This is a genomic window from Staphylococcus sp. FSL W8-0056, assembly GCF_037963075.1.
GTDB classification, from domain to species: domain Bacteria; phylum Bacillota; class Bacilli; order Staphylococcales; family Staphylococcaceae; genus Staphylococcus; species Staphylococcus aureus.
In genome coordinates, this window is the sequence record NZ_CP150142.1 from 173,014 (window position 1) to 230,684 (window position 57,671).

Here is a 57,671-nt window from a genome sequence, read left to right on the forward strand (position 1 = left end):
GTAGCAGATGCACAACAAATTGAATGTGAAGATGAAGCCTTGGCATTTATCGCTAAAGCGTCTGAAGGGGGTATGCGTGATGCATTAAGTATTATGGATCAGGCTATTGCATTTGGTGATGGTACGTTAACATTGCAAGATGCGTTGAATGTCACAGGTAGCGTACATGATGAAGCGTTGGATCACTTGTTTGATGATATTGTACAAGGTGACGTACAAGCATCTTTTAAAAAATACCATCAGTTTATAACAGAGGGTAAAGAAGTGAATCGCCTAATAAATGATATGATTTATTTTGTCAGAGATACGATTATGAATAAAACATCTGAGAAAGATACTGAGTATCGAGCACTGATGAACTTAGAATTAGATATGTTATATCAAATGATTGATCTTATTAATGATACATTAGTGTCGATTCGTTTTAGTGTGAATCAAAACGTTCATTTTGAAGTGTTGTTAGTAAAATTAGCTGAGCAGATTAAGGGTCAACCACAAGTGATTGCGAATGTAGCTGAACCAGCACAAATTGCTTCATCGCCAAACACAGATGTATTGTTGCAACGTATGGAACAGTTAGAGCAAGAATTAAAAACACTAAAAGCACAAGGAGTGAGTGTCGCTCCTGCTCAAAAATCTTCGAAAAAGCCTGCGAGAGGCATACAAAAATCTAAAAATGCATTTTCAATGCAACAAATTGCAAAAGTGCTAGATAAAGCGAATAAGGCAGATATCAAATTGTTGAAAGATCATTGGCAAGAAGTGATTGATCATGCCAAAAACAATGATAAAAAATCACTCGTTAGTTTATTGCAAAATTCGGAACCTGTGGCGGCAAGTGAAGATCACGTACTTGTGAAATTTGAGGAAGAGATCCATTGTGAAATCGTCAATAAAGACGACGAGAAACGTAGTAGTATAGAAAGTGTTGTATGTAATATCGTTAATAAAAACGTTAAAGTTGTTGGTGTACCATCAGATCAATGGCAAAGAGTTCGAACGGAGTATTTACAAAATCGTAAAAACGAAGGCGATGATATGCCAAAGCAACAAGCACAACAAACAGATATTGCTCAAAAAGCAAAAGATCTTTTCGGTGAAGAAACTGTACATGTGATAGATGAAGAGTGATACATGACAAGCGATATAATCGTATGTATAATGAAAGAAACATCATTTTATTGATAAATATTTATTGATTTTCAAGGAGGAAATGGAATATGCGCGGTGGCGGAAACATGCAACAAATGATGAAACAAATGCAAAAAATGCAAAAGAAAATGGCTCAAGAACAAGAAAAACTTAAAGAAGAGCGTATTGTAGGAACAGCTGGCGGTGGCATGGTTGCAGTTACTGTAACTGGTCATAAAGAAGTTGTCGACGTTGAAATCAAAGAAGAAGCTGTAGACCCAGACGATATTGAAATGCTACAAGACTTAGTGTTAGCAGCTACTAATGAAGCGATGAATAAAGCTGATGAGCTTACTCAAGAACGTTTAGGTAAACATACTCAAGGCTTAAACATCCCTGGAATGTGATCATAGATGCATTATCCAGAACCTATATCAAAGCTTATTGATAGCTTTATGAAATTGCCAGGCATTGGTCCAAAGACAGCCCAACGTCTGGCTTTTCATACCTTAGATATGAAAGAAGACGATGTTGTTCAGTTTGCCAAAGCATTAGTAGATGTTAAGAGAGAATTAACATATTGTAGCGTATGTGGTCACATTACTGAAAATGATCCATGTTATATTTGTGAAGATAAACAAAGAGATCGTTCAGTTATTTGTGTTGTGGAAGATGACAAAGATGTCATAGCTATGGAAAAAATGAGAGAATACAAAGGTTTATATCACGTTTTACATGGGTCTATTTCACCTATGGATGGCATTGGACCAGAAGATATTAATATTCCTTCATTGATTGAACGCTTGAAAAGCGATGAAGTTAGCGAATTAATCTTAGCTATGAACCCGAACTTAGAGGGGGAATCTACAGCCATGTATATTTCTAGATTAGTTAAGCCTATAGGTATCAAAGTGACGAGATTAGCACAAGGGTTATCGGTAGGTGGCGATTTAGAGTATGCTGACGAAGTAACATTATCTAAAGCAATCGCAGGTAGAACAGAAATGTAATGTCTTCTATTAAACATTTTTGAATTTAATACTATAGTAAGAAAAGTCACAGTGTAATCATTGTGGCTTTTTTTATGGTGTGGTGTGATGTACTACTTTATTTGCGGTGTGGCGGTGGTATGGTTTACCTAGTTTTACTGAGGGATGGGTAATCTTTAGGAAGCAAGCCGTTGGTTGTGATTTGTTACTTCTAATAGTAATGATGTGAATTGGATTATCGAATTAGATTTACGGTTATGGTGTGTTGGTGCTATTAATTTGATAAATGCGGTTGATGGTTAATGACTATGCAAATGAAATTCTTTTGTAATTGAAATGATAGATGCTGGCTTAGTAGTTGTACTTCTTTGGTCTAAAGCTTATTAAATCAGCCTGTATAGCGGTGTTTTGAGAGATTATTTAAAACTTGTAAATTTATTTTTAATTTCTGGTAAAAAAATAACGTTCTGTTTTGCGGTTTTTTTGATTGATATGGTTAGAGAAAAATCTGTTTCTTGTTCTAAAAAACGTACTATTTATAAGTGGGGATTTTTTAAGTTCGATTTTTAGGATAAGGGCGTTCAGTACAGATGACAAAGGTGTAATTTTTACTGTTGTTAAGCAGTTTGAAAGCCTGTATAGTATTTATTTGTTGAGGCAAACAAAACAACTCAACTTAAGAAATAACTTGAATTACTAACGAAAATTAATTTTAAAAAGTTGTTGACTTAAATGTTAATAAAATGTATAATTAATTCTTGTCGGTAAGAAAAAATGAACATTGAAAACTGAATGACAATATGTCAACGTTAATTCCAAAAAACGTAACTATAAGTTACAAACATTATTTAGTATTTATGAGCTAATCAAACATCATAATTTTTATGGAGAGTTTGATCCTGGCTCAGGATGAACGCTGGCGGCGTGCCTAATACATGCAAGTCGAGCGAACGGACGAGAAGCTTGCTTCTCTGATGTTAGCGGCGGACGGGTGAGTAACACGTGGATAACCTACCTATAAGACTGGGATAACTTCGGGAAACCGGAGCTAATACCGGATAATATTTTGAACCGCATGGTTCAAAAGTGAAAGACGGTCTTGCTGTCACTTATAGATGGATCCGCGCTGCATTAGCTAGTTGGTAAGGTAACGGCTTACCAAGGCAACGATGCATAGCCGACCTGAGAGGGTGATCGGCCACACTGGAACTGAGACACGGTCCAGACTCCTACGGGAGGCAGCAGTAGGGAATCTTCCGCAATGGGCGAAAGCCTGACGGAGCAACGCCGCGTGAGTGATGAAGGTCTTCGGATCGTAAAACTCTGTTATTAGGGAAGAACATATGTGTAAGTAACTGTGCACATCTTGACGGTACCTAATCAGAAAGCCACGGCTAACTACGTGCCAGCAGCCGCGGTAATACGTAGGTGGCAAGCGTTATCCGGAATTATTGGGCGTAAAGCGCGCGTAGGCGGTTTTTTAAGTCTGATGTGAAAGCCCACGGCTCAACCGTGGAGGGTCATTGGAAACTGGAAAACTTGAGTGCAGAAGAGGAAAGTGGAATTCCATGTGTAGCGGTGAAATGCGCAGAGATATGGAGGAACACCAGTGGCGAAGGCGACTTTCTGGTCTGTAACTGACGCTGATGTGCGAAAGCGTGGGGATCAAACAGGATTAGATACCCTGGTAGTCCACGCCGTAAACGATGAGTGCTAAGTGTTAGGGGGTTTCCGCCCCTTAGTGCTGCAGCTAACGCATTAAGCACTCCGCCTGGGGAGTACGACCGCAAGGTTGAAACTCAAAGGAATTGACGGGGACCCGCACAAGCGGTGGAGCATGTGGTTTAATTCGAAGCAACGCGAAGAACCTTACCAAATCTTGACATCCTTTGACAACTCTAGAGATAGAGCCTTCCCCTTCGGGGGACAAAGTGACAGGTGGTGCATGGTTGTCGTCAGCTCGTGTCGTGAGATGTTGGGTTAAGTCCCGCAACGAGCGCAACCCTTAAGCTTAGTTGCCATCATTAAGTTGGGCACTCTAAGTTGACTGCCGGTGACAAACCGGAGGAAGGTGGGGATGACGTCAAATCATCATGCCCCTTATGATTTGGGCTACACACGTGCTACAATGGACAATACAAAGGGCAGCGAAACCGCGAGGTCAAGCAAATCCCATAAAGTTGTTCTCAGTTCGGATTGTAGTCTGCAACTCGACTACATGAAGCTGGAATCGCTAGTAATCGTAGATCAGCATGCTACGGTGAATACGTTCCCGGGTCTTGTACACACCGCCCGTCACACCACGAGAGTTTGTAACACCCGAAGCCGGTGGAGTAACCTTTTAGGAGCTAGCCGTCGAAGGTGGGACAAATGATTGGGGTGAAGTCGTAACAAGGTAGCCGTATCGGAAGGTGCGGCTGGATCACCTCCTTTCTAAGGATATATTCGGAACATCTTCTTCAGAAGATGCGGAATAATGTGACATATTGTATTCAGTTTTGAATGTTTATTTAACATTCAAATATTTTTTGGTTAAAGTGATATTGCTTATGCGAGCGCTTGACTAAAAAGAAATTGTACATTGAAAACTAGATAAGTAAGTAAAATATAGATTTTACCAAGCAAAACCGAGTGAATAAAGAGTTTTAAATAAGCTTGAATTCATAAGAAATAATCGCTAGTGTTCGAAAGAACACTCACAAGATTAATAACGCGTTTCCTGTAGGATGGAAACATAGATTAAGTTATTAAGGGCGCACGGTGGATGCCTTGGCACTAGAAGCCGATGAAGGACGTTACTAACGACGATATGCTTTGGGGAGCTGTAAGTAAGCTTTGATCCAGAGATTTCCGAATGGGGAAACCCAGCATGAGTTATGTCATGTTATCGATATGTGAATACATAGCATATCAGAAGGCACACCCGGAGAACTGAAACATCTTAGTACCCGGAGGAAGAGAAAGAAAATTCGATTCCCTTAGTAGCGGCGAGCGAAACGGGAAGAGCCCAAACCAACAAGCTTGCTTGTTGGGGTTGTAGGACACTCTATACGGAGTTACAAAGGACGACATTAGACGAATCATCTGGAAAGATGAATCAAAGAAGGTAATAATCCTGTAGTCGAAAATGTTGTCTCTCTTGAGTGGATCCTGAGTACGACGGAGCACGTGAAATTCCGTCGGAATCTGGGAGGACCATCTCCTAAGGCTAAATACTCTCTAGTGACCGATAGTGAACCAGTACCGTGAGGGAAAGGTGAAAAGCACCCCGGAAGGGGAGTGAAATAGAACCTGAAACCGTGTGCTTACAAGTAGTCAGAGCCCGTTAATGGGTGATGGCGTGCCTTTTGTAGAATGAACCGGCGAGTTACGATTTGATGCAAGGTTAAGCAGTAAATGTGGAGCCGTAGCGAAAGCGAGTCTGAATAGGGCGTTTAGTATTTGGTCGTAGACCCGAAACCAGGTGATCTACCCTTGGTCAGGTTGAAGTTCAGGTAACACTGAATGGAGGACCGAACCGACTTACGTTGAAAAGTGAGCGGATGAACTGAGGGTAGCGGAGAAATTCCAATCGAACCTGGAGATAGCTGGTTCTCTCCGAAATAGCTTTAGGGCTAGCCTCAAGTGATGATTATTGGAGGTAGAGCACTGTTTGGACGAGGGGCCCCTCTCGGGTTACCGAATTCAGACAAACTCCGAATGCCAATTAATTTAACTTGGGAGTCAGAACATGGGTGATAAGGTCCGTGTTCGAAAGGGAAACAGCCCAGACCACCAGCTAAGGTCCCAAAATATATGTTAAGTGGAAAAGGATGTGGCGTTGCCCAGACAACTAGGATGTTGGCTTAGAAGCAGCTATCATTTAAAGAGTGCGTAATAGCTCACTAGTCGAGTGACACTGCGCCGAAAATGTACCGGGGCTAAACATATTACCGAAGCTGTGGATTGTCCTTTGGACAATGGTAGGAGAGCGTTCTAAGGGCGTTGAAGCATGATCGTAAGGACATGTGGAGCGCTTAGAAGTGAGAATGCCGGTGTGAGTAGCGAAAGACGGGTGAGAATCCCGTCCACCGATTGACTAAGGTTTCCAGAGGAAGGCTCGTCCGCTCTGGGTTAGTCGGGTCCTAAGCTGAGGCCGACAGGCGTAGGCGATGGATAACAGGTTGATATTCCTGTACCACCTATAATCGTTTTAATCGATGGGGGGACGCAGTAGGATAGGCGAAGCGTGCGATTGGATTGCACGTCTAAGCAGTAAGGCTGAGTATTAGGCAAATCCGGTACTCGTTAAGGCTGAGCTGTGATGGGGAGAAGACATTGAGTCTTCGAGTCGTTGATTTCACACTGCCGAGAAAAGCCTCTAGATAGAAAATAGGTGCCCGTACCGCAAACCGACACAGGTAGTCAAGATGAGAATTCTAAGGTGAGCGAGCGAACTCTCGTTAAGGAACTCGGCAAAATGACCCCGTAACTTCGGGAGAAGGGGTGCTCTTTAGGGTTAACGCCCAGAAGAGCCGCAGTGAATAGGCCCAAGCGACTGTTTATCAAAAACACAGGTCTCTGCTAAACCGTAAGGTGATGTATAGGGGCTGACGCCTGCCCGGTGCTGGAAGGTTAAGAGGAGTGGTTAGCTTCTGCGAAGCTACGAATCGAAGCCCCAGTAAACGGCGGCCGTAACTATAACGGTCCTAAGGTAGCGAAATTCCTTGTCGGGTAAGTTCCGACCCGCACGAAAGGCGTAACGATTTGGGCACTGTCTCAACGAGAGACTCGGTGAAATCATAGTACCTGTGAAGATGCAGGTTACCCGCGACAGGACGGAAAGACCCCGTGGAGCTTTACTGTAGCCTGATATTGAAATTCGGCACAGCTTGTACAGGATAGGTAGGAGCCTTTGAAACGTGAGCGCTAGCTTACGTGGAGGCGCTGGTGGGATACTACCCTAGCTGTGTTGGCTTTCTAACCCGCACCACTTATCGTGGTGGGAGACAGTGTCAGGCGGGCAGTTTGACTGGGGCGGTCGCCTCCTAAAAGGTAACGGAGGCGCTCAAAGGTTCCCTCAGAATGGTTGGAAATCATTCATAGAGTGTAAAGGCATAAGGGAGCTTGACTGCGAGACCTACAAGTCGAGCAGGGTCGAAAGACGGACTTAGTGATCCGGTGGTTCCGCATGGAAGGGCCATCGCTCAACGGATAAAAGCTACCCCGGGGATAACAGGCTTATCTCCCCCAAGAGTTCACATCGACGGGGAGGTTTGGCACCTCGATGTCGGCTCATCGCATCCTGGGGCTGTAGTCGGTCCCAAGGGTTGGGCTGTTCGCCCATTAAAGCGGTACGCGAGCTGGGTTCAGAACGTCGTGAGACAGTTCGGTCCCTATCCGTCGTGGGCGTAGGAAATTTGAGAGGAGCTGTCCTTAGTACGAGAGGACCGGGATGGACATACCTCTGGTGTACCAGTTGTCGTGCCAACGGCATAGCTGGGTAGCTATGTGTGGACGGGATAAGTGCTGAAAGCATCTAAGCATGAAGCCCCCCTCAAGATGAGATTTCCCAACTTCGGTTATAAGATCCCTCAAAGATGATGAGGTTAATAGGTTCGAGGTGGAAGCATGGTGACATGTGGAGCTGACGAATACTAATCGATCGAAGACTTAATCAAAATAAATGTTTTGCGAAGCAAAATCACTTTTACTTACTATCTAGTTTTGAATGTATAATTTACATTCATATGTCTGGTGACTATAGCAAGGAGGTCACACCTGTTCCCATGCCGAACACAGAAGTTAAGCTCCTTAGCGTCGATGGTAGTCGAACTTACGTTCCGCTAGAGTAGAACGTTGCCAGGCAAAAAATGGATGCGATGAGCCGCATTGAGACCGCAAGGTCTCTTTTTTTTATGTCTAAAACGTCAAAATAAAAAGTAAACACAAAGAAAAATGGCTTGGCGAAGTGAAAACGTTTGAATCTGACGAAACGAGAAAAGAGCGCAACGAGTTTAGTAGAGCTAAATGAGTAAGCGAGAGCCGAAGGAGAGGAAAGAAGCAAGCGATTGTCACAAGTCAAGAAAGGTTCTTAGCGTCGATGGTAGCCAACTTACGTTCCGCTAGAGTAGAACGTTGCCAGGCAAAAATGGATGCGATGAGCCGCATTGAGACCGTGAGGTCTCTTTTTTTATGTCTAAAACGTCAAAATAAAAAGTAAACACAAAGAAAAATGGCTTGGCGAAGTGAAAACGTTTGAATCTGACGAAACGAGAAAAGAGCGCAACGAGTTTAGTAGAGCTAAATGAGTAAGCGAGAGCCGAAGGAGAGGAAAGAAGCAAGCGATTGTCACAAGTCAAGAAAGGTTCTTAGCGAGGATGGTAGCCAACTTACGTTCCGCTAGAGTAAAACGTTGCTAGACAAGAAATGAATGCGATGAGCCGCATTGAGTGTGAAATTGATATTTTAATAATGTGCACTTTTGATTATTTAAATCTGTGACTAGAAGTATAAGTGAAGACATTCAGAAGTATTATAAAAAGTGAACAGCAGTAAGATAGTTTTTAATCATAAATCATCTTACTGCTGTTTTTAGATTTTATGTCTAATATCTTTTAAATCGAAGTACAAAAAGGAAATTAATTATTATACAATAGACAAGCTATTGCATAAGTAACACTAACTTTTGTCAAAGAAGTGTTACTATATAATTAATACTTTTGAAAGTAACTAATTCCAAAACAGTGTAAATAAAGGAAGCGTATATCATGAAGCAACCTATTTTAAATAAATTAGAAAGTTTAAATCAAGAAGAAGCGATTTCTTTGCATGTTCCGGGTCATAAAAATATGACTATCGGTCATTTATCTCAATTATCAATGACAATGGATAAAACTGAAATACCTGGATTAGATGATTTACATCATCCTGAAGAAGTCATTTTGGAAAGTATGAAGCAGGTGGAGAAACATTCAGATTATGATGCTTATTTCTTAGTGAATGGCACCACTTCAGGAATATTATCTGTCATCCAGTCTTTTTCACAGAAAAAAGGCGATATCTTAATGGCAAGAAATGTACATAAATCTGTGTTACATGCGCTCGATATTAGCCAACAAGAAGGGCATTTTATTGAAACGCATCAAAGTCCGTTAACGAATCATTATAATAAAGTTAATTTAAGCCGTTTGAATAATGACGGTCACAAACTTGCTGTGTTGACTTATCCTAACTATTACGGTGAAACATTTAATGTAGAAGAGGTTATCAAATCTTTGCACCAATTAAATATTCCTGTACTCATTGACGAAGCACACGGCGCGCACTTTGGATTGCAAGGATTTCCAGATTCTACATTAAATTATCAAGCTGACTATGTTGTTCAATCTTTTCATAAAACGTTACCAGCTTTAACGATGGGCTCGGTACTTTATATTCATAAAAATGCACCTTATAGAGAAACTATTATAGAATATCTAAGCTACTTCCAAACATCTAGTCCTTCGTATTTGATTATGGCTAGTTTAGAGTCAGCTGCCGAGTTCTATAAAACATATGATAGTACCGTGTTTTTTGATAAGAGAGCGCAATTAATCGAATGTTTGGAGAAGAAGGGTTTTGAAATGCTTCAAGTTGATGATCCGTTGAAGTTGCTGATAAAATATGAAGGTTTTACAGGTCATGATATTCAAAATTGGTTTATGAATGCACATATCTATTTAGAATTAGCGGACGACTATCAAGCATTAGCGATATTGCCGTTATGGCATCATGATGATACGTATTTATTTGATTTGCTTTTACGTAAAATTGAAGATATGATTTTACCGAAAAAATCAGTTTCTAAAGTTAAACAAACACAACTTTTAACAACTGAAGGTAACTATAAACCAAAACGCTTTGAATATGTTACTTGGTGTGATTTGAAAAAGACAAAAGGTAAAGTTCTGGCGCGACATATTGTCCCGTATCCGCCAGGGATTCCTATTATTTTCAAAGGAGAAACAATAACTGAAAATATGATAGAATTGGTAAATGAATATCTGGAAACTGGAATGATAGTTGAAGGAATTAAAAATAATAAAATTTTAGTTGAGGATGAATAAAATGTCAGCTTTTATAACTTTTGAGGGCCCAGAAGGCTCTGGAAAAACAACTGTAATTAATGAAGTTTACCATAGATTAGTAAAAGATTATGATGTCATTATGACTAGAGAACCAGGTGGTGTTCCTACTGGTGAAGAAATACGTAAAATTGTATTAGAAGGCAATGATATGGACATTAGAACTGAAGCAATGTTATTTGCTGCATCTAGAAGAGAACATCTTGTATTAAAGGTCATACCAGCTTTAAAAGAAGGTAAGGTTGTGTTGTGTGATCGCTATATCGATAGTTCATTAGCTTATCAAGGTTATGCTAGAGGGATTGGCGTTGAAGAAGTAAGAGCATTAAACGAATTTGCAATAAATGGATTATATCCAGACTTGACGATTTATTTAAATGTTAGTGCTGAAGTAGGTCGCGAACGTATTATTAAAAATTCAAGAGATCAAAATAGATTAGATCAAGAAGATTTAAAGTTTCACGAAAAAGTAATTGAAGGTTACCAAGAAATCATTCATAATGAATCACAACGGTTCAAAAGCGTTAATGCAGATCAACCTCTTGAAAATGTTGTTGAAGACACGTATCAAACTATCATCAAATATTTAGAAAAGATATGATATAATTGTTAGAAGAGGTGTTATAAAATGAAAATGATTATAGCGATCGTACAAGATCAAGATAGTCAGGAACTTGCAGATCAACTTGTTAAAAATAACTTTAGAGCAACAAAATTGGCAACAACAGGTGGGTTTTTAAGAGCGGGTAATACAACATTCTTATGTGGTGTCAATGATGACCGTGTAGATGAAATATTGTCTGTGATTAATCAAACGTGTGGTAATAGAGAACAGTTGGTTTCACCTATTACACCTATGGGAGGCAGTGCGGATTCGTACATTCCATATCCAGTTGAAGTTGAAGTTGGCGGTGCTACTGTATTTGTTATGCCAGTTGATGCATTCCATCAATTTTAATTCTATAATACAATCATCAATTAGAGATACTTAAAATAGTGTATTAATAAGTTATTAACAATTTTGGGTTGCTTGACTGCGACTAGTTCAGATGCCAATAGATTTGATTTTTGTGGTTCTAAAAATAATCACAAATCATGGTCGCTATTGTTGCAGTAATTAGTTGCTCTTTGGCAACCTTTTTATATAAAAGCAAAAGGGAGTTTGTAATGAATGGATGAACAGCAACAATTGACGAATGCATATCATTCAAATAAATTATCGCATGCCTATTTATTTGAAGGTGATGATGCACAAACGATGAAACAAGTTGCGATTAATTTTGCAAAGCTTATTTTATGTCAAACAGATAGTCAATGTGAAACAAAGGTTAGTACATATAATCATCCAGACTTTATGTATATATCAACAACTGAGAATGCAATTAAGAAAGAACAAGTTGAACAACTTGTGCGTCATATGAATCAACTTCCTATAGAAAGCACAAATAAAGTGTACATCATTGAAGACTTTGAAAAGTTAACTGTTCAAGGGGAAAACAGTATCTTGAAATTTCTTGAAGAACCACCGGACAATACGATTGCTATTTTATTGTCTACAAAACCTGAGCAAATTTTAGACACAATCCATTCAAGGTGTCAGCATGTGTATTTCAAGCCTATTGATAAAGAAAAGTTTATAAATAGATTAGTTGAACAAAACATGTCTAAGCCAGTAGCTGAAATGATTAGTACTTATACTACGCAAATAGATAATGCAATAGCTTTAAATGAAGAATTTGATTTATTAGCATTAAGGAAATCAGTTATACGTTGGTGTGAATTGTTGCTTACTAACAAGCCAATGGCACTTATAGGTATTATTGATTTATTGAAACAGGCTAAAAATAAAAAACTGCAATCTTTAACTATTGCAGCTGTGAATGGTTTCTTCGAAGATATCATACATACAAAGGTAAATGTAGAGGATAAACAAATATATAGTGATTTAAAAAATGATATTGATCAATATGCGCAAAAGTTGTCGTTTAATCAATTAATTTTGATGTTTGATCAACTGACGGAAGCACATAAGAAATTGAATCAAAATGTAAATCCAACGCTTGTATTTGAACAAATCGTAATTAAGGGTGTGAGTTAGATGCCAAATGTAATAGGTGTTCAGTTTCAAAAAGCGGGAAAATTAGAATATTATACACCTAATGATATACAAGTAGATATAGAAGACTGGGTAGTTGTCGAATCTAAAAGAGGCATAGAGATAGGTATTGTTAAAAATCCATTAATGGATATTGCTGAAGAGGATGTTGTGTTACCTCTTAAAAATATTATTCGCATTGCTGATGACAAAGATATTGATAAATTTAATTGTAATGAACGAGATGCTGAAAATGCATTAATACTATGTAAAGACATTGTAAGAGAACAAGGTTTGGACATGCGTTTAGTCAATTGCGAATATACATTAGATAAATCGAAAGTTATTTTTAATTTTACGGCGGATGATCGTATTGATTTTAGAAAATTAGTAAAAATATTAGCGCAACATTTAAAAACACGTATCGAGTTGAGACAAATTGGTGTAAGGGATGAAGCCAAATTGCTTGGCGGTATCGGACCTTGTGGTAGGTCGTTATGTTGTTCTACATTTTTAGGGGATTTTGAACCAGTATCGATTAAGATGGCTAAGGATCAAAATTTATCATTAAATCCAACTAAAATTTCTGGTGCATGTGGTCGTTTGATGTGTTGTTTAAAATATGAAAATGACTATTATGAGGAAGTACGTGCACAATTACCTGATATTGGTGAAGCAATTGAAACGCCTGATGGTAACGGGAAAGTAGTTGCTTTAAATATATTAGACATTTCTATGCAGGTGAAGCTTGAGGGACATGAACAGCCACTTGAATATAAATTAGAAGAAATAGAAACTATGCATTAAGGAGGCATTATTACATTTGGATCGCAATGAAATATTTGAAAAAATAATGCGTTTAGAAATGAATGTCAATCAACTTTCAAAGGAAACTTCAGAATTAAAGGCACATGCAGTTGAATTAGTAGAAGAAAATGTAGCGCTTCAACTTGAAAATGATAATTTGAAAAAGGTGTTGGGCAATGATGAACCAACTACTATTGATACTGCGAATTCAAAACCAGCAAAAGCTGTGAAAAAGCCATTACCAAGTAAAGATAATTTGGCTATATTGTATGGAGAAGGATTTCATATTTGTAAAGGCGAATTATTTGGAAAACATCGACATGGTGAAGATTGTCTGTTCTGTTTAGAAGTTTTAAGTGATTAATCAAGCACACTCAAATAGTGTTATAATTATAAATGAATATGGTTTGGATAAGTCTGAGACAATGCATGTTTCAGGCTTTAATTGTGTATAAAGTTTTGGTGATTGCATAAGAGATGGCGGTACTAAATGTTATTATTAAGTGTGCACGCAGTATCATTAGTTATAAAATGTAGCTGTTAAAAGTCAAAAATACATCGAATGTAGTTAGGCATATAATATAAAAAGAGATTTCAATTACTCAATAGAAAAAGGTTGTCTTCATAGGAGTTAAAAATGTTAAAAGAGAATGAACGATTTGATCAACTAATCAAAGAAGATTTTAGTATTATTCAAAATGATGATGTTTTTTCGTTTTCAACGGATGCTTTGTTGTTAGGGCATTTTACAAAACCTAGAACAAAAGATATTGTGTTGGACTTATGTTCAGGCAATGGGGTGATACCCTTGTTATTGTTTGCGAAACATCCACGACATATAGAAGGTGTTGAGATTCAAAAAACACTTGTCGATATGGCGCGACGCACATTTCAATTCAATGATGTTGATGAATATTTAACAATGCATCACATGGATTTGAAAAACGTTACTAAAGTATTTAAACCTTCACAATATACTTTAGTAACGTGTAATCCGCCTTATTTTAAAGAGAATCAGCAACACCAACATCAAAAAGAAGCACATAAGATAGCGAGACATGAGATTATGTGTACACTTGAAGATTGCATGATTGCAGCCCGTCATTTATTAAAAGAAGGTGGCAGGCTAAATATGGTACATCGTGCAGATAGACTAATGGATGTCTTGTTTGAAATGAGAAAAGTGAATATTGAACCTAAGAAAGTCGTTTTTATATATAGTAAGGTAGGGAAATCAGCACAAACGATAGTAGTAGAAGGTCGAAAAGGTGGAAATCAAGGTTTAGAAATCATGCCCCCATTTTATATTTATAATGAAGATGGTAATTATAGCGAAGAAATGAAGGACGTATATTATGGATAGTCATTTTGTATATATTGTAAAATGTAGTGATGGAAGTTTATATACAGGATACGCTAAAGACGTTAATGCACGTGTTGAAAAACATAACCGAGGTCAAGGAGCCAAATATACGAAAGTAAGACGTCCGGTGCATTTAGTTTATCAAGAAATGTATGAGACAAAGTCTGAAGCATTGAAGCGTGAATATGAAATTAAAACTTATACCAGACAAAAGAAATTGCGATTAATTAAGGAGCGATAGTATGGCTGTATTATATTTAGTGGGCACACCAATTGGTAATTTAGCAGATATTACTTATAGAGCAGTTGATGTATTGAAACGTGTTGATATGATTGCTTGTGAAGACACTAGAGTAACTAGTAAGCTGTGTAATCATTATGATATTCCAACTCCATTAAAGTCATATCACGAACATAACAAGGATAAGCAGACTGCTTTTATCATTGAACAGTTAGAATTAGGTCTTGACGTTGCGCTCGTATCTGATGCTGGATTGCCCTTAATTAGTGATCCTGGATACGAATTAGTAGTGGCAGCCAGAGAAGCTAATATTAAAGTAGAGACTGTGCCTGGACCTAATGCTGGGCTGACGGCTTTGATGGCTAGTGGATTACCTTCATATGTATATACATTTTTAGGATTTTTGCCACGAAAAGAGAAAGAAAAAAGTGCTGTATTAGAGCAACGTATGCATGAAAATAGCACATTAATTATATACGAATCACCGCATCGTGTGACAGATACATTAAAAACAATTGCAAAGATAGATGCAACACGACAAGTATCACTAGGGCGTGAATTAACTAAGAAGTTCGAACAAATTGTAACTGATGATGTAACACAATTACAAGCATTGATTCAGCAAGGCGATGTACCATTGAAAGGCGAATTCGTTATCTTAATTGAAGGTGCTAAAGCGAACAATGAGATATCGTGGTTTGATGATTTATCTATCAATGAGCATGTTGATCATTATATTCAAACTTCACAGATGAAACCAAAACAAGCTATTAAAAAAGTTGCTGAAGAACGACAACTTAAAACGAATGAAGTATATAATATTTATCATCAAATAAGTTAATCACTTTATCGATTATATGAAATTTTAAACGATTTTATAAACGCAAGCTGTAATTTTAAATGGTAAGTTATCATTTTGCATTGATACTGATAAAATGATGTTGACTATGATAAAAAAATGATGACATCGACGTTTTTTAATGTAAAATAAATACATTGAAAGTAATAAATACCTTAACATTGAATAAGATGAAAATGAGATGACGAGATAAATGTTCGCGTCCGTTGAAATGCATAGAAATCTTAGATATTATTTGAAGTGAGACATTACGAGGAGGAACAGTTATGGCTAAAGAAACATTTTATATAACAACCCCAATATACTATCCTAGTGGGAATTTACATATAGGACATGCATATTCTACAGTGGCTGGAGATGTTATTGCAAGATATAAGAGAATGCAAGGATATGATGTTCGTTATTTGACTGGAACGGATGAACACGGTCAAAAAATTCAAGAAAAAGCTCAAAAAGCTGGTAAGACAGAAATTGAATATTTGGATGAGATGATTGCTGGAATTAAACAATTGTGGGCTAAGCTTGAAATTTCAAATGATGATTTTATCAGAACAACTGAAGAACGTCATAAACATGTCGTTGAGCAAGTGTTTGAACGTTTATTAAAGCAAGGTGATATCTATTTAGGTGAATATGAAGGTTGGTATTCTGTTCCGGATGAAACATACTATACAGAGTCACAATTAGTAGACCCACAATACGAAAACGGTAAAATTATTGGTGGCAAAAGTCCAGATTCTGGACACGAAGTTGAACTAGTTAAAGAAGAAAGTTATTTCTTTAATATTAGTAAATATACAGACCGTTTATTAGAGTTCTATGACCAAAATCCAGATTTTATACAACCACCATCAAGAAAAAATGAAATGATTAACAACTTCATTAAACCAGGACTTGCTGATTTAGCTGTTTCTCGTACATCATTTAACTGGGGTGTCCATGTTCCGTCTAATCCAAAACATGTTGTTTATGTTTGGATTGATGCGTTAGTTAACTATATTTCAGCATTAGGCTATTTATCAGATGATGAGTCACTATTTAACAAATACTGGCCAGCAGATATTCATTTAATGGCTAAGGAAATTGTGCGATTCCACTCAATTATTTGGCCTATTTTATTGATGGCATTAGACTTACCGTTACCTAAAAAAGTCTTTGCACATGGTTGGATTTTGATGAAAGATGGAAAAATGAGTAAATCTAAAGGTAATGTTGTAGACCCTAATATTTTAATTGATCGCTATGGTTTAGATGCTACACGTTATTATCTAATGCGTGAATTACCATTTGGTTCAGATGGCGTATTTACACCTGAAGCATTTGTTGAGCGTACAAATTTCGATCTAGCAAATGACTTAGGTAACTTAGTAAACCGTACGATTTCTATGGTTAATAAGTACTTTGATGGCGAATTACCAGCGTATCAAGGTCCACTTCATGAATTAGATGAAGAAATGGAAGCTATGGCTTTAGAAACAGTGAAAAGCTACACTGAAAGCATGGAAAGTTTGCAATTTTCTGTGGCATTATCTACGGTATGGAAGTTTATAAGTAGAACGAATAAGTATATTGACGAAACAACGCCTTGGGTATTAGCTAAGGACGATAGCCAAAAAGATATGTTAGGCAATGTAATGGCTCACTTAGTTGAAAATATTCGTTATGCAGCTGTATTATTACGTCCATTCTTAACACATGCGCCGAAAGAGATTTTTGAACAATTGAACATAAACAATCCTCAATTTATGGAATTTAGTAGTTTAGAGCAATATGGTGTGCTTACTGAGTCAATTATGGTTACTGGGCAACCTAAACCTATTTTCCCAAGATTGGATAGCGAAGCGGAAATTGCATATATCAAAGAATCAATGCAACCGCCTGCTACTGAAGAGGAAAAAGAAGAGATTCCTAGCAAACCTCAAATTGATATTAAAGACTTTGATAAAGTTGAAATTAAGGCAGCAACGATTATTGATGCTGAACATGTTAAGAAGTCAGATAAGCTTTTAAAAATTCAAGTAGACTTAGATTCTGAACAAAGACAAATTGTATCAGGAATTGCCAAATTCTATACACCAGATGATATTATTGGTAAAAAAGTAGCAGTTGTTACTAACCTGAAACCAGCTAAATTAATGGGACAAAAATCTGAAGGTATGATATTATCTGCTGAAAAAGATGGTGTATTAACCTTAGTAAGTTTACCAAGTGCAATTCCAAATGGTGCAGTGATTAAATAACTGTATTTTTAAAAATTAGGAGAGATAATTATGTTAATCGATACACATGTCCATTTAAATGATGAGCAATACGATGATGATTTGAGTGAAGTGATTACACGTGCTAGAGAAGCAGGTGTTGATCGTATGTTTGTAGTTGGTTTTAACAAATCGACAATTGAACGCGCGATGAAATTAATCGATGAGTATGATTTTTTATATGGCATTATCGGTTGGCATCCAGTTGACGCAATTGATTTTACAGAAGAACACCTGGAATGGATTGAATCTTTAGCTCAGCATCCAAAAGTGATTGGTATTGGTGAAATGGGATTAGATTATCACTGGGATAAATCTCCTGCAGATGTTCAAAAGGAAGTTTTTAGAAAGCAAATTGCTTTAGCTAAGCGTTTGAAGTTACCAATTATCATTCATAACCGTGAAGCAACTCAAGACTGTATCGATATCTTATTGGAGGAGCATGCTGAAGAGGTAGGCGGGATTATGCATAGCTTTAGTGGTTCTCCAGAAATTGCAGATATTGTAACTAATAAGCTGAATTTTTATATTTCATTAGGTGGACCTGTGACATTTAAAAATGCTAAACAGCCTAAAGAAGTTGCTAAGCATGTGTCAATGGAGCGTTTGCTAGTTGAAACCGATGCACCGTATCTCTCGCCACATCCGTATAGAGGGAAGCGAAATGAACCGGCGAGAGTAACTTTAGTAGCTGAACAAATTGCTGAATTAAAAGGCTTATCTTATGAAGAAGTGTGCGAACAAACAACTAAAAATGCAGAGAAATTGTTTAATTTAAATTCATAAAGTTAAAAGTGAGAAAGATCACCGCCATAAATGTAAACGATGCTATATTCGTTTAATATGCTATGGTTCTTTCTCACTTTTTTAAATTAAAATATCGTACATGTGCAATACGTACGATAGAGATGGTTAGAGCTTTGAAATTAAGAATTGTAGGAAGGCGTTTTAAATGAAAATCAATGAGTTTATAGTTGTAGAAGGACGAGATGATACTGAGCGTGTTAAACGAGCTGTTGAATGTGATACGATTGAAACGAATGGTAGTGCCATCAACGAACAAACTTTAGAAGTAATTAGAAATGCTCAACAAAGTCGAGGCGTTATTGTATTAACAGATCCAGATTTCCCAGGAGATAAAATTAGAAGTACAATTACTGAACATGTCAAAGGTGTTAAACATGCGTATATTGATAGAGAAAAAGCTAAAAATAAAAAAGGGAAAATTGGTGTTGAACATGCCGACTTAATTGATATTAAAGAAGCGTTAATGCATGTTAGTTCACCCTTTGATGAAGCTTATGAATCAATTGATAAATCTGTGCTAATAGAGTTGGGGTTAATCGTTGGGAAAGATGCAAGGCGCCGTAGAGAAATTTTAAGTAGAAAATTGCGAATCGGCCATTCCAATGGTAAGCAGTTATTGAAAAAGTTAAATGCATTTGGTTATACCGAAGCGGATGTAAGGCAAGCTTTAGAAGATGAATGAGGAAGTGAAAATGTTGGATAATAAAGATATTGCAACACCATCAAGAACGCGAGCGTTGTTAGATAAATATGGCTTTAATTTTAAAAAAAGTTTAGGACAGAACTTTTTGATAGATGTGAATATCATTAATAATATCATTGATGCAAGTGATATTGATGCACAAACTGGGGTGATTGAAATTGGTCCAGGTATGGGGTCGTTGACAGAACAATTGGCCAGACATGCTAAAAGAGTATTGGCATTTGAAATTGATCAACGTTTAATACCTGTATTAAATGATACTCTATCACCTTATGATAATGTGACGGTGATTAATGAAGATATTTTAAAAGCGAATATTAAAGAAGCTGTTGAAAATCATTTACAAGATTGCGAAAAAATAATGGTTGTTGCAAACCTGCCGTACTATATTACGACGCCAATTTTATTAAATTTAATGCAACAAGATATACCAATTGATGGCTACGTGGTGATGATGCAAAAAGAAGTGGGCGAACGCTTAAATGCTGAAGTAGGTTCAAAAGCATATGGTTCATTATCAATTGTCGTACAATACTATACAGAGACTAGTAAAGTATTAACGGTACCTAAATCTGTATTTATGCCACCACCTAATGTTGATTCAATAGTTGTAAAACTGATGCAGAGAACTGAACCGTTAGTAACAGTAGATAACGAGGAAGCATTCTTTAAGTTAGCAAAAGCAGCATTTGCACAAAGAAGAAAGACAATTAACAATAACTATCAAAATTATTTTAAAGATGGTAAACAACACAAAGAAGTGATTTTACAATGGTTGGAACAAGCAGGTATTGATCCAAGACGTCGCGGTGAAACGCTATCTATTCAAGATTTTGCTAAATTGTATGAAGAAAAGAAAAAATTCCCTCAATTAGAAAATTAAATGATTGACAAAGCAAAGCACTATTGTTAAAATTTAAATTTTGTTTGACGAAAACGCTGCAAATATGGTATTATGTAACTTGTAGCGAGGTGGAGCAATATGCCAAAATCAATTTTGGACATCAAAAATTCTATTGATTGTCATGTAGGAAATCGTATTGTACTGAAAGCCAATGGAGGCCGTAAGAAAACAATAAAACGTTCTGGAATTTTAAAAGAAACATATCCGTCAGTTTTCATTGTTGAGTTAGATCAAGACAAACACAACTTTGAGAGAGTATCTTATACATACACTGATGTGTTAACTGAAAATGTTCAAGTTTCATTTGAAGAGGATAATCATCACGAATCAATTGCACACTAAATAAGACATATAGAGATGTTAGGCGTTTCTTAGTATAAGAAGTAAATATTATGATAATTATTTGAGTGTTGGGCATTATGTTCAATACTCTTTTTATTTACAAAATGTTTAACACTGATGTTTCGCTTATAGATTTTTCAGTAAATGGATAATTGTATTTATAAACACAAATACAAGTAAATACTAAGTAATTAGATGGAGAAAATTACTTTTTTATTAAAAAAACACTAAAAAACAAATTAAAATGTCAAATATTAATTCTCTTTATGTTAAAATCATCATATTAAGATAACGAAAAGAGGGCGGAAAATGATATATGAAACGGCACCAGCCAAAATTAATTTTACGCTCGATACACTTTTTAAAAGAAATGATGGCTATCATGAGATTGAAATGATAATGACAACAGTTGATTTAAATGATCGTTTAACTTTTCATAAAAGAAAAGATCGAAAGATAGTTGTTGAGATTGAACATAATTATGTGCCTTCTAATCATAAAAATCTCGCATATCGTGCAGCGCAACTATTTATTGAGCAATATCAACTAAAGCAAGGTGTAACAATTTCTATCGATAAAGAAATACCTGTTTCTGCTGGCTTAGCTGGAGGTTCGGCTGATGCAGCAGCAACGTTAAGAGGATTGAATCGACTTTTTGATATAGGGGCGAGTTTGGAAGAATTGGCTCTACTAGGCAGTAAAATTGGGACAGATATTCCGTTTTGTATTTATAATAAAACTGCACTATGTACTGGAAGAGGAGAGAAAATCGAGTTTTTAAATAAACCACCTTCAGCTTGGGTGATTCTTGCTAAACCAAACTTAGGCATATCATCACCAGATATATTTAAGTTGATCAATTTAGATAAGCGTTACGACGTACATACGAAAATGTGTTATGAGGCCTTAGAAAATCGAGATTATCAACAATTATGTCAAAGTTTGTCTAATCGATTAGAGCCAATTTCTGTTTCAAAACACCCACAAATCGATAAATTAAAAAATAATATGTTGAAAAGTGGTGCAGATGGTGCGTTAATGAGTGGAAGCGGACCGACTGTGTATGGGCTAGCACGAAAAGAAAGCCAAGCAAAAAATATTTATAATGCAGTTAACGGTTGTTGTAATGAAGTGTACTTAGTTAGACTATTAGGATAGAAGGGTTGAAAAGATGAGATATAAACGAAGCGAGAGAATTGTTTTTATGACGCAATATTTGATGAACCATCCGAATAAATTGATTCCATTAACTTTTTTTGTGAAAAAATTTAAACAGGCGAAATCTTCAATAAGTGAAGATGTCCAAATTATAAAAAATACATTCCAAAAAGAAAAGTTAGGTACAGTAATTACTACTGCTGGCGCAAGTGGTGGTGTTACGTATAAACCAATGATGAGTAAAGAAGAGGCGACTGAAGTTGTTAATGAGGTCATTACTCTATTAGAAGAGAAAGAACGTTTGTTACCTGGCGGGTATTTATTTTTATCAGATTTGGTAGGTAATCCATCGCTACTAAACAAAGTTGGTAAGTTAATTGCCAGTATTTACATGGAAGAAAAATTAGATGCTGTTGTTACCATTGCGACAAAAGGTATTTCATTGGCAAATGCGGTTGCTAATATTTTAAATTTACCAGTAGTAGTGATTAGAAAAGACAACAAGGTGACTGAAGGTTCTACAGTTTCAATTAATTACGTTTCAGGATCTTCAAGAAAAATAGAGACAATGGTACTTTCGAAGAGAACTTTAGCAGAAAATTCAAATGTTTTAGTTGTCGATGATTTTATGAGGGCTGGTGGCTCTATTAATGGTGTTATGAATTTAATGAATGAGTTTAAAGCCCATGTAAAAGGGGTATCAGTACTTGTAGAATCAAAAGAAGTTAAACAAAGATTGATTGAAGATTATACTTCCTTAGTGAAATTATCTGATGTAGATGAATATAATCAAGAGTTTAACGTAGAACCTGGCAACAGTTTATCTAAGTTTTCATAAAAGGAGTTTTAGTATTATGAAAATCATTAACACAACAAGATTACCGGAAGCACTTGGACCATATTCGCATGCAACAGTTGTGAATGGTATGGTTTATACTTCTGGTCAGATTCCATTGAATGTTGATGGGAAAATCGTAAGCGCTGATGTTCAAGCACAGACAAAACAAGTTTTAGAAAATTTAAAGGTTGTTTTGGAAGAAGCAGGATCTGATTTGAATTCTGTTGCGAAAGCGACCATTTTCATTAAAGATATGAATGATTTCCAAAAAATAAATGAAGTGTATGGTCAATATTTTAATGAACACAAGCCAGCGCGTAGTTGTGTAGAGGTTGCGCGTTTGCCAAAAGATGTGAAAGTAGAAATTGAATTAGTAAGTAAAATTAAGGAATTATAATTTTCGATTAATATGTTTAATCAAGCTTCTAAATAAAACAGAGAGATATATACTATAGGGGGGCTCACTACATGAAAGTGACAGATGTAAGACTTAGAAAAATACAAACAGATGGACGAATGAAAGCACTCGTTTCCATTACATTAGATGAAGCTTTCGTAATTCATGATTTACGTGTAATTGAAGGAAACTCTGGCTTGTTCGTTGCAATGCCAAGTAAACGTACACCAGATGGTGAATTCCGCGACATCGCGCATCCTATTAATTCAGATATGAGACAAGAAATTCAAGATGCAGTGATGAAAGTATATGATGAAACAGATGAAGTAGTACCAGATAAAAACGCTACATCAGAAGATTCAGAAGAAGCTTAATCAATTTTATATTTAGCGATGTAATACATTTGCAATAAGTTGATTTGATACTGTCGATAAAGCATAAAGCTTTGTCGGCAGTTTTTTTAGTTTGTATTAATGTTTTTTTAGTTTGTATTAATGTTTTTTTAGTTTGTATTAATGTTTTTTTATTTTTAATGAAAGGCTAATAAATATATACGTTAACAGATTATGATGATATGAAAATTATTGATTCATTGCTGATAAAAATTGCGTTTGAATGATGCTCGTATTTTTGAAGTAAGAAAAAAGTTGTTTTTAAAATTACAACGAATTAAAAACAATGCCTTTTATATGTTGAAAGAGTATTGCAGATTAAATTATAATAATGACGAAGTGTAAAATTTAATGGGGGTTAATGTTCATGCGAAGACACGCGATAATTTTGGCAGCAGGTAAAGGCACAAGAATGAAATCTAAAAAGTATAAAGTGCTACACGAGGTTGCTGGGAAACCTATGGTCGAACATGTATTGGAAAGTGTGAAAGGCTCTGGTGTCGATCAAGTTGTAACCATCGTAGGACATGGTGCTGAAAGTGTAAAAGGACATTTAGGCGAGCGTTCTTTATACAGTTTTCAAGAGAAACAACTCGGTACTGCGCATGCAGTGCAAATGGCGAAATCACACTTAGAAGACAAGGAAGGTACGACAATCGTTGTATGTGGTGACACACCGCTCATCACAAAGGAAACATTAGAAACATTGATTGCGCATCATGAGGATGCTAATGCTCAAGCAACTGTATTATCTGCATCGATTCAACAACCATATGGATACGGAAGAATCGTTCGAAATGCGTCAGGTCGTTTAGAACGCATAGTTGAAGAGAAAGATGCAACGCAAGCTGAAAAGGATATTAATGAAATTAGTTCAGGTATTTTTGCGTTTAATAATAAAACGTTGTTTGAAAAATTAACACAAGTGAAAAATGATAATGCGCAAGGTGAATATTACCTCCCTGATGTATTGTCGTTAATTTTAAATGATGGCGGCATCGTAGAAGTGTATCGTACCAATGATGTTGAAGAAATCATGGGTGTAAATGATCGTGTAATGCTTAGTCAGGCTGAGAAGGCGATGCAACGTCGTACGAATCATTATCACATGCTAAATGGTGTGACAATCATCGATCCTGACAGCACTTTTATTGGTCCAGACGTTACAATTGGTAGTGATACAGTCATTGAACCAGGCGTACGAATTAATGGTCGTACAGAAATTGGCGAAGATGTTGTTATTGGTCAGTACTCTGAAATTAACAATAGTACGATTGAAAATGGTGCATGTATTCAACAGTCTGTTGTTAATGATGCTAGCGTAGGAGCTAATACTAAGGTCGGACCGTTTGCGCAATTGAGACCAGGCGCGCAATTAGGTGCAGATGTTAAGGTTGGAAATTTTGTAGAAATTAAAAAAGCAGATCTTAAAGATGGTGCCAAGGTTTCACATTTAAGTTATATTGGCGATGCTGTAATTGGCGAACGTACTAATATTGGTTGCGGAACGATTACAGTTAACTATGATGGTGAAAATAAATTTAAAACTATCGTCGGCAAAGATTCATTTGTAGGTTGCAATGTTAATTTAGTAGCACCTGTAACAATTGGTGATGATGTATTGGTGGCAGCTGGTTCCACAATCACAGATGACGTACCAAATGACAGTTTAGCTGTGGCAAGAGCAAGACAAACAACAAAAGAAGGATATAGGAAATAATCATTTACGTATTTAAAATGGCTAGGATAAAAGGATAATCCTATGTAATATTAATGTAATCTTTATGATTTAATGATTCGCATAGTAATGGAGTTACATTTTATATATAATAGTAATTGCGTAAGTAAATAATTGGAGGACTATAAATGTTAAATAATGAATATAAGAATTCGTCATTAAAGATTTTTTCATTGAAAGGAAACGAAGCATTAGCGCAAGAAGTTGCTGACCAAGTAGGAATTGAACTAGGTAAATGTTCAGTTAAACGTTTTAGTGATGGAGAAATTCAAATTAATATCGAAGAGAGTATTCGTGGTTGTGACGTATTTATTATTCAACCAACATCATATCCTGTGAATCTACATTTAATGGAATTATTAATTATGATTGATGCTTGTAAACGTGCTTCTGCAGCAACAATCAATATTGTAGTGCCATATTATGGATATGCAAGACAAGATAGAAAAGCCCGTAGCCGTGAGCCAATCACTGCTAAATTAGTTGCAAACTTAATCGAAACAGCTGGCGCAACTCGTATGATTGCGTTAGACTTACATGCACCACAAATTCAAGGATTCTTTGATATTCCAATTGACCACTTAATGGGTGTGCCAATTCTTGCTAAACATTTCAAAGATGATCCGAATATTAACCCAGAAGAATGTGTCGTTGTTTCACCAGACCATGGCGGTGTTACACGTGCACGTAAATTAGCTGACATTTTAAAAACTCCAATTGCAATTATAGATAAACGTCGTCCTAGACCAAATGTTGCTGAAGTGATGAACATTGTTGGTGAGATTGAAGGACGTACGGCAATTATTATTGACGATATTATTGATACAGCAGGTACAATCACTTTAGCTGCACAAGCATTAAAAGATAAAGGTGCTAAAGAAGTATATGCTTGTTGTACACACCCTGTTTTATCAGGACCGGCTAAAGAACGTATCGAAAATTCTGCTATAAAAGAATTAATCGTAACAAACTCAATTCATTTAGATGAAGATCGCAAACCATCTAACACTAAAGAATTATCTGTTGCTGGTTTAATCGCACAAGCTATCATTCGTGTATACGAAAGAGAATCAGTTAGCGTATTATTTGACTAATATTTAAAAGGCGTTTGACGAACATATTCCAAACGTGTATAATAGTTTCGTTCGTGATTATACGAATAAATAAACACTTGCAAGCAACGATGATGTTGATGGGTAAGTGAGGTGCTCGTTTTGAGCAAAAATGAAAGGTGGAAATGAGAATGGCTTCATTAAAGTCAATCATCCGTCAAGGTAAACAAACACGTTCAGATCTTAAACAATTAAGAAAATCTGGTAAAGTACCAGCAGTAGTATACGGTTACGGTACTAAAAACGTGTCAGTTAAAGTTGATGAAGTAGAATTCATCAAAGTTATCCGTGAAGTAGGTCGTAACGGTGTTATCGAATTAGGCGTTGGTTCTAAAACTATCAAAGTTATGGTTGCAGACTACCAATTCGATCCACTTAAAAACCAAATTACTCACATTGACTTCTTAGCAATCAATATGAGTGAAGAACGTACTGTTGAAGTACCAGTTCAATTAGTTGGTGAAGCAGTAGGCGCTAAAGAAGGCGGCGTAGTTGAACAACCATTATTCAACTTAGAAGTAACTGCTACTCCAGACAATATTCCAGAAGCAATCGAAGTAGACATTACTGAATTAAACATTAACGACAGTTTAACTGTTGCTGATGTTAAAGTAACTGGCGACTTCAAAATCGAAAACGATTCAGCTGAATCAGTTGTAACAGTAGTTGCTCCAACTGAAGAACCAACTGAAGAAGAAATCGAAGCTATGGAAGGCGAACAACAAACTGAAGAACCAGAAGTTGTTGGCGAAAGCAAAGAAGACGAAGAAAAAACTGAAGAGTAATTTTAATCTGTTACATTAAAGTTTTTATACTTTGTTTAACAAGCACTGTGCTTATTTTAATATAAGCATGGTGCTTTTTGTGTTATTATAAAGCTTAATTAAACTTTATTACTTTGTACTAAAGTTTAATTAATTTTAGTGAGTAAAAGATATTAAACTCAACAATGATACATCATAAAAATTTTAATGTACTCGATTTTAAAATACATACTTACTAAGCTAAAGAATAATGATAATTGATGGCAATGGCGGAAAATAGATGTTGTCATTATAATAATAAATGAAACAATTATGTTGGAGGTAAACACGCATGAAATGTATTGTAGGTCTAGGTAATATAGGTAAACGTTTTGAACTTACAAGACATAATATCGGCTTTGAAGTCGTTGATTATATTTTAGAGAAAAATAATTTTTCATTAGATAAACAAAAGTTTAAAGGTGCATATACAATTGAACGAATGAACGGAGATAAAGTGTTATTTATCGAACCAATGACAATGATGAATTTGTCAGGAGAAGCAGTTGCACCGATTATGGATTATTACAATGTTAATCCAGAAGATTTAATTGTCTTATATGATGATTTAGATTTAGAACAAGGACAAGTTCGCTTAAGACAAAAAGGAAGTGCGGGCGGTCACAATGGTATGAAATCAATTATTAAAATGCTTGGTACAGACCAATTTAAACGTATTCGTATTGGTGTGGGAAGACCAACGAATGGTATGACGGTACCTGATTATGTTTTACAACGCTTTTCAAATGATGAAATGGTAACGATGGAAAAAGTTATCGAACACGCAGCACGCGCAATTGAAAAGTTTGTTGAAACATCACGATTTGACCATGTTATGAATGAATTTAATGGTGAAGTGAAATAATGACAATATTGACAACGCTTATAAAAGAAGATAATCATTTTCAAGACCTTAATCAGGTATTTGGACAAGCAAACACACTAGTAACTGGTCTTTCCCCGTCAGCTAAAGTGACGATGATTGCTGAAAAATATGCACAAAGTAATCAACAGTTATTATTAATTACCAATAATTTATACCAAGCAGATAAATTAGAAACAGATTTACTTCAATTTATAGATGCTGAAGAATTGTATAAGTATCCTGTGCAAGATATTATGACCGAAGAGTTTTCAACACAAAGCCCTCAACTGATGAGTGAACGTATTAGAACTTTAACTGCGTTAGCTCAAGGTAAGAAAGGGTTATTTATCGTTCCTTTAAATGGTTTGAAAAAGTGGTTAACTCCTGTTGAAATGTGGCAAAATCACCAAATGACATTGCGTGTTGGTGAGGATATCGATGTGGACCAATTTCTTAACAAATTAGTTAATATGGGGTACAAACGGGAATCCGTGGTATCGCATATTGGTGAATTCTCATTGCGAGGAGGTATTATCGATATCTTTCCGCTAATTGGGGAACCAATCAGAATTGAGCTATTTGATACCGAAATTGATTCTATTCGCGATTTTGATGTTGAAACGCAGCGTTCCAAAGATAATATTGAAGAAGTCGATATCACAACTGCAAGTGATTATATCATTACTGAAGAAGTGATTAGACATCTTAAAGAAGAGTTGAAAACTGCATATGAAAATACAAGACCCAAAATAGATAAATCAGTGCGCAATGATCTGAAAGAAACGTATGAAAGCTTTAAATTATTCGAAAGTACATACTTTGATCATCAAATACTACGTCGTTTAGTAGCGTTTATGTATGAAACACCTTCGACAATTATTGAGTATTTCCAAAAAGATGCAATCATTGCAGTTGATGAATTTAATCGTATTAAAGAAACTGAAGAAAGTTTAACAGTAGAGTCTGATTCGTTTATTAGCAATATTATTGAAAGTGGTAATGGATTTATAGGACAAAGTTTTATAAAATATGATGATTTTGAAACATTGATTGAAGGCTATCCTGTCACTTATTTTTCATTATTCGCTACAACAATGCCGATAAAACTAAATCATATTATTAAATTTTCATGTAAACCTGTCCAACAATTTTATGGGCAATATGACATTATGCGTTCTGAATTTCAACGATATGTCAATCAAAATTATCATATCGTGGTTTTGGTCGAAACTGAAACTAAAGTTGAACGTATGCAAGCGATGTTAAGTGAAATGCATATTCCATCAATAACAAAATTGCATCGCTCAATGTCATCGGGGCAAGCAGTGATTATTGAAGGCAGTTTATCTGAAGGATTTGAACTACCTGATATGGGATTAGTTGTCATTACTGAGCGTGAGCTTTTTAAATCAAAACAGAAAAAGCAACGAAAACGTACGAAAGCTATCTCAAATGCTGAAAAAATTAAGTCTTACCAAGATTTAAATGTGGGAGATTATATTGTTCATGTGCATCATGGTGTTGGTAGATATTTAGGTGTTGAGACGCTCGAAGTGGGGCAAACGCATCGTGATTATATTAAATTGCAATATAAAGGTACGGATCAACTATTTGTTCCAGTAGATCAAATGGATCAAGTTCAAAAATATGTAGCTTCGGAAGATAAGACGCCAAAATTAAATAAACTCGGTGGCAGTGAATGGAAAAAAACAAAAGCAAAAGTTCAACAAAGTGTTGAAGATATTGCTGAAGAGTTGATTGATTTATATAAAGAAAGAGAAATGGCAGAAGGTTATCAATATGGGGAAGACACAGCTGAGCAAACAACATTTGAATTAGATTTTCCATATGAACTTACGCCTGACCAAGCTAAATCTATCGATGAAATTAAAGATGACATGCAAAAATCGCGTCCAATGGATCGCTTGCTATGTGGTGATGTTGGTTATGGTAAAACTGAAGTTGCAGTGAGAGCAGCATTCAAAGCTGTAATGGAAGGAAAGCAAGTTGCATTTTTAGTTCCTACAACTATTTTAGCTCAGCAACATTATGAGACGTTAATTGAGCGTATGCAAGATTTTCCTGTTGAAATTCAATTAATGAGTCGTTTTAGAACGCCGAAAGAGATAAAACAAACTAAGGAAGGACTTAAAACTGGGTTTGTTGACATAGTTGTTGGTACACACAAATTACTTAGTAAAGATATACAGTATAAAGATTTAGGGCTGTTGATTGTAGATGAAGAACAACGATTTGGTGTACGCCATAAAGAGCGTATTAAAACATTAAAACATAATGTAGATGTACTAACATTGACTGCAACCCCAATACCTAGAACATTGCATATGAGTATGCTAGGTGTGCGCGATTTGTCAGTGATTGAAACGCCGCCAGAAAATCGTTTCCCAGTTCAAACATATGTATTAGAACAGAACATGAGTTTTATCAAAGAAGCTTTAGAAAGAGAACTATCCCGTGATGGCCAAGTGTTTTATCTTTATAATAAAGTGCAATCCATTTATGAAAAACGAGAACAACTCCAGATGTTAATGCCAGATGCTAACATTGCAGTTGCTCATGGACAAATGACAGAGCGCGATTTAGAAGAAACGATGTTAAGTTTTATCAATAATGAATATGATATTTTAGTAACGACGACGATTATTGAAACAGGTGTCGATGTCCCAAATGCAAATACTTTGATCATTGAAGATGCAGATCGCTTTGGATTGAGTCAGTTGTATCAATTAAGAGGTCGTGTTGGTCGTTCAAGTCGTATTGGTTATGCATACTTCTTACATCCAGCAAATAAGGTACTAACTGAGACTGCAGAAGATCGATTACAAGCGATTAAAGAATTTACGGAGTTAGGCTCAGGATTTAAGATTGCGATGCGTGATTTGAACATTCGTGGTGCTGGTAATTTGTTAGGTAAACAACAGCACGGCTTTATTGATACAGTTGGATTTGATTTGTACAGTCAAATGTTAGAAGAAGCTGTAAATGAAAAACGTGGTATTAAGGAACCAGAATCTGAGGTGCCAGAAGTCGAAGTTGATTTAAACTTGGATGCATATTTGCCAACAGAATATATTGCAAATGAACAAGCTAAAATTGAAATTTATAAAAAGCTACGAAAAACTGAAACATTTGATCAAATTATCGACATTAAAGATGAATTAATTGATCGTTTTAATGATTATCCTGTTGAAGTAGCACGTTTGCTTGATATAGTGGAAATAAAAGTACACGCATTACATTCAGGTATCACGTTGATTAAAGATAAAGGGAAAATAATTGATATTCATTTATCTGTAAAAGCCACTGAAAATATTGATGGCGAAGTGCTGTTCAAAGCAACACAACCTTTAGGTAGAACAATGAAGGTTGGTGTTCAAAATAATGCAATGACAATTACTTTAACGAAACAAAATCAATGGCTTGATAGTTTGAAGTTTTTAGTTAAGTGCATTGAAGAAAGCATGAGAATCAGTGATGAAGCATAAAGAAGCATTTAATGGCGTTGTCGTGTTAACTGCTGCATTAATTGTCATTAAAATTCTGAGTGCTGTATATCGAATTCCATATCAAAATATATTAGGTGATACAGGTTTGTATGCATATCAACAAGTGTATCCAATTGTAGCATTAGGAATGATATTATCGATGAATGCCATTCCTAGTGCAATTACACAAAATATAGGGAAGTATCATAGTGACGAAGCATATGCAAAAGCGGTCGCTTATATACAATTAGTTGGTATATTATTATTTATTGCTATTTTTGTGTTTGCGAACAATATTGCACATATGATGGGTGATAGCCATTTAACACCAATGATTCAAGCAGCAAGTTTAAGCTTTATATTTATAGGTATGCTTGGCGTGTTAAGAGGTTATTATCAATCTGCAAATAATATGACAGTTCCGGCTATTTCCCAGGTTATAGAACAAGTTATACGAGTAGGTATTATCATTGTTACTATTGTTATTTTTGTAGACAGAGGTTGGACGATATATGAAGCGGGAACAATTGCTATTTTAGCATCAACGATAGGTTTTTTAGGTTCTTCAATTTATTTAGTAGCGCACCGACCTTTTAAGTTTAAAATGGTAAATAACACTGCAAAGATTGTTTGGAAACAGTTCGCACTTTCGGTTTTGATTTTCGCTATCAGTCAATTAATCGTAATTTTATGGCAAGTGATTGATAGTGTTACTATTATTAAGTCACTTCAAGCGATACGCGTGCCATTCGATGTTGCCATAACTGAAAAAGGAGTCTATGACCGTGGTGCATCATTTATTCAGATGGGATTGATTGTAACTACAACATTTAGTTTTGCGCTCATTCCTCTGTTAAGTGACGCAATCAAAATGAATAATCAGGTACTTATGAATCGTTATGCAAATGCGTCATTAAAGATTACGATTTTAATAAGTACAGCAGCGGGAATAGGATTAATTAATTTATTGCCTTTAATGAACGGTGTGTTTTTTAAGACGAATGATTTAACCTTAACGTTAAGTGTTTATATGATTACGGTCATTTGTGTATCGTTAATTATGATGGATATGGCTTTATTACAAGCGCAACATGCTGTGAGACCTATTTTTGTTGGTATGACGGCAGGATTGGTTATTAAATTTATACTTAATATCATTTTGATTCGTTTAAGTGGCATTATTGGTGCGAGCATTAGTACTGTTGTATCATTAATTATATTCGGTACGATTATCCATATTGCTGTCACGAGAAAATACCACTTACATGCGATGAGACGATTTTTTATCAATGTTGTTTTAGGTATGGTATTTATGTCGATTGTTGTTCAATGCGTGTTAAACATAGTGACAACACACGGTAGATTCACTGGACTCATTGAATTATTATGTGCAGCAGTATTAGGTATCATTGCATTGTTTTTCTATATTTTTAGATTTAATGTTTTGACATATAAAGAGTTAACTTATTTACCATTTGGTTCAAAGTTGTATCAAATTAAGAAAGGAAGACGTTGATGGCACATACCATTACGATTGTTGGCTTAGGAAACTATGGCATTGATGATTTGCCGCTAGGGATATATAAATTTTTAAAGACACAAGATAAAGTTTATGCAAGAACGTTAGATCATCCAGTTATAGAATCATTGCAAGATGAATTAACATTTCAGAGTTTTGACCATGTTTATGAAGCACATGACCAATTTGAAGATGTCTATAACGATATTGTGGCGCAATTGGTTGAAGCTGCTAATGAAAAAGATATTGTCTATGCGGTTCCGGGTCATCCTAGAGTTGCTGAGACAACTACAGTGAAATTACTGGCTTTAGCAAAGGACAATACTGATATAGATGTGAAAGTTTTAGGTGGTAAAAGCTTTATTGATGATGTGTTTGAAGCAGTTAATGTAGATCCAAATGATGGCTTCACACTGTTAGATGCGACATCATTACAAGAAGTAATACTTAATGTTAGAACGCATACATTGATTACGCAAGTTTATAGTGCAATGGTTGCTGCTAATTTGAAAATCACTTTAATGGAACGATATCCTGATGATTACCCTGTTCAAATTGTCACTGGTGCACGAAGCGATGGTGCGGATAACGTTGTGACATGCCCATTATATGAATTGGATCATGATGAAAATGCATTCAATAATTTGACGAGTGTATTCGTACCAAAAATCATAACATCGACATATTTGTATCATGACTTTGATTTTGCAACGGAAGTGATTGATACTTTAGTTGATGAAGATAAAGGTTGTCCATGGGATAAAGTGCAAACGCATGAAACGCTTAAGCGTTATTTACTTGAAGAAACATTTGAATTGTTCGAAGCTATTGACAATGAAGATGATTGGCATATGATTGAAGAACTAGGAGATATTTTATTACAAGTGTTATTGCATACTAGTATTGGTAAAAAAGAAGGGTATATCGACATTAAAGAAGTGATTACAAGTCTTAATGCTAAAATGATTCGTAGACACCCACACATATTTGGTGATGCCAATGCTGAAACTATCGATGACTTAAAAGAAATTTGGTCTAAGGCGAAAGATGCTGAAGGTAAACAGCCAAGAGTTAAATTTGAAAAAGTATTTGCAGAGCATTTTTTAAATTTATATGAGAAGACGAAGGATAAGTCATTTGATGAGGCCTCGTTAAAGCAGTGGCTAGAAAAAGGGGAGAGTAATACATGAGATTAGATAAATATTTAAAAGTATCACGGTTAATAAAGCGACGTACGCTAGCAAAAGAAGTAAGTGATCAAGGTAGAATTACAATAAATGGTAATGTTGCTAAAGCTGGATCGGATGTTAAAGTTGAAGATGTGCTGACGATTCGCTTTGGTCAAAAATTAGTAACAGTTAAAGTAACTGCATTAAATGAACATGCATCTAAAGATAACGCGAAGGGCATGTATGAAATCATTGAAGAGCGTCGACTTGAAGAAGCGTAAATTGGAGGTGACAAGCAATGAAAAATAAAGTAGAACATATAGAAAATCAGTACACGTCGCAAGAGAACAAGAAAAAACAACGTCAAAAAATGAAAATGCGTGTTGTTCGTAGGCGTATTACAGTATTTGCGGGCGTATTACTTGCGATAATTGTTGTTTTATCAATCTTGCTTGTTGTCCAAAAACATCGCAATGATATTGATGCACAGGAGCGAAAAGCGAAAGAAGCACAGTTTCAAAAGCAACAAAATGAAGAAATTGCGTTAAAAGAAAAGTTGAATAATCTGAATGACAAAGATTACATTGAAAAAATTGCGCGTGATGATTATTACTTAAGCAACAAAGGTGAAGTGATTTTTAGGTTGCCAGAAGACAAAGATTCGTCTAGCTCAAAATCTTCGAAAAAATAAATCCAAATTGATTCAAAATTATCCGAGTATAGACATTGTGAAAAAATCCAAACAAGGATATAATAAGGGAAAATCGAATCAAATCGGGAGGATTTATTTAACATATGTCAATCGAAGTTGGAAATAAGCTTAAAGGTAAAGTCACTGGTATTAAAAAGTTTGGTGCATTCGTAGAATTACCTGAAGGAAAAAGTGGTTTAGTTCACATTAGTGAAGTCGCAGATAATTATGTTGAAAACGTAGAAGAGCACCTTTCTGTTGGTGATGAAGTAGACGTGAAAGTATTATCTATTGCTGATGATGGAAAAATTAGTCTTTCAATTAAGAAAGCTAAAGACCGTCCACGTAGACAACATACGAGTAAACCAAGTCATCAAAAACCAGTGCAAAAAGCCGAAGATTTTGAAAAGAAATTAAGCAATTTCTTAAAAGATAGTGAAGATAAATTAACTTCAATCAAACGTCAAACAGAATCTAGACGCGGTGGCAAAGGTTCTAGACGTTAATTAAAATAAATAAAGACTGTTTCGATAAGGAATATATTTAGAATGATGCGTATCGAATAATCGATTGCAGCGTTAGACAATCTAAGACTGTTTCTTAAATAAGGAGCAGTCTCTTTTATTTGTAATGATATAACTAAGACTTATACCATTTTTGAAAATTGTAAAAGTGAGGTGATGTTATGCAGTTAAATAGTAATGGTTGGCATGTTGATGACCATATTGTTGTCGCTGTTTCTACAGGTATTGATAGTATGTGTTTATTGTATCAACTACTAAATGATTATAAAGATAGTTATAGAAAACTAACATGCTTACATGTCAATCATGGCGTTAGGTCAGCTTCAATTGAGGAAGCCAGATTTTTAGAAGCATACTGCGAACGTCATCACATTGATTTACATATCAAAAAGTTAGATTTGTCGCATAGTCTCGACCGAAATAACAGCATTCAGAATGAAGCTCGAATTAAACGTTACGAATGGTTTGATGAAATGATGAATGTATTAGAAGCGGATGTATTGCTAACGGCGCATCATTTGGACGATCAATTAGAAACTATTATGTATCGTATTTTTAATGGGAAATCAACGCGTAATAAACTAGGATTTGATGAGTTATCGAAGCGAAAAGGTTATCAGATTTATCGACCACTTTTAGCTGTCTCTAAAAAAGAAATAAAACAATTCCAAGAGAGATATCATATTCCATATTTTGAAGATGAATCTAATAAAGATAACAAATATATTAGAAATGATATTCGTAATAGAATTATTCCAGCTATTGATGAAAATAATCAACTTAAAGTATCGCATTTATTAAAATTAAAACAATGGCATGATGAACAATATGATATTTTGCAATATTCAGCTAAACAATTTATTCAAGAATTTGTGAAGTTTGATGAACAGTCAAAATATTTAGAGGTTTCTAGACAAGCTTTTAATAACTTACCAAACTCATTAAAGATGGTTGTGTTGGACTGCCTATTATCAAAGTATTATGAGTTGTTTAATATTAGTGCTAAAACATACGAAGAGTGGTTTAAACAATTTAGTAGTAAGAAAGCACAATTCAGTATTAATCTCACGGATAAATGGATAATTCAAATCGCATATGGTAAATTAATAATAATGGCTAAAAATAATGGCGATACATATTTTAGAGTTCAAACAATTAAAAAGCCAGGTAATTATTTTTTTAACAAATATCGATTAGAGATACATTCTAATTTACCAAAATGTTTATTTCCGCTTACAGTGAGAACACGACAAAGTGGCGATACATTTAAACTGAATGGGCGCGATGGTTATAAGAAAGTGAATCGCCTGTTTATAGATTGTAAAGTGCCACAGTGGGTTCGGGATCAAATGCCAATCGTATTGGATAAACAACAGCGCATTATTGCGGTAGGAGATTTATATCAACAACAAACAATAAAAAAATGGATTATAATTAGTAAAAATGGAGATGAATAGCGTTATGCATAATGATTTGAAAGAAGTATTGTTAACTGAAGAAGATATTCAAAATATCTGTAAGGAATTGGGAGCACAATTAACAAAGGATTATCAAGGTAAACCATTAGTATGCGTGGGTATCTTAAAAGGCTCAGCAATGTTTATGTCAGATTTAATTAAACGAATTGATACCCATTTATCAATTGATTTCATGGATGTTTCTAGTTATCACGGAGGCACTGAGTCAACTGGTGAAGTTCAAATCATTAAAGATTTAGGTTCTTCTATTGAAAATAAAGACGTATTAATTATTGAAGATATCTTAGAGACTGGTACTACACTTAAGTCAATTACTGAATTATTACAATCTAGAAAAGTTAATTCATTAGAAATAGTTACTTTATTAGATAAACCAAACCGTCGTAAAGCGGACATTGAAGCTAAGTATGTAGGTAAAAAAATACCAGATGAATTTGTTGTTGGTTACGGTTTAGATTATCGTGAATTATACCGAAACTTACCATATATCGGTACGTTAAAACCTGAAGTGTATTCAAATTAATTTTTTAATCAATTTCAGTTATTATTACTATGCGTTTGAGAAATAATAGTGTAGACTCAAAAATATGAAAAATGTATTTCATATATATTTAATTTTAGACAAGACATATGTCTTGAAAAGTTGAAAAATATAGAGATTGATAAAACTAATACGGGTGTGAATGACATTGATGTTAAGCTCAATTACTAGCTTATAAAACATGTCATATGTTACAATTTTTGTTAGTTTTATTATGGGAAGTAGGAGGAAATGACGCATGCAGAAAGCTTTTCGCAATGTGCTAGTTATCGTAATAATAGGCGTTATTATTTTTGGTCTATTTTCATATTTAAACGGTAATGGAAATATGCCGAAACAGCTTACATATAATCAATTTACTGAGAAGTTGGAAAAAGGTGACCTTAAAACTTTAGAAATCCAACCACAACAAAATGTCTATATGGTAAGTGGTAAAACGAAAAATGATGAAGACTATTCATCAACTATTTTATATAACAACGAAAAAGAATTACAAAAAATTACTGATGCTGCTAAAAAGCAAAACGGTGTAAAATTAACGATTAAAGAAGAAGAAAAACAAAGTGTCTTTGTGAGTATACTTTCAACATTAATTCCAGTTGTAGTCATAGCGTTATTATTTATTTTCTTCCTAAGCCAAGCACAAGGTGGCGGTAGTGGCGGTCGTATGATGAACTTTGGTAAATCTAAAGCAAAAATGTACGATAATAATAAACGTCGTGTTCGTTTCTCTGATGTAGCAGGGGCAGATGAAGAAAAACAAGAATTAATTGAAATTGTTGATTTCTTGAAAGATAATAAAAAATTCAAAGAAATGGGATCTAGGATTCCTAAAGGTGTCTTACTTGTTGGACCTCCAGGTACTGGTAAAACATTACTTGCTAGAGCGGTTGCAGGTGAAGCTGGCGCACCATTCTTCTCTATTAGTGGTTCAGACTTTGTAGAGATGTTTGTTGGTGTTGGTGCGAGCCGTGTTCGTGACTTATTCGATAATGCTAAGAAAAACGCGCCTTGTATCATCTTTATCGATGAGATTGATGCTGTTGGTCGTCAACGTGGTGCAGGTGTTGGTGGCGGTCATGATGAACGTGAACAAACCCTAAACCAATTATTAGTTGAAATGGATGGTTTCGGTGAAAATGAAGGTATCATTATGATAGCTGCTACAAACCGTCCTGATATCCTTGACCCAGCCTTATTACGTCCAGGTCGTTTTGATAGACAAATTCAAGTTGGTCGTCCAGATGTGAAAGGCCGTGAAGCAATTCTTCATGTTCATGCTAAAAACAAACCACTTGATGAAACGGTTGATTTAAAAGCAATTTCACAACGTACACCTGGTTTCTCAGGTGCTGATTTAGAGAACTTATTAAATGAAGCATCTTTAATTGCTGTACGTGAAGGTAAAAAGAAAATTGACATGAGAGATATCGAAGAGGCAACGGATAGAGTTATAGCCGGACCTGCTAAGAAATCTCGAGTTATTTCTAAGAAAGAACGTAATATTGTTGCTCATCACGAAGCTGGTCATACAATTATCGGTATGGTACTTGATGAGGCAGAAGTAGTGCATAAAGTTACTATTGTTCCACGTGGACAAGCAGGTGGTTATGCAATGATGCTACCTAAACAAGATCGTTTCTTAATGACTGAACAAGAGTTATTAGATAAAATCTGTGGTTTACTTGGTGGACGTGTATCAGAAGATATTAACTTTAACGAAGTATCAACAGGTGCTTCAAATGACTTCGAACGTGCAACACAAATCGCACGCTCAATGGTTACGCAATATGGTATGAGTAAAAAATTAGGACCATTACAGTTCGGTCATAGCAATGGTCAAGTATTCTTAGGTAAAGATATGCAAGGTGAGCCTAATTATTCAAGCCAAATCGCATATGAAATTGATAAAGAAGTTCAACGAATCGTTAAAGAACAATACGAACGTTGTAAACAAATTTTATTAGAGCACAAAGAACAATTAATTTTAATTGCTGAAACATTATTAACAGAAGAAACATTAGTTGCTGAACAAATTCAATCATTATTCTACGAAGGTAAATTACCTGAAATTGATTATGATGCAGCTAAAGTTGTTAAAGATGAAGATTCTGAATTTAATGATGGTAAATTCGGTAAATCTTATGAAGAGATTCGTAAAGAGCAATTAGAAGATGGACAACGTGACGAAAGTGAAGATCGTAAAGAAGAAAAAGATATTGCTGAGGATAAAAAAGAAGCTGATAAATCTGATGAAAAAGATGAACCAGCACATCGACAAGCCCCAAATATCGAAAAACCTTACGATCCAAATCACCCAGACAATAAATAATCGATTATATTCAGTACCTCTTTCTATGATAAAGTTATAGAAAGAGGTACTTTTATCGTTTTTAAAAATACGTATTAGATTTTAAGTCATTGAATTGTTATAGCAGAAAATAATTGTAAAACAAGTTACTTCATTATTTAGAATGATGGGTGTAGAATAAGTACAATTGTTGCATTTTATGAAGTAAAGTAATTTTAAAATATAGAGTAATAGAGGAGATTGAAATAATGACACACGATTATATTGTTAAAGCATTAGCATTTGATGGGGAGATTAGGGCTTATGCTGCTTTGACAACTGAAACTGTTCAAGAAGCACAAACGAGACATTATACATGGCCGACAGCATCTGCTGCAATGGGAAGAACAATGACAGCAACAGCTATGATGGGCGCAATGTTGAAAGGTGATCAAAAATTAACTGTCACTGTAGATGGCCAAGGACCTATTGGACGAATTATTGCCGATGCAAATGCTAAAGGCGAGGTGCGTGCTTATGTAGACCATCCACAAACTCATTTTCCATTAAATGAGCAAGGTAAACTTGATGTAAGACGAGCAGTAGGGACAAATGGATCTATTATGGTTGTTAAAGACGTTGGAATGAAAGACTATTTCTCTGGAGCAAGTCCAATTGTTTCAGGAGAACTTGGTGAAGATTTTACTTATTATTATGCTACAAGTGAACAAACACCTTCATCGGTAGGTCTTGGTGTATTGGTAAATCCTGATAATACGATTAAAGCAGCAGGAGGATTTATCATTCAAGTTATGCCAGGTGCCAAAGATGAAACAATTTCAAAATTAGAAAAAGCAATTAGTGAAATGACACCAGTTTCTAAATTAATTGAACAAGGATTAACGCCAGAAGGATTACTAAACGAAATCTTAGGTGAAGACCATGTGCAAATTTTAGAGAAAATGCCTGTTCAATTTGAATGTAATTGTAGTCATGAGAAATTTTTAAATGCTATTAAAGGATTGGGCGAGGCTGAGATTCAAAATATGATTAAAGAAGATCATGGTGCTGAAGCAGTATGTCATTTCTGTGGAAATAAATATAAATATACTGAAGAAGAATTAAACGTGTTGCTAGAAAGTTTAGCGTAATTTAATTTAAATCAATACGCTAAAATGTTTATTTTTAGCGGTTTAGTGAAATGTAGAACTAAATAGTTGTATAATCCTTAGTGATTTTGTTTGCTTTCTAGAATTTATTTGATAAAATAATTCTATATCCGATAAATAAACTAAGATTTCAACAACTAACTAAAAAGGAGTGTTCTTAATGGCACAAAAACCAGTAGATAATATTACTCAAATTATTGGCGGTACACCGGTAGTCAAATTGAGAAATGTAGTAGATGACAATGCAGCAGATGTTTATGTAAAATTGGAATATCAAAATCCAGGTGGTTCTGTAAAGGATAGAATTGCTTTAGCAATGATTGAAAAAGCAGAGCGAGAAGGCAAAATTAAACCTGGCGACACAATTGTAGAACCAACAAGTGGTAATACAGGTATCGGTTTAGCATTTGTATGTGCTGCTAAAGGATATAAAGCAGTATTTACTATGCCCGAAACAATGAGCCAAGAGCGTCGTAATTTATTAAAAGCATACGGTGCGGAATTAGTTTTAACGCCTGGATCAGAAGCGATGAAAGGTGCAATTAAAAAAGCTAAAGAATTAAAAGAAGAACATGGTTACTTCGAGCCACAACAATTTGAAAACCCTGCGAACCCTGAAGTTCATGAGTTAACTACAGGTCCTGAGTTATTACAACAATTTGAAGGGAAAACTATCGATGCGTTCCTAGCTGGTGTTGGTACTGGTGGTACGTTATCTGGTGTAGGTAAAGTTCTGAAAAAAGAATATCCTAACATCGAAATTGTTGCTATAGAGCCTGAGGCTTCTCCAGTATTGAGCGGTGGTGAGCCAGGTCCACATAAATTACAAGGTTTAGGTGCTGGATTTATTCCAGGCACTTTGAATACAGAAATCTATGACAGTATTATTAAAGTAGGAAATGATACAGCGATGGAAATGTCTCGTCGAGTTGCTAAAGAGGAAGGTATTTTAGCAGGTATTTCATCAGGTGCTGCGATTTATGCTGCCATTCAAAAAGCAAAAGAATTAGGAAAAGGTAAAACAGTAGTAACAGTATTGCCGAGTAATGGTGAACGCTACTTATCAACACCTTTATATTCATTCGATGACTAATTAATGTCATTTAAAAGAGTGAGTTATCTTTTTGAGATAACTTGCTCTTTTTTTCTACCATGTATAATTTTAAAAATATGAGCGTTAAATTAAACATTTTTCTGATAAAAACATCCAGTGAATGATAAGATAATAAACGTACATATTAATAACTAGTAAATCGCAGGAGTAAATTTTATTAGAGTTAAACAATACATAATTAAAGGGTGGTTAACATGACTAAAACAAAAATTATGGGCATATTAAACGTCACACCTGATTCATTCTCAGATGGTGGAAAATTTAATAATGTTGAAACAGCTATAAATAGAGTGAAAGCCATGATAGATGAAGGTGCTGACATTATAGATGTTGGAGGTGTTTCAACGAGACCCGGTCATGAAATGGTTACATTAGAAGAAGAGCTGAACAGAGTATTACCTGTTGTTGAAGCTATTGTCGGTTTTGATGTAAAAATTTCAGTCGATACATTTCGAAGTGAGGTTGCTGAAGCATGTTTAAAATTAGGCGTTGATATGATTAATGATCAATGGGCGGGTCTGTATGATCATCGTATGTTCCAAATTGTAGCTAAATATGACGCGGAAATTATTTTAATGCATAATGGAAATGGTAATCGTGATGAACCGGTTGTCGAAGAAATGTTAACATCTTTGTTAGCACAAGCACATCAAGCTAAAATAGCTGGTATACCTTCAAATAAAATTTGGCTAGATCCAGGTATAGGTTTCGCTAAAACTAGAAATGAAGAAGCCGAAGTTATGGCAAGACTGGATGAACTTGTTGCAACAGAATATCCAGTTTTATTAGCGACAAGCCGGAAACGTTTCACTAAAGAGATGATGGGTTATGATACAACACCGGTTGAAAGAGATGAAGTAACTGCAGCTACGACTGCATATGGTATTATGAAAGGCGTTAGAGCAGTACGCGTTCATAATGTCGAGTTGAATGCTAAATTAGCTAAAGGTATAGATTTTTTAAAGGAGAATGAAAATGCAAGACACAATCTTTCTTAAAGGTATGCGCTTTTATGGATATCATGGTGCTTTATCAGCTGAAAATGAAATAGGGCAAATTTTCAAAGTGGATGTAACTTTGAAAGTAGACTTAGCTGAAGCTGGGCGTACTGATAATGTTATTGATACAGTTCATTATGGTGAAGTGTTCGAAGAGGTTAAATCAATTATGGAAGGTAAGGCCGTTAATTTACTTGAGCATCTAGCTGAACGTATTGCAAATCGTATAAATTCACAATATAATCGTGTAATGGAAACAAAAGTGAGAATCACTAAAGAAAACCCACCGATTCCGGGTCATTATGATGGAGTAGGTATCGAAATAGTGAGGGAGAATAAATGATTCAAGCATACTTAGGATTAGGTAGTAATATTGGTGATAGAGAAAGCCAGTTAAACGATGCTATAAAGATTTTGAATGAATATGATGGTATTAGCGTATCTAATATTTCTCCGATTTATGAAACAGCACCAGTTGGGTATACTGAGCAACCTAACTTTTTAAATTTGTGTGTTGAAATTCAAACAACACTCACAGTATTACAACTGTTGGAATGTTGTTTGAAGACAGAAGAATGTTTACACCGTATTAGAAAGGAACGATGGGGTCCTAGAACTTTAGATGTGGATATTTTGTTGTATGGAGAAGAAATGATAGATTTACCAAAACTGTCGGTGCCACATCCGAGAATGAATGAACGTGCATTTGTTTTAATCCCATTAAATGATATAGCAGCAAATGTCGTAGAACCACGTTCGAAATTGAAAGTGAAAGATTTAGTTTTTGTCGATGACAGTGTAAAGAGATATAAATAATGTATTGTTGAGAACATTCATATTTATTGGGAATAGATGATTGATTATTGGAGATGTTTCCGCATTTTGATTATCTCTAAATGCATTTGATTACGAATTAGTATATGATGATTTAGTATGTGTTAGAATTAAGTTATTTCATAAAATCAAAGTAAGCAATATTTGATAAATTGCTGTAATTTATTTGGGCTTTTGTTGAAGTTTGTGGAAGATAATTTTTATACATTTACTTAGGGTTGTATTAATGATAATCGTATTTTAAATGAATAAGTAATTCATAAACGAAAACAGAAATTGCTTTATTACATTTACAAGCTCTTGTAAAATTAAAAAAGTGATAAAATTGATGTTATGAATATAAGAAAACATGCCACATCATAACTTTAAGGTGTAATGGTTAATGATAAAGTATTAGAAACATCGAAAGAGATGTATGTTGAGCAAAAATGTCTGATATTTTATAAAACTTTAAAGGAAAATGTTTGAGTGTACCAGTTGGAATACTAAAGGATTACAACAAGTTAAAGGAGAGAAAGTTATGTCAGAAGAAATGAATGACCAAATGTTGGTTCGACGTCAAAAATTACAAGAATTATATGATCTTGGTATAGACCCGTTTGGTTCTAAATTTGACCGTTCAGGTTTATCTAGTGATTTGAAAGAAGAGTGGGACCAGTATTCTAAAGAAGAATTGGTAGAAAAAGAAGCGGATAGTCATGTCGCTATAGCTGGACGATTAATGACTAAGCGTGGTAAAGGTAAAGCAGGATTTGCACACGTTCAGGACTTAGCTGGACAAATTCAAATTTACGTTCGTAAAGATCAAGTTGGCGATGACGAATTTGATTTATGGAAAAATGCTGATTTAGGCGATATCGTTGGTGTTGAAGGTGTAATGTTCAAAACAAATACTGGCGAATTATCGGTTAAAGCGAAGAAATTCACGCTACTAACTAAATCATTGCGACCATTACCGGATAAATTCCACGGTTTACAGGATATTGAACAGAGATATCGTCAAAGATATTTAGATTTAATTACGAACGAAGATAGCACTCGTACATTTATTAATCGTAGTAAAATCATTCAAGAAATGCGTAATTATTTAAATAATAAAGGTTTCTTGGAAGTAGAAACACCTATGATGCACCAAATTGCTGGTGGCGCAGCTGCTAGACCATTTGTAACACATCATAATGCATTAGATGCAACGTTATACATGCGTATTGCTATTGAGTTGCATTTAAAACGTTTAATTGTCGGTGGACTTGAAAAAGTATATGAAATTGGTAGAGTATTCCGTAATGAAGGTGTATCAACTAGACATAACCCTGAATTCACAATGATTGAATTATATGAAGCATATGCAGATTATCATGACATTATGGATTTAACAGAATCTATGGTGAGACATATTGCCAATGAAGTATTAGGTTCTGCAAAAGTACAATACAATGGGGAAACGATTGATTTAGAATCTGCTTGGACTCGTTTGCATATTGTTGATGCTGTAAAAGAAGCTACTGGTGTGGATTTTTATGAAGTTAAAAGTGATGAAGAAGCTAAAGCTTTAGCTAAAGAACATGGTATTGAAATTAAAGATACAATGAAATATGGTCATATTTTAAATGAATTCTTTGAGCAAAAAGTTGAAGAAACACTTATTCAGCCAACGTTTATCTATGGTCATCCGACTGAAATTTCACCTTTAGCGAAGAAAAATCCTGAAGATCCTAGATTTACTGATCGTTTCGAATTGTTCATTGTAGGTAGAGAGCATGCAAATGCATTTACTGAATTAAATGATCCTATTGATCAAAAAGGTCGTTTTGAAGCGCAACTTGTTGAAAAGGCGCAAGGTAATGATGAAGCGCATGAAATGGATGAAGATTACATTGAAGCGTTAGAATATGGTATGCCTCCGACAGGTGGTCTTGGTATCGGTATTGACAGATTGGTTATGTTATTAACTGATTCTCCATCAATCAGAGACGTGTTATTATTCCCTTATATGAGACAAAAATAAATGACGTTGATTGTTAGTAAGAGCTCTCGTGTATACAACATGTGTATGCGAGGGTTTTCTTAATTATGGTAATTAGTTCGTGTTTGAATGTTTTTGATAGTAATAGTTAACGATAGTGGTACTATTTTTGACTGTTAAACAAGGTAGTTGGCTGATAGATGAAAATGACGATACGTATATAGAGTAGTTCGGATGAGAAATGTTAACGATAGACATTGAGATATCTTATAACAAAAATTGCTATATTAGTATAATTTATCTTAATCAGCTATAAAAGTACTTTAAAATTGTATAGAATGTGTATGGTTTTGTACATATGTGTATGATAGAATACTAAAAGTGTTATGAATTAGAGAGCACGAGAAATGTCAGTTTTGAAGAATAAAAAAGTTGATTAAAAGTGTTGACTTTATCAATTGAATGAAGTAATATATAAAAGTCGTCAAAAACAGACGAAACACACTAAAAGCTGATGTGACAAAGTTCACAACAAAGTGTAAAATTAACTATTGCACCTTATTAATTAAGCGTGTATCATAAATAAGTAAGTTATTTTGTCTGGTGGCTATAGCAAGGAGGTCACACCTGTTCCCATGCCGAACACAGAAGTTAAGCTCCTTAGCGTCGATGGTAGTCGAACTTACGTTCCGCTAGAGTAGAACGTTGCCAGGCAAATGACAAATCGGAGAATTAGCTCAGCTGGGAGAGCATCTGCCTTACAAGCAGAGGGTCGGCGGTTCGAACCCGTCATTCTCCACCATTTATTCTTAGATATAGCCGGCCTAGCTCAATTGGTAGAGCAACTGACTTGTAATCAGTAGGTTGGGGGTTCAAGTCCTCTGGCCGGCACCATCTTTTGAGCCATTAGCTCAGCTGGTAGAGCATCTGACTTTTAATCAGAGGGTCAGAGGTTCGAATCCTCTATGGCTCATTACGATTTAATTTTTATATTTAGCAAAATAATGCAGAAGTAGTTCAGCGGTAGAATACAACCTTGCCAAGGTTGGGGTCGCGGGTTCGAATCCCGTCTTCTGCTCCATTATTTTGCCGGGGTGGCGGAACTGGCAGACGCACAGGACTTAAAATCCTGCGGTGAGAGATCACCGTACCGGTTCGATTCCGGTCCTCGGCACCATTTTAGCGCCCGTAGCTCAATTGGATAGAGCGTTTGACTACGGATCAAGAGGTTATGGGTTCGACTCCTATCGGGCGCGCCATTTTTAAATTAATTGAATAACGGGAAGTAGCTCAGCTTGGTAGAGCACTTGGTTTGGGACCAAGGGGTCGCAGGTTCGAATCCTGTCTTCCCGATTACTTCTTAAATTTCATTTTATGGGGGCTTAGCTCAGCTGGGAGAGCGCCTGCTTTGCACGCAGGAGGTCAGCGGTTCGATCCCGCTAGTCTCCACCATTTATTTTTACACGATGAACATTGAAAACTGAATGACAATATGTCAACGTTAATTCCAAAAAACGTAACTATAAGTTACAAACATTATTTAGTATTTATGAGCTAATCAAACATCATAATTTTTATGGAGAGTTTGATCCTGGCTCAGGATGAACGCTGGCGGCGTGCCTAATACATGCAAGTCGAGCGAACGGACGAGAAGCTTGCTTCTCTGATGTTAGCGGCGGACGGGTGAGTAACACGTGGATAACCTACCTATAAGACTGGGATAACTTCGGGAAACCGGAGCTAATACCGGATAATATTTTGAACCGCATGGTTCAAAAGTGAAAGACGGTCTTGCTGTCACTTATAGATGGATCCGCGCTGCATTAGCTAGTTGGTAAGGTAACGGCTTACCAAGGCAACGATGCATAGCCGACCTGAGAGGGTGATCGGCCACACTGGAACTGAGACACGGTCCAGACTCCTACGGGAGGCAGCAGTAGGGAATCTTCCGCAATGGGCGAAAGCCTGACGGAGCAACGCCGCGTGAGTGATGAAGGTCTTCGGATCGTAAAACTCTGTTATTAGGGAAGAACATATGTGTAAGTAACTGTGCACATCTTGACGGTACCTAATCAGAAAGCCACGGCTAACTACGTGCCAGCAGCCGCGGTAATACGTAGGTGGCAAGCGTTATCCGGAATTATTGGGCGTAAAGCGCGCGTAGGCGGTTTTTTAAGTCTGATGTGAAAGCCCACGGCTCAACCGTGGAGGGTCATTGGAAACTGGAAAACTTGAGTGCAGAAGAGGAAAGTGGAATTCCATGTGTAGCGGTGAAATGCGCAGAGATATGGAGGAACACCAGTGGCGAAGGCGACTTTCTGGTCTGTAACTGACGCTGATGTGCGAAAGCGTGGGGATCAAACAGGATTAGATACCCTGGTAGTCCACGCCGTAAACGATGAGTGCTAAGTGTTAGGGGGTTTCCGCCCCTTAGTGCTGCAGCTAACGCATTAAGCACTCCGCCTGGGGAGTACGACCGCAAGGTTGAAACTCAAAGGAATTGACGGGGACCCGCACAAGCGGTGGAGCATGTGGTTTAATTCGAAGCAACGCGAAGAACCTTACCAAATCTTGACATCCTTTGACAACTCTAGAGATAGAGCCTTCCCCTTCGGGGGACAAAGTGACAGGTGGTGCATGGTTGTCGTCAGCTCGTGTCGTGAGATGTTGGGTTAAGTCCCGCAACGAGCGCAACCCTTAAGCTTAGTTGCCATCATTAAGTTGGGCACTCTAAGTTGACTGCCGGTGACAAACCGGAGGAAGGTGGGGATGACGTCAAATCATCATGCCCCTTATGATTTGGGCTACACACGTGCTACAATGGACAATACAAAGGGCAGCGAAACCGCGAGGTCAAGCAAATCCCATAAAGTTGTTCTCAGTTCGGATTGTAGTCTGCAACTCGACTACATGAAGCTGGAATCGCTAGTAATCGTAGATCAGCATGCTACGGTGAATACGTTCCCGGGTCTTGTACACACCGCCCGTCACACCACGAGAGTTTGTAACACCCGAAGCCGGTGGAGTAACCTTTTAGGAGCTAGCCGTCGAAGGTGGGACAAATGATTGGGGTGAAGTCGTAACAAGGTAGCCGTATCGGAAGGTGCGGCTGGATCACCTCCTTTCTAAGGATATATTCGGAACATCTTCTTCAGAAGATGCGGAATAATGTGACATATTGTATTCAGTTTTGAATGTCTATTTAACATTCAAATATTTTTTGGTTAAAGTGATATTGCTTATGCGAGCGCTTGACTAAAAAGAAATTGTACATTGAAAACTAGATAAGTAAGTAAAATATAGATTTTACCAAGCAAAACCGAGTGAATAAAGAGTTTTAAATAAGCTTGAATTCATAAGAAATAATCGCTAGTGTTCGAAAGAACACTCACAAGATTAATAACGCGTTTCCTGTAGGATGGAAACATAGATTAAGTTATTAAGGGCGCACGGTGGATGCCTTGGCACTAGAAGCCGATGAAGGACGTTACTAACGACGATATGCTTTGGGGAGCTGTAAGTAAGCTTTGATCCAGAGATTTCCGAATGGGGAAACCCAGCATGAGTTATGTCATGTTATCGATATGTGAATACATAGCATATCAGAAGGCACACCCGGAGAACTGAAACATCTTAGTACCCGGAGGAAGAGAAAGAAAATTCGATTCCCTTAGTAGCGGCGAGCGAAACGGGAAGAGCCCAAACCAACAAGCTTGCTTGTTGGGGTTGTAGGACACTCTATACGGAGTTACAAAGGACGACATTAGACGAATCATCTGGAAAGATGAATCAAAGAAGGTAATAATCCTGTAGTCGAAAATGTTGTCTCTCTTGAGTGGATCCTGAGTACGACGGAGCACGTGAAATTCCGTCGGAATCTGGGAGGACCATCTCCTAAGGCTAAATACTCTCTAGTGACCGATAGTGAACCAGTACCGTGAGGGAAAGGTGAAAAGCACCCCGGAAGGGGAGTGAAATAGAACCTGAAACCGTGTGCTTACAAGTAGTCAGAGCCCGTTAATGGGTGATGGCGTGCCTTTTGTAGAATGAACCGGCGAGTTACGATTTGATGCAAGGTTAAGCAGTAAATGTGGAGCCGTAGCGAAAGCGAGTCTGAATAGGGCGTTTAGTATTTGGTCGTAGACCCGAAACCAGGTGATCTACCCTTGGTCAGGTTGAAGTTCAGGTAACACTGAATGGAGGACCGAACCGACTTACGTTGAAAAGTGAGCGGATGAACTGAGGGTAGCGGAGAAATTCCAATCGAACCTGGAGATAGCTGGTTCTCTCCGAAATAGCTTTAGGGCTAGCCTCAAGTGATGATTATTGGAGGTAGAGCACTGTTTGGACGAGGGGCCCCTCTCGGGTTACCGAATTCAGACAAACTCCGAATGCCAATTAATTTAACTTGGGAGTCAGAACATGGGTGATAAGGTCCGTGTTCGAAAGGGAAACAGCCCAGACCACCAGCTAAGGTCCCAAAATATATGTTAAGTGGAAAAGGATGTGGCGTTGCCCAGACAACTAGGATGTTGGCTTAGAAGCAGCTATCATTTAAAGAGTGCGTAATAGCTCACTAGTCGAGTGACACTGCGCCGAAAATGTACCGGGGCTAAACATATTACCGAAGCTGTGGATTGTCCTTTGGACAATGGTAGGAGAGCGTTCTAAGGGCGTTGAAGCATGATCGTAAGGACATGTGGAGCGCTTAGAAGTGAGAATGCCGGTGTGAGTAGCGAAAGACGGGTGAGAATCCCGTCCACCGATTGACTAAGGTTTCCAGAGGAAGGCTCGTCCGCTCTGGGTTAGTCGGGTCCTAAGCTGAGGCCGACAGGCGTAGGCGATGGATAACAGGTTGATATTCCTGTACCACCTATAATCGTTTTAATCGATGGGGGGACGCAGTAGGATAGGCGAAGCGTGCGATTGGATTGCACGTCTAAGCAGTAAGGCTGAGTATTAGGCAAATCCGGTACTCGTTAAGGCTGAGCTGTGATGGGGAGAAGACATTGAGTCTTCGAGTCGTTGATTTCACACTGCCGAGAAAAGCCTCTAGATAGAAAATAGGTGCCCGTACCGCAAACCGACACAGGTAGTCAAGATGAGAATTCTAAGGTGAGCGAGCGAACTCTCGTTAAGGAACTCGGCAAAATGACCCCGTAACTTCGGGAGAAGGGGTGCTCTTTAGGGTTAACGCCCAGAAGAGCCGCAGTGAATAGGCCCAAGCGACTGTTTATCAAAAACACAGGTCTCTGCTAAACCGTAAGGTGATGTATAGGGGCTGACGCCTGCCCGGTGCTGGAAGGTTAAGAGGAGTGGTTAGCTTCTGCGAAGCTACGAATCGAAGCCCCAGTAAACGGCGGCCGTAACTATAACGGTCCTAAGGTAGCGAAATTCCTTGTCGGGTAAGTTCCGACCCGCACGAAAGGCGTAACGATTTGGGCACTGTCTCAACGAGAGACTCGGTGAAATCATAGTACCTGTGAAGATGCAGGTTACCCGCGACAGGACGGAAAGACCCCGTGGAGCTTTACTGTAGCCTGATATTGAAATTCGGCACAGCTTGTACAGGATAGGTAGGAGCCTTTGAAACGTGAGCGCTAGCTTACGTGGAGGCGCTGGTGGGATACTACCCTAGCTGTGTTGGCTTTCTAACCCGCACCACTTATCGTGGTGGGAGACAGTGTCAGGCGGGCAGTTTGACTGGGGCGGTCGCCTCCTAAAAGGTAACGGAGGCGCTCAAAGGTTCCCTCAGAATGGTTGGAAATCATTCATAGAGTGTAAAGGCATAAGGGAGCTTGACTGCGAGACCTACAAGTCGAGCAGGGTCGAAAGACGGACTTAGTGATCCGGTGGTTCCGCATGGAAGGGCCATCGCTCAACGGATAAAAGCTACCCCGGGGATAACAGGCTTATCTCCCCCAAGAGTTCACATCGACGGGGAGGTTTGGCACCTCGATGTCGGCTCATCGCATCCTGGGGCTGTAGTCGGTCCCAAGGGTTGGGCTGTTCGCCCATTAAAGCGGTACGCGAGCTGGGTTCAGAACGTCGTGAGACAGTTCGGTCCCTATCCGTCGTGGGCGTAGGAAATTTGAGAGGAGCTGTCCTTAGTACGAGAGGACCGGGATGGACATACCTCTGGTGTACCAGTTGTCGTGCCAACGGCATAGCTGGGTAGCTATGTGTGGACGGGATAAGTGCTGAAAGCATCTAAGCATGAAGCCCCCCTCAAGATGAGATTTCCCAACTTCGGTTATAAGATCCCTCAAAGATGATGAGGTTAATAGGTTCGAGGTGGAAGCATGGTGACATGTGGAGCTGACGAATACTAATCGATCGAAGACTTAATCAAAATAAATGTTTTGCGAAGCAAAATCACTTTTACTTACTATCTAGTTTTGAATGTATAAATTACATTCATATGTCTGGTGACTATAGCAAGGAGGTCACACCTGTTCCCATGCCGAACACAGAAGTTAAGCTCCTTAGCGTCGATGGTAGTCGAACTTACGTTCCGCTAGAGTAGAACGTTGCCAGGCAGTTTTTTAATCAAATTTTGGTTAAAAAATAAAATGGACAAGATAAAAAAAGTTATTGACTTAAATGTTAATAAAATGTATAATTAATTCTTGTCGGTAAGAAAAATGAACATTGAAAACTGAATGACAATATGTCAACGTTAATTCCAAAAAACGTAACTATAAGTTACAAACATTATTTAGTATTTATGAGCTAATCAAACATCATAATTTTTATGGAGAGTTTGATCCTGGCTCAGGATGAACGCTGGCGGCGTGCCTAATACATGCAAGTCGAGCGAACGGACGAGAAGCTTGCTTCTCTGATGTTAGCGGCGGACGGGTGAGTAACACGTGGATAACCTACCTATAAGACTGGGATAACTTCGGGAAACCGGAGCTAATACCGGATAATATTTTGAACCGCATGGTTCAAAAGTGAAAGACGGTCTTGCTGTCACTTATAGATGGATCCGCGCTGCATTAGCTAGTTGGTAAGGTAACGGCTTACCAAGGCAACGATGCATAGCCGACCTGAGAGGGTGATCGGCCACACTGGAACTGAGACACGGTCCAGACTCCTACGGGAGGCAGCAGTAGGGAATCTTCCGCAATGGGCGAAAGCCTGACGGAGCAACGCCGCGTGAGTGATGAAGGTCTTCGGATCGTAAAACTCTGTTATTAGGGAAGAACATATGTGTAAGTAACTGTGCACATCTTGACGGTACCTAATCAGAAAGCCACGGCTAACTACGTGCCAGCAGCCGCGGTAATACGTAGGTGGCAAGCGTTATCCGGAATTATTGGGCGTAAAGCGCGCGTAGGCGGTTTTTTAAGTCTGATGTGAAAGCCCACGGCTCAACCGTGGAGGGTCATTGGAAACTGGAAAACTTGAGTGCAGAAGAGGAAAGTGGAATTCCATGTGTAGCGGTGAAATGCGCAGAGATATGGAGGAACACCAGTGGCGAAGGCGACTTTCTGGTCTGTAACTGACGCTGATGTGCGAAAGCGTGGGGATCAAACAGGATTAGATACCCTGGTAGTCCACGCCGTAAACGATGAGTGCTAAGTGTTAGGGGGTTTCCGCCCCTTAGTGCTGCAGCTAACGCATTAAGCACTCCGCCTGGGGAGTACGACCGCAAGGTTGAAACTCAAAGGAATTGACGGGGACCCGCACAAGCGGTGGAGCATGTGGTTTAATTCGAAGCAACGCGAAGAACCTTACCAAATCTTGACATCCTTTGACAACTCTAGAGATAGAGCCTTCCCCTTCGGGGGACAAAGTGACAGGTGGTGCATGGTTGTCGTCAGCTCGTGTCGTGAGATGTTGGGTTAAGTCCCGCAACGAGCGCAACCCTTAAGCTTAGTTGCCATCATTAAGTTGGGCACTCTAAGTTGACTGCCGGTGACAAACCGGAGGAAGGTGGGGATGACGTCAAATCATCATGCCCCTTATGATTTGGGCTACACACGTGCTACAATGGACAATACAAAGGGCAGCGAAACCGCGAGGTCAAGCAAATCCCATAAAGTTGTTCTCAGTTCGGATTGTAGTCTGCAACTCGACTACATGAAGCTGGAATCGCTAGTAATCGTAGATCAGCATGCTACGGTGAATACGTTCCCGGGTCTTGTACACACCGCCCGTCACACCACGAGAGTTTGTAACACCCGAAGCCGGTGGAGTAACCTTTTAGGAGCTAGCCGTCGAAGGTGGGACAAATGATTGGGGTGAAGTCGTAACAAGGTAGCCGTATCGGAAGGTGCGGCTGGATCACCTCCTTTCTAAGGATATATTCGGAACATCTTCTTCAGAAGATGCGGAATAACGTGACATATTGTATTCAGTTTTGAATGTTTATTTAACATTCAAAAAAATGGGCCTATAGCTCAGCTGGTTAGAGCGCACGCCTGATAAGCGTGAGGTCGGTGGTTCGAGTCCACTTAGGCCCACCATTATTTGTACATTGAAAACTAGATAAGTAAGTAAAATATAGATTTTACCAAGCAAAACCGAGTGAATAAAGAGTTTTAAATAAGCTTGAATTCATAAGAAATAATCGCTAGTGTTCGAAAGAACACTCACAAGATTAATAACGCGTTTCCTGTAGGATGGAAACATAGATTAAGTTATTAAGGGCGCACGGTGGATGCCTTGGCACTAGAAGCCGATGAAGGACGTTACTAACGACGATATGCTTTGGGGAGCTGTAAGTAAGCTTTGATCCAGAGATTTCCGAATGGGGAAACCCAGCATGAGTTATGTCATGTTATCGATATGTGAATACATAGCATATCAGAAGGCACACCCGGAGAACTGAAACATCTTAGTACCCGGAGGAAGAGAAAGAAAATTCGATTCCCTTAGTAGCGGCGAGCGAAACGGGAAGAGCCCAAACCAACAAGCTTGCTTGTTGGGGTTGTAGGACACTCTATACGGAGTTACAAAGGACGACATTAGACGAATCATCTGGAAAGATGAATCAAAGAAGGTAATAATCCTGTAGTCGAAAATGTTGTCTCTCTTGAGTGGATCCTGAGTACGACGGAGCACGTGAAATTCCGTCGGAATCTGGGAGGACCATCTCCTAAGGCTAAATACTCTCTAGTGACCGATAGTGAACCAGTACCGTGAGGGAAAGGTGAAAAGCACCCCGGAAGGGGAGTGAAATAGAACCTGAAACCGTGTGCTTACAAGTAGTCAGAGCCCGTTAATGGGTGATGGCGTGCCTTTTGTAGAATGAACCGGCGAGTTACGATTTGATGCAAGGTTAAGCAGTAAATGTGGAGCCGTAGCGAAAGCGAGTCTGAATAGGGCGTTTAGTATTTGGTCGTAGACCCGAAACCAGGTGATCTACCCTTGGTCAGGTTGAAGTTCAGGTAACACTGAATGGAGGACCGAACCGACTTACGTTGAAAAGTGAGCGGATGAACTGAGGGTAGCGGAGAAATTCCAATCGAACCTGGAGATAGCTGGTTCTCTCCGAAATAGCTTTAGGGCTAGCCTCAAGTGATGATTATTGGAGGTAGAGCACTGTTTGGACGAGGGGCCCCTCTCGGGTTACCGAATTCAGACAAACTCCGAATGCCAATTAATTTAACTTGGGAGTCAGAACATGGGTGATAAGGTCCGTGTTCGAAAGGGAAACAGCCCAGACCACCAGCTAAGGTCCCAAAATATATGTTAAGTGGAAAAGGATGTGGCGTTGCCCAGACAACTAGGATGTTGGCTTAGAAGCAGCTATCATTTAAAGAGTGCGTAATAGCTCACTAGTCGAGTGACACTGCGCCGAAAATGTACCGGGGCTAAACATATTACCGAAGCTGTGGATTGTCCTTTGGACAATGGTAGGAGAGCGTTCTAAGGGCGTTGAAGCATGATCGTAAGGACATGTGGAGCGCTTAGAAGTGAGAATGCCGGTGTGAGTAGCGAAAGACGGGTGAGAATCCCGTCCACCGATTGACTAAGGTTTCCAGAGGAAGGCTCGTCCGCTCTGGGTTAGTCGGGTCCTAAGCTGAGGCCGACAGGCGTAGGCGATGGATAACAGGTTGATATTCCTGTACCACCTATAATCGTTTTAATCGATGGGGGGACGCAGTAGGATAGGCGAAGCGTGCGATTGGATTGCACGTCTAAGCAGTAAGGCTGAGTATTAGGCAAATCCGGTACTCGTTAAGGCTGAGCTGTGATGGGGAGAAGACATTGAGTCTTCGAGTCGTTGATTTCACACTGCCGAGAAAAGCCTCTAGATAGAAAATAGGTGCCCGTACCGCAAACCGACACAGGTAGTCAAGATGAGAATTCTAAGGTGAGCGAGCGAACTCTCGTTAAGGAACTCGGCAAAATGACCCCGTAACTTCGGGAGAAGGGGTGCTCTTTAGGGTTAACGCCCAGAAGAGCCGCAGTGAATAGGCCCAAGCGACTGTTTATCAAAAACACAGGTCTCTGCTAAACCGTAAGGTGATGTATAGGGGCTGACGCCTGCCCGGTGCTGGAAGGTTAAGAGGAGTGGTTAGCTTCTGCGAAGCTACGAATCGAAGCCCCAGTAAACGGCGGCCGTAACTATAACGGTCCTAAGGTAGCGAAATTCCTTGTCGGGTAAGTTCCGACCCGCACGAAAGGCGTAACGATTTGGGCACTGTCTCAACGAGAGACTCGGTGAAATCATAGTACCTGTGAAGATGCAGGTTACCCGCGACAGGACGGAAAGACCCCGTGGAGCTTTACTGTAGCCTGATATTGAAATTCGGCACAGCTTGTACAGGATAGGTAGGAGCCTTTGAAACGTGAGCGCTAGCTTACGTGGAGGCGCTGGTGGGATACTACCCTAGCTGTGTTGGCTTTCTAACCCGCACCACTTATCGTGGTGGGAGACAGTGTCAGGCGGGCAGTTTGACTGGGGCGGTCGCCTCCTAAAAGGTAACGGAGGCGCTCAAAGGTTCCCTCAGAATGGTTGGAAATCATTCATAGAGTGTAAAGGCATAAGGGAGCTTGACTGCGAGACCTACAAGTCGAGCAGGGTCGAAAGACGGACTTAGTGATCCGGTGGTTCCGCATGGAAGGGCCATCGCTCAACGGATAAAAGCTACCCCGGGGATAACAGGCTTATCTCCCCCAAGAGTTCACATCGACGGGGAGGTTTGGCACCTCGATGTCGGCTCATCGCATCCTGGGGCTGTAGTCGGTCCCAAGGGTTGGGCTGTTCGCCCATTAAAGCGGTACGCGAGCTGGGTTCAGAACGTCGTGAGACAGTTCGGTCCCTATCCGTCGTGGGCGTAGGAAATTTGAGAGGAGCTGTCCTTAGTACGAGAGGACCGGGATGGACATACCTCTGGTGTACCAGTTGTCGTGCCAACGGCATAGCTGGGTAGCTATGTGTGGACGGGATAAGTGCTGAAAGCATCTAAGCATGAAGCCCCCCTCAAGATGAGATTTCCCAACTTCGGTTATAAGATCCCTCAAAGATGATGAGGTTAATAGGTTCGAGGTGGAAGCATGGTGACATGTGGAGCTGACGAATACTAATCGATCGAAGACTTAATCAAAATAAATGTTTTGCGAAGCAAAATCACTTTTACTTACTATCTAGTTTTGAATGTATAAATTACATTCATATGTCTGGTGACTATAGCAAGGAGGTCACACCTGTTCCCATGCCGAACACAGAAGTTAAGCTCCTTAGCGTCGATGGTAGTCGAACTTACGTTCCGCTAGAGTAGAACGTTGCCAGGCAAAAAATGGATGCGATGAGCCGCATTGAGACCGCAAGGTCTCTTTTTTTTATGTCTAAAACGTCAAAATAAAAGTTAACACAAAGAAAATGGCTTGACGAAGTGAAAACGTTTGAATCTGACGAAACGAGAAAAGAGCGCAACGAGTTTAGTAGAGCTAAATGAGTAAGCGAGAGCCGAAGAAGAGGAAAGAAGCAAGCGATTGTCACAAGTCA

42 protein-coding genes, 9 tRNA genes, 10 rRNA genes and 1 pseudogene (1 of these 62 running past the window's edge) are annotated in these 57,671 nt (G+C 37.7%); all 62 read left to right on the top strand.

Annotation, left to right across the window (positions count from 1 at the left end; translation table 11 throughout):
- Positions 1-1,131, top strand: the 3' portion of a protein-coding gene (gene dnaX, locus NSS86_RS00920) for a DNA polymerase III subunit gamma/tau (RefSeq protein ID WP_001109040.1). The gene continues 567 nt to the left of window position 1, outside the view; the window shows 1,131 of its 1,698 coding nt (coding positions 568-1,698); its start codon lies beyond the left edge, outside the window; the stop codon is at positions 1,129-1,131.
- Positions 1,132-1,220: 89 nt separating this feature from the next.
- Complete coding sequence (locus NSS86_RS00925; protein WP_001213992.1) at positions 1,221-1,538, top strand: YbaB/EbfC family nucleoid-associated protein; 318 nt, start codon at positions 1,221-1,223, stop codon at positions 1,536-1,538.
- A gap of 6 nt (positions 1,539-1,544) precedes the next feature.
- Positions 1,545-2,141 (top strand): recombination mediator RecR, encoded by a 597-nt coding sequence (gene recR, locus NSS86_RS00930; RefSeq protein WP_000559159.1) that lies wholly within the window; start codon positions 1,545-1,547, stop codon positions 2,139-2,141.
- A gap of 204 nt (positions 2,142-2,345) precedes the next feature.
- A pseudogene (locus NSS86_RS00935) lies at positions 2,346-2,451 on the top strand (hypothetical protein).
- A gap of 550 nt (positions 2,452-3,001) precedes the next feature.
- Positions 3,002-4,553, top strand: a 16S ribosomal RNA gene (locus tag NSS86_RS00940).
- A gap of 304 nt (positions 4,554-4,857) precedes the next feature.
- Positions 4,858-7,780: ribosomal RNA gene (locus tag NSS86_RS00945) — 23S ribosomal RNA — on the top strand.
- A gap of 72 nt (positions 7,781-7,852) precedes the next feature.
- Positions 7,853-7,967, top strand: a 5S ribosomal RNA gene (gene rrf, locus NSS86_RS00950).
- The 16S, 23S and 5S rRNA genes sit together here, the layout of an rRNA operon.
- Before the next feature lie 902 nt (positions 7,968-8,869).
- Positions 8,870-10,207: an aminotransferase class V-fold PLP-dependent enzyme gene (locus tag NSS86_RS00955; RefSeq protein WP_339302314.1), complete on the top strand. Its 1,338-nt coding sequence runs from the start codon at positions 8,870-8,872 to the stop codon at positions 10,205-10,207.
- Position 10,208: 1 nt separating this feature from the next.
- Complete coding sequence (gene tmk / locus NSS86_RS00960; protein WP_001272126.1) at positions 10,209-10,826, top strand: dTMP kinase; 618 nt, start codon at positions 10,209-10,211, stop codon at positions 10,824-10,826.
- Positions 10,827-10,853: 27 nt separating this feature from the next.
- Positions 10,854-11,183: a cyclic-di-AMP receptor gene (locus NSS86_RS00965; protein ID WP_000781979.1), complete on the top strand. Its 330-nt coding sequence runs from the start codon at positions 10,854-10,856 to the stop codon at positions 11,181-11,183.
- Positions 11,184-11,396: 213 nt separating this feature from the next.
- Positions 11,397-12,323, top strand: coding sequence for a DNA polymerase III subunit delta' C-terminal domain-containing protein (locus tag NSS86_RS00970; RefSeq protein ID WP_000344336.1), 927 nt, complete (start codon positions 11,397-11,399; stop codon positions 12,321-12,323).
- Positions 12,324-13,127 carry a stage 0 sporulation family protein gene (locus tag NSS86_RS00975; protein WP_001134194.1) on the top strand — a complete coding sequence of 268 codons (804 nt, stop codon included), beginning with the start codon at positions 12,324-12,326 and terminating at the stop codon, positions 13,125-13,127.
- Between the two features lie 16 nt (positions 13,128-13,143).
- A complete protein-coding gene (gene yabA / locus NSS86_RS00980; RefSeq protein WP_000375683.1) occupies positions 13,144-13,491 on the top strand; it encodes a DNA replication initiation control protein YabA in 348 nt (115 codons plus the stop codon).
- 273 nt (positions 13,492-13,764) lie between these two features.
- Positions 13,765-14,490 (top strand): tRNA1(Val) (adenine(37)-N6)-methyltransferase, encoded by a 726-nt coding sequence (locus NSS86_RS00985; protein ID WP_000910686.1) that lies wholly within the window; start codon positions 13,765-13,767, stop codon positions 14,488-14,490.
- Positions 14,483-14,731 carry a GIY-YIG nuclease family protein gene (locus tag NSS86_RS00990; RefSeq protein WP_000377064.1) on the top strand — a complete coding sequence of 83 codons (249 nt, stop codon included), beginning with the start codon at positions 14,483-14,485 and terminating at the stop codon, positions 14,729-14,731. The genes NSS86_RS00985 and NSS86_RS00990 overlap by 8 nt, the downstream gene beginning before the upstream one ends.
- Before the next feature lies 1 nt (position 14,732).
- Positions 14,733-15,572 carry a 16S rRNA (cytidine(1402)-2'-O)-methyltransferase gene (gene rsmI, locus NSS86_RS00995; protein WP_000279926.1) on the top strand — a complete coding sequence of 280 codons (840 nt, stop codon included), beginning with the start codon at positions 14,733-14,735 and terminating at the stop codon, positions 15,570-15,572.
- A 284-nt stretch (positions 15,573-15,856) separates the two neighbouring features.
- On the top strand, positions 15,857-17,830 hold the full coding sequence (metG, locus tag NSS86_RS01000) for a methionine--tRNA ligase (protein WP_001051129.1): 1,974 nt from the start codon (positions 15,857-15,859) through the stop codon (positions 17,828-17,830).
- A 30-nt stretch (positions 17,831-17,860) separates the two neighbouring features.
- The gene (locus tag NSS86_RS01005) at positions 17,861-18,634 is read left to right on the top strand and encodes a TatD family hydrolase (protein WP_000904312.1); all 774 of its coding nucleotides are present in this window, start codon (positions 17,861-17,863) and stop codon (positions 18,632-18,634) included.
- A 166-nt stretch (positions 18,635-18,800) separates the two neighbouring features.
- Positions 18,801-19,337 (top strand): ribonuclease M5, encoded by a 537-nt coding sequence (rnmV, locus tag NSS86_RS01010; RefSeq protein ID WP_000700080.1) that lies wholly within the window; start codon positions 18,801-18,803, stop codon positions 19,335-19,337.
- Positions 19,338-19,347: 10 nt separating this feature from the next.
- Positions 19,348-20,241, top strand: a complete 894-nt coding sequence (gene rsmA / locus NSS86_RS01015; RefSeq protein WP_000886500.1) for a 16S rRNA (adenine(1518)-N(6)/adenine(1519)-N(6))-dimethyltransferase RsmA — start codon at positions 19,348-19,350, stop codon at positions 20,239-20,241.
- 99 nt (positions 20,242-20,340) lie between these two features.
- A complete protein-coding gene (locus NSS86_RS01020) occupies positions 20,341-20,604 on the top strand; it encodes a Veg family protein (protein ID WP_001126664.1) in 264 nt (87 codons plus the stop codon).
- A gap of 309 nt (positions 20,605-20,913) precedes the next feature.
- Positions 20,914-21,762, top strand: coding sequence for a 4-(cytidine 5'-diphospho)-2-C-methyl-D-erythritol kinase (gene ispE, locus NSS86_RS01025; protein ID WP_000638870.1), 849 nt, complete (start codon positions 20,914-20,916; stop codon positions 21,760-21,762).
- 13 nt (positions 21,763-21,775) lie between these two features.
- Complete coding sequence (gene purR / locus NSS86_RS01030) at positions 21,776-22,600, top strand: pur operon repressor (RefSeq protein ID WP_001269643.1); 825 nt, start codon at positions 21,776-21,778, stop codon at positions 22,598-22,600.
- A 16-nt stretch (positions 22,601-22,616) separates the two neighbouring features.
- Positions 22,617-22,997 carry a RidA family protein gene (locus NSS86_RS01035; protein ID WP_000691774.1) on the top strand — a complete coding sequence of 127 codons (381 nt, stop codon included), beginning with the start codon at positions 22,617-22,619 and terminating at the stop codon, positions 22,995-22,997.
- Positions 22,998-23,068: 71 nt separating this feature from the next.
- Entirely contained in the window at positions 23,069-23,371 is a 303-nt protein-coding gene (spoVG, locus tag NSS86_RS01040) for a septation regulator SpoVG (protein ID WP_000868999.1), read from the top strand.
- Positions 23,372-23,602: 231 nt separating this feature from the next.
- The gene (locus tag NSS86_RS01045; protein ID WP_001789654.1) at positions 23,603-23,734 is read left to right on the top strand and encodes a hypothetical protein; all 132 of its coding nucleotides are present in this window, start codon (positions 23,603-23,605) and stop codon (positions 23,732-23,734) included.
- A 22-nt stretch (positions 23,735-23,756) separates the two neighbouring features.
- Complete coding sequence (glmU, locus tag NSS86_RS01050) at positions 23,757-25,109, top strand: bifunctional UDP-N-acetylglucosamine diphosphorylase/glucosamine-1-phosphate N-acetyltransferase GlmU (protein ID WP_001252543.1); 1,353 nt, start codon at positions 23,757-23,759, stop codon at positions 25,107-25,109.
- Positions 25,110-25,255: 146 nt separating this feature from the next.
- The gene (locus NSS86_RS01055) at positions 25,256-26,221 is read left to right on the top strand and encodes a ribose-phosphate diphosphokinase (protein WP_000933774.1); all 966 of its coding nucleotides are present in this window, start codon (positions 25,256-25,258) and stop codon (positions 26,219-26,221) included.
- A 149-nt stretch (positions 26,222-26,370) separates the two neighbouring features.
- Positions 26,371-27,024: a 50S ribosomal protein L25/general stress protein Ctc gene (locus NSS86_RS01060; protein WP_000157650.1), complete on the top strand. Its 654-nt coding sequence runs from the start codon at positions 26,371-26,373 to the stop codon at positions 27,022-27,024.
- A 310-nt stretch (positions 27,025-27,334) separates the two neighbouring features.
- Positions 27,335-27,907, top strand: coding sequence for an aminoacyl-tRNA hydrolase (pth, locus tag NSS86_RS01065; protein ID WP_000649791.1), 573 nt, complete (start codon positions 27,335-27,337; stop codon positions 27,905-27,907).
- Positions 27,907-31,413: a transcription-repair coupling factor gene (mfd, locus tag NSS86_RS01070; protein WP_000154218.1), complete on the top strand. Its 3,507-nt coding sequence runs from the start codon at positions 27,907-27,909 to the stop codon at positions 31,411-31,413. The genes pth and mfd overlap by 1 nt, the downstream gene beginning before the upstream one ends.
- Complete coding sequence (locus NSS86_RS01075; protein WP_000680740.1) at positions 31,403-32,929, top strand: polysaccharide biosynthesis protein; 1,527 nt, start codon at positions 31,403-31,405, stop codon at positions 32,927-32,929. Before mfd ends, NSS86_RS01075 begins: the two co-directional genes overlap by 11 nt.
- Positions 32,929-34,122, top strand: coding sequence for a MazG nucleotide pyrophosphohydrolase domain-containing protein (locus tag NSS86_RS01080; protein ID WP_000951441.1), 1,194 nt, complete (start codon positions 32,929-32,931; stop codon positions 34,120-34,122). The genes NSS86_RS01075 and NSS86_RS01080 overlap by 1 nt, the downstream gene beginning before the upstream one ends.
- Positions 34,119-34,382, top strand: a complete 264-nt coding sequence (locus NSS86_RS01085; RefSeq protein WP_001234988.1) for an RNA-binding S4 domain-containing protein — start codon at positions 34,119-34,121, stop codon at positions 34,380-34,382. The genes NSS86_RS01080 and NSS86_RS01085 overlap by 4 nt, the downstream gene beginning before the upstream one ends.
- A gap of 17 nt (positions 34,383-34,399) precedes the next feature.
- A complete protein-coding gene (gene divIC, locus NSS86_RS01090; RefSeq protein ID WP_000792417.1) occupies positions 34,400-34,792 on the top strand; it encodes a cell division protein DivIC in 393 nt (130 codons plus the stop codon).
- A gap of 104 nt (positions 34,793-34,896) precedes the next feature.
- Positions 34,897-35,298: a S1 domain-containing RNA-binding protein gene (locus tag NSS86_RS01095; RefSeq protein ID WP_000021445.1), complete on the top strand. Its 402-nt coding sequence runs from the start codon at positions 34,897-34,899 to the stop codon at positions 35,296-35,298.
- Between the two features lie 179 nt (positions 35,299-35,477).
- Positions 35,478-36,773: a tRNA lysidine(34) synthetase TilS gene (gene tilS, locus NSS86_RS01100; RefSeq protein WP_001176709.1), complete on the top strand. Its 1,296-nt coding sequence runs from the start codon at positions 35,478-35,480 to the stop codon at positions 36,771-36,773.
- Between the two features lie 4 nt (positions 36,774-36,777).
- Complete coding sequence (gene hpt, locus NSS86_RS01105) at positions 36,778-37,317, top strand: hypoxanthine phosphoribosyltransferase (protein WP_000551283.1); 540 nt, start codon at positions 36,778-36,780, stop codon at positions 37,315-37,317.
- 256 nt (positions 37,318-37,573) lie between these two features.
- On the top strand, positions 37,574-39,667 hold the full coding sequence (gene ftsH / locus NSS86_RS01110; protein WP_001167888.1) for an ATP-dependent zinc metalloprotease FtsH: 2,094 nt from the start codon (positions 37,574-37,576) through the stop codon (positions 39,665-39,667).
- Positions 39,668-39,894: 227 nt separating this feature from the next.
- On the top strand, positions 39,895-40,776 hold the full coding sequence (gene hslO, locus NSS86_RS01115; protein WP_000148605.1) for an Hsp33 family molecular chaperone HslO: 882 nt from the start codon (positions 39,895-39,897) through the stop codon (positions 40,774-40,776).
- A 178-nt stretch (positions 40,777-40,954) separates the two neighbouring features.
- Complete coding sequence (cysK, locus tag NSS86_RS01120; RefSeq protein ID WP_000057594.1) at positions 40,955-41,887, top strand: cysteine synthase A; 933 nt, start codon at positions 40,955-40,957, stop codon at positions 41,885-41,887.
- Between the two features lie 215 nt (positions 41,888-42,102).
- Entirely contained in the window at positions 42,103-42,906 is an 804-nt protein-coding gene (gene folP / locus NSS86_RS01125; RefSeq protein ID WP_000167944.1) for a dihydropteroate synthase, read from the top strand.
- A complete protein-coding gene (gene folB / locus NSS86_RS01130; RefSeq protein ID WP_001154302.1) occupies positions 42,884-43,249 on the top strand; it encodes a dihydroneopterin aldolase in 366 nt (121 codons plus the stop codon). Before folP ends, folB begins: the two co-directional genes overlap by 23 nt.
- Entirely contained in the window at positions 43,246-43,722 is a 477-nt protein-coding gene (folK, locus tag NSS86_RS01135) for a 2-amino-4-hydroxy-6-hydroxymethyldihydropteridine diphosphokinase (protein ID WP_000613722.1), read from the top strand. Before folB ends, folK begins: the two co-directional genes overlap by 4 nt.
- A gap of 393 nt (positions 43,723-44,115) precedes the next feature.
- Positions 44,116-44,208, top strand: a complete 93-nt coding sequence (locus tag NSS86_RS01140; RefSeq protein WP_001790128.1) for a hypothetical protein — start codon at positions 44,116-44,118, stop codon at positions 44,206-44,208.
- A gap of 52 nt (positions 44,209-44,260) precedes the next feature.
- Positions 44,261-45,748, top strand: a complete 1,488-nt coding sequence (gene lysS, locus NSS86_RS01145) for a lysine--tRNA ligase (protein WP_001288202.1) — start codon at positions 44,261-44,263, stop codon at positions 45,746-45,748.
- A gap of 557 nt (positions 45,749-46,305) precedes the next feature.
- A 5S ribosomal RNA gene (gene rrf / locus NSS86_RS01150) occupies positions 46,306-46,420 on the top strand.
- A 12-nt stretch (positions 46,421-46,432) separates the two neighbouring features.
- Positions 46,433-46,508: transfer RNA gene (locus NSS86_RS01155), tRNA-Val, on the top strand.
- 16 nt (positions 46,509-46,524) lie between these two features.
- Positions 46,525-46,600 (top strand) — tRNA-Thr (locus NSS86_RS01160).
- Between the two features lie 6 nt (positions 46,601-46,606).
- Positions 46,607-46,679 (top strand) — tRNA-Lys (locus tag NSS86_RS01165).
- 33 nt (positions 46,680-46,712) lie between these two features.
- A tRNA-Gly gene (locus tag NSS86_RS01170) sits at positions 46,713-46,787 on the top strand.
- Between the two features lie 7 nt (positions 46,788-46,794).
- A tRNA-Leu gene (locus NSS86_RS01175) sits at positions 46,795-46,883 on the top strand.
- Positions 46,884-46,888: 5 nt separating this feature from the next.
- Positions 46,889-46,965, top strand: a tRNA-Arg gene (locus NSS86_RS01180).
- Between the two features lie 20 nt (positions 46,966-46,985).
- Positions 46,986-47,059, top strand: a tRNA-Pro gene (locus tag NSS86_RS01185).
- A gap of 23 nt (positions 47,060-47,082) precedes the next feature.
- Positions 47,083-47,158, top strand: a tRNA-Ala gene (locus tag NSS86_RS01190).
- A gap of 121 nt (positions 47,159-47,279) precedes the next feature.
- Positions 47,280-48,831 (top strand): 16S ribosomal RNA (locus NSS86_RS01195).
- A 304-nt stretch (positions 48,832-49,135) separates the two neighbouring features.
- A 23S ribosomal RNA gene (locus tag NSS86_RS01200) occupies positions 49,136-52,058 on the top strand.
- Between the two features lie 72 nt (positions 52,059-52,130).
- A 5S ribosomal RNA gene (rrf, locus tag NSS86_RS01205) occupies positions 52,131-52,245 on the top strand.
- A 212-nt stretch (positions 52,246-52,457) separates the two neighbouring features.
- Positions 52,458-54,009: ribosomal RNA gene (locus NSS86_RS01210) — 16S ribosomal RNA — on the top strand.
- A gap of 94 nt (positions 54,010-54,103) precedes the next feature.
- Positions 54,104-54,180, top strand: a tRNA-Ile gene (locus NSS86_RS01215).
- A 167-nt stretch (positions 54,181-54,347) separates the two neighbouring features.
- A 23S ribosomal RNA gene (locus tag NSS86_RS01220) occupies positions 54,348-57,270 on the top strand.
- A 72-nt stretch (positions 57,271-57,342) separates the two neighbouring features.
- A 5S ribosomal RNA gene (rrf, locus tag NSS86_RS01225) occupies positions 57,343-57,457 on the top strand.
- The last annotated feature ends 214 nt before the right edge of the window (positions 57,458-57,671 follow it).

Bases quoted from the DNA above. Each gene is read 5' to 3' on its own strand.
- NSS86_RS00985 (WP_000910686.1), top strand. From the start codon at position 13,765: ATGTTAAAAGAGAATGAACGATTTGATCAACTAATCAAAGAAGATTTT.
- NSS86_RS00925 (WP_001213992.1), top strand. From the start codon at position 1,221: ATGCGCGGTGGCGGAAACATGCAACAAATGATGAAACAAATGCAAAAA.
- glmU (WP_001252543.1), top strand. From the start codon at position 23,757: ATGCGAAGACACGCGATAATTTTGGCAGCAGGTAAAGGCACAAGAATG.
- hpt (WP_000551283.1), top strand. From the start codon at position 36,778: ATGCATAATGATTTGAAAGAAGTATTGTTAACTGAAGAAGATATTCAA.
- rsmI (WP_000279926.1), top strand. From the start codon at position 14,733: ATGGCTGTATTATATTTAGTGGGCACACCAATTGGTAATTTAGCAGAT.
- hslO (WP_000148605.1), top strand. From the start codon at position 39,895: ATGACACACGATTATATTGTTAAAGCATTAGCATTTGATGGGGAGATT.
- NSS86_RS00975 (WP_001134194.1), top strand. From the start codon at position 12,324: ATGCCAAATGTAATAGGTGTTCAGTTTCAAAAAGCGGGAAAATTAGAA.
- NSS86_RS01035 (WP_000691774.1), top strand. From the start codon at position 22,617: ATGAAAATCATTAACACAACAAGATTACCGGAAGCACTTGGACCATAT.
- cysK (WP_000057594.1), top strand. From the start codon at position 40,955: ATGGCACAAAAACCAGTAGATAATATTACTCAAATTATTGGCGGTACA.
- NSS86_RS01060 (WP_000157650.1), top strand. From the start codon at position 26,371: ATGGCTTCATTAAAGTCAATCATCCGTCAAGGTAAACAAACACGTTCA.
- recR (WP_000559159.1), top strand. From the start codon at position 1,545: ATGCATTATCCAGAACCTATATCAAAGCTTATTGATAGCTTTATGAAA.
- mfd (WP_000154218.1), top strand. From the start codon at position 27,907: ATGACAATATTGACAACGCTTATAAAAGAAGATAATCATTTTCAAGAC.
- ispE (WP_000638870.1), top strand. From the start codon at position 20,914: ATGATATATGAAACGGCACCAGCCAAAATTAATTTTACGCTCGATACA.
- folP (WP_000167944.1), top strand. From the start codon at position 42,103: ATGACTAAAACAAAAATTATGGGCATATTAAACGTCACACCTGATTCA.
- ftsH (WP_001167888.1), top strand. From the start codon at position 37,574: ATGCAGAAAGCTTTTCGCAATGTGCTAGTTATCGTAATAATAGGCGTT.
- rnmV (WP_000700080.1), top strand. From the start codon at position 18,801: ATGAAAATCAATGAGTTTATAGTTGTAGAAGGACGAGATGATACTGAG.
- tmk (WP_001272126.1), top strand. From the start codon at position 10,209: ATGTCAGCTTTTATAACTTTTGAGGGCCCAGAAGGCTCTGGAAAAACA.
- divIC (WP_000792417.1), top strand. From the start codon at position 34,400: ATGAAAAATAAAGTAGAACATATAGAAAATCAGTACACGTCGCAAGAG.
- purR (WP_001269643.1), top strand. From the start codon at position 21,776: ATGAGATATAAACGAAGCGAGAGAATTGTTTTTATGACGCAATATTTG.
- NSS86_RS00955 (WP_339302314.1), top strand. From the start codon at position 8,870: ATGAAGCAACCTATTTTAAATAAATTAGAAAGTTTAAATCAAGAAGAA.
- NSS86_RS01080 (WP_000951441.1), top strand. From the start codon at position 32,929: ATGGCACATACCATTACGATTGTTGGCTTAGGAAACTATGGCATTGAT.
- NSS86_RS00970 (WP_000344336.1), top strand. From the start codon at position 11,397: ATGGATGAACAGCAACAATTGACGAATGCATATCATTCAAATAAATTA.
- pth (WP_000649791.1), top strand. From the start codon at position 27,335: ATGAAATGTATTGTAGGTCTAGGTAATATAGGTAAACGTTTTGAACTT.
- folB (WP_001154302.1), top strand. From the start codon at position 42,884: ATGCAAGACACAATCTTTCTTAAAGGTATGCGCTTTTATGGATATCAT.
- NSS86_RS01005 (WP_000904312.1), top strand. From the start codon at position 17,861: ATGTTAATCGATACACATGTCCATTTAAATGATGAGCAATACGATGAT.
- spoVG (WP_000868999.1), top strand. From the start codon at position 23,069: ATGAAAGTGACAGATGTAAGACTTAGAAAAATACAAACAGATGGACGA.
- lysS (WP_001288202.1), top strand. From the start codon at position 44,261: ATGTCAGAAGAAATGAATGACCAAATGTTGGTTCGACGTCAAAAATTA.
- NSS86_RS00990 (WP_000377064.1), top strand. From the start codon at position 14,483: ATGGATAGTCATTTTGTATATATTGTAAAATGTAGTGATGGAAGTTTA.
- NSS86_RS01055 (WP_000933774.1), top strand. From the start codon at position 25,256: ATGTTAAATAATGAATATAAGAATTCGTCATTAAAGATTTTTTCATTG.
- NSS86_RS01020 (WP_001126664.1), top strand. From the start codon at position 20,341: ATGCCAAAATCAATTTTGGACATCAAAAATTCTATTGATTGTCATGTA.
- NSS86_RS01075 (WP_000680740.1), top strand. From the start codon at position 31,403: ATGAAGCATAAAGAAGCATTTAATGGCGTTGTCGTGTTAACTGCTGCA.
- metG (WP_001051129.1), top strand. From the start codon at position 15,857: ATGGCTAAAGAAACATTTTATATAACAACCCCAATATACTATCCTAGT.
- NSS86_RS01085 (WP_001234988.1), top strand. From the start codon at position 34,119: ATGAGATTAGATAAATATTTAAAAGTATCACGGTTAATAAAGCGACGT.
- rsmA (WP_000886500.1), top strand. From the start codon at position 19,348: ATGTTGGATAATAAAGATATTGCAACACCATCAAGAACGCGAGCGTTG.
- NSS86_RS01140 (WP_001790128.1), top strand. From the start codon at position 44,116: ATGGTTAATGATAAAGTATTAGAAACATCGAAAGAGATGTATGTTGAG.
- tilS (WP_001176709.1), top strand. From the start codon at position 35,478: ATGCAGTTAAATAGTAATGGTTGGCATGTTGATGACCATATTGTTGTC.
- folK (WP_000613722.1), top strand. From the start codon at position 43,246: ATGATTCAAGCATACTTAGGATTAGGTAGTAATATTGGTGATAGAGAA.
- NSS86_RS00965 (WP_000781979.1), top strand. From the start codon at position 10,854: ATGAAAATGATTATAGCGATCGTACAAGATCAAGATAGTCAGGAACTT.
- NSS86_RS01095 (WP_000021445.1), top strand. From the start codon at position 34,897: ATGTCAATCGAAGTTGGAAATAAGCTTAAAGGTAAAGTCACTGGTATT.